Source organism: Deltaproteobacteria bacterium (assembly GCA_016875395.1).
In the GTDB taxonomy this organism is placed as follows: domain Bacteria; phylum Myxococcota_A; class UBA9160; order UBA9160; family UBA6930; genus VGRF01.
Genome location: VGRF01000001.1, coordinates 1 through 55158 on the forward strand (window position 1 = coordinate 1; position 55158 = coordinate 55158).

Annotated in this window: 57 protein-coding genes and 1 tRNA gene (1 of these 58 only partly in view); 33 read left to right on the top strand and 25 right to left on the bottom strand. The window is 70.3% G+C overall.

All coding sequences use genetic code 11. The annotated features are described in order from the left end of the window. Positions 1–1322: 1322 nt before the first annotated feature. Positions 1323–1964: a hypothetical protein gene (locus FJ091_00005; GenBank protein MBM4381725.1), complete on the top strand. Its 642-nt coding sequence runs from the start codon at positions 1323–1325 to the stop codon at positions 1962–1964. 82 nt (positions 1965–2046) lie between these two features. Here the strand turns inward: FJ091_00005 and FJ091_00010 are convergent. Next, positions 2047–2119: transfer RNA gene (locus FJ091_00010), tRNA-Thr, on the bottom strand. Positions 2120–2460: 341 nt separating this feature from the next. On the opposite strand from FJ091_00010, the gene FJ091_00015 reads away from it, so the two are divergent. Together FJ091_00015 and FJ091_00020 are read left to right on the top strand one after the other, a co-directional pair. After that, complete coding sequence (locus FJ091_00015; protein ID MBM4381726.1) at positions 2461–3417, top strand: aminotransferase class IV; 957 nt, start codon at positions 2461–2463, stop codon at positions 3415–3417. Then, on the top strand, positions 3414–3752 hold the full coding sequence (locus FJ091_00020; GenBank protein ID MBM4381727.1) for a phosphotyrosine protein phosphatase: 339 nt from the start codon (positions 3414–3416) through the stop codon (positions 3750–3752). The genes FJ091_00015 and FJ091_00020 overlap by 4 nt, the downstream gene beginning before the upstream one ends. A gap of 11 nt (positions 3753–3763) precedes the next feature. On the opposite strand, the gene FJ091_00025 is transcribed toward FJ091_00020, so the two are convergent. Continuing rightward, positions 3764–4645, bottom strand: a complete 882-nt coding sequence (locus FJ091_00025; protein ID MBM4381728.1) for a zinc metallopeptidase — start codon at positions 4643–4645, stop codon at positions 3764–3766. 93 nt (positions 4646–4738) lie between these two features. Here FJ091_00025 and trpS point away from each other — a divergent pair, with 93 nt between their 5' ends. Continuing rightward, on the top strand, positions 4739–5710 hold the full coding sequence (gene trpS, locus FJ091_00030; protein MBM4381729.1) for a tryptophan--tRNA ligase: 972 nt from the start codon (positions 4739–4741) through the stop codon (positions 5708–5710). Positions 5711–5713: 3 nt separating this feature from the next. On the opposite strand, the gene FJ091_00035 is transcribed toward trpS, so the two are convergent. Together FJ091_00035 and FJ091_00040 are read right to left on the bottom strand one after the other, a co-directional pair. Continuing rightward, positions 5714–8569, bottom strand: coding sequence for a protein kinase (locus tag FJ091_00035; protein ID MBM4381730.1), 2856 nt, complete (start codon positions 8567–8569; stop codon positions 5714–5716). Between the two features lie 84 nt (positions 8570–8653). After that, on the bottom strand, positions 8654–9460 hold the full coding sequence (locus FJ091_00040) for a thioesterase family protein (protein ID MBM4381731.1): 807 nt from the start codon (positions 9458–9460) through the stop codon (positions 8654–8656). An 86-nt stretch (positions 9461–9546) separates the two neighbouring features. Here FJ091_00040 and FJ091_00045 point away from each other — a divergent pair, with 86 nt between their 5' ends. Continuing rightward, positions 9547–10443, top strand: a complete 897-nt coding sequence (locus tag FJ091_00045) for a DMT family transporter (GenBank protein MBM4381732.1) — start codon at positions 9547–9549, stop codon at positions 10441–10443. Between the two features lie 38 nt (positions 10444–10481). Here the strand turns inward: FJ091_00045 and FJ091_00050 are convergent, their stop codons facing one another. Together FJ091_00050 and FJ091_00055 are read right to left on the bottom strand one after the other, a co-directional pair. Next, complete coding sequence (locus tag FJ091_00050) at positions 10482–11219, bottom strand: hypothetical protein (GenBank protein MBM4381733.1); 738 nt, start codon at positions 11217–11219, stop codon at positions 10482–10484. After that, complete coding sequence (locus tag FJ091_00055; protein MBM4381734.1) at positions 11216–11929, bottom strand: class I SAM-dependent methyltransferase; 714 nt, start codon at positions 11927–11929, stop codon at positions 11216–11218. Before FJ091_00055 ends, FJ091_00050 begins: the two co-directional genes overlap by 4 nt. Between FJ091_00055 and FJ091_00060 the strand changes: the two genes are divergently transcribed. Beyond that, the gene (locus FJ091_00060; protein MBM4381735.1) at positions 11928–13667 is read left to right on the top strand and encodes a tRNA uridine(34) 5-carboxymethylaminomethyl modification radical SAM/GNAT enzyme Elp3; all 1740 of its coding nucleotides are present in this window, start codon (positions 11928–11930) and stop codon (positions 13665–13667) included. The two genes, FJ091_00055 and FJ091_00060, sit on opposite strands and share 2 nt — an antisense overlap. Before the next feature lie 253 nt (positions 13668–13920). Here the strand turns inward: FJ091_00060 and clpB are convergent, their stop codons facing one another. The 3 genes from clpB to FJ091_00075 all read right to left on the bottom strand — a co-directional run bounded on the left by clpB (position 13921) and on the right by FJ091_00075 (position 19557). Then, entirely contained in the window at positions 13921–16506 is a 2586-nt protein-coding gene (clpB, locus tag FJ091_00065; protein ID MBM4381736.1) for an ATP-dependent chaperone ClpB, read from the bottom strand. A 99-nt stretch (positions 16507–16605) separates the two neighbouring features. Next, entirely contained in the window at positions 16606–18141 is a 1536-nt protein-coding gene (locus FJ091_00070) for a DegQ family serine endoprotease (GenBank protein MBM4381737.1), read from the bottom strand. A 105-nt stretch (positions 18142–18246) separates the two neighbouring features. Continuing rightward, a complete protein-coding gene (locus FJ091_00075) occupies positions 18247–19557 on the bottom strand; it encodes a trypsin-like peptidase domain-containing protein (protein MBM4381738.1) in 1311 nt (436 codons plus the stop codon). A 26-nt stretch (positions 19558–19583) separates the two neighbouring features. Between FJ091_00075 and galK the strand changes: the two genes are divergently transcribed. Continuing rightward, complete coding sequence (gene galK, locus FJ091_00080; protein MBM4381739.1) at positions 19584–20759, top strand: galactokinase; 1176 nt, start codon at positions 19584–19586, stop codon at positions 20757–20759. A gap of 151 nt (positions 20760–20910) precedes the next feature. Here the strand turns inward: galK and FJ091_00085 are convergent, their stop codons facing one another. From FJ091_00085 to thiS, 3 genes are all read right to left on the bottom strand, one after another. Beyond that, positions 20911–21456, bottom strand: coding sequence for a thiamine phosphate synthase (locus FJ091_00085; protein MBM4381740.1), 546 nt, complete (start codon positions 21454–21456; stop codon positions 20911–20913). A gap of 86 nt (positions 21457–21542) precedes the next feature. Then, positions 21543–22316, bottom strand: coding sequence for a thiazole synthase (locus tag FJ091_00090; protein ID MBM4381741.1), 774 nt, complete (start codon positions 22314–22316; stop codon positions 21543–21545). Continuing rightward, entirely contained in the window at positions 22316–22585 is a 270-nt protein-coding gene (gene thiS / locus FJ091_00095) for a sulfur carrier protein ThiS (protein MBM4381742.1), read from the bottom strand. The genes FJ091_00090 and thiS overlap by 1 nt, the downstream gene beginning before the upstream one ends. 127 nt (positions 22586–22712) lie before the next feature. Between thiS and alr the strand changes: the two genes are divergently transcribed. From alr to FJ091_00160, 13 genes are all read left to right on the top strand, one after another. After that, a complete protein-coding gene (gene alr, locus FJ091_00100) occupies positions 22713–23864 on the top strand; it encodes an alanine racemase (GenBank protein ID MBM4381743.1) in 1152 nt (383 codons plus the stop codon). A 7-nt stretch (positions 23865–23871) separates the two neighbouring features. Next, entirely contained in the window at positions 23872–24369 is a 498-nt protein-coding gene (locus tag FJ091_00105; protein MBM4381744.1) for a YcxB family protein, read from the top strand. 51 nt (positions 24370–24420) lie between these two features. Continuing rightward, a complete protein-coding gene (locus FJ091_00110; protein MBM4381745.1) occupies positions 24421–25170 on the top strand; it encodes an ABC transporter ATP-binding protein in 750 nt (249 codons plus the stop codon). Positions 25171–25427: 257 nt separating this feature from the next. Next, positions 25428–26705 (top strand): phosphoribosylamine--glycine ligase, encoded by a 1278-nt coding sequence (purD, locus tag FJ091_00115; GenBank protein MBM4381746.1) that lies wholly within the window; start codon positions 25428–25430, stop codon positions 26703–26705. Continuing rightward, a complete protein-coding gene (locus tag FJ091_00120; protein MBM4381747.1) occupies positions 26702–27310 on the top strand; it encodes a threonylcarbamoyl-AMP synthase in 609 nt (202 codons plus the stop codon). The genes purD and FJ091_00120 overlap by 4 nt, the downstream gene beginning before the upstream one ends. Further along, positions 27303–28607 (top strand): DUF1015 domain-containing protein, encoded by a 1305-nt coding sequence (locus tag FJ091_00125; GenBank protein ID MBM4381748.1) that lies wholly within the window; start codon positions 27303–27305, stop codon positions 28605–28607. The genes FJ091_00120 and FJ091_00125 overlap by 8 nt, the downstream gene beginning before the upstream one ends. After that, on the top strand, positions 28604–28921 hold the full coding sequence (locus FJ091_00130; GenBank protein ID MBM4381749.1) for a DUF721 domain-containing protein: 318 nt from the start codon (positions 28604–28606) through the stop codon (positions 28919–28921). Before FJ091_00125 ends, FJ091_00130 begins: the two co-directional genes overlap by 4 nt. Positions 28922–28930: 9 nt before the next feature. Next, complete coding sequence (locus tag FJ091_00135) at positions 28931–29140, top strand: hypothetical protein (GenBank protein MBM4381750.1); 210 nt, start codon at positions 28931–28933, stop codon at positions 29138–29140. A 160-nt stretch (positions 29141–29300) separates the two neighbouring features. Then, a complete protein-coding gene (gene rpsN, locus FJ091_00140) occupies positions 29301–29606 on the top strand; it encodes a 30S ribosomal protein S14 (GenBank protein ID MBM4381751.1) in 306 nt (101 codons plus the stop codon). Positions 29607–29611: 5 nt separating this feature from the next. After that, positions 29612–29860, top strand: coding sequence for a type B 50S ribosomal protein L31 (locus FJ091_00145; protein ID MBM4381752.1), 249 nt, complete (start codon positions 29612–29614; stop codon positions 29858–29860). 3 nt (positions 29861–29863) lie between these two features. Continuing rightward, positions 29864–30145: a 50S ribosomal protein L28 gene (gene rpmB / locus FJ091_00150; protein ID MBM4381753.1), complete on the top strand. Its 282-nt coding sequence runs from the start codon at positions 29864–29866 to the stop codon at positions 30143–30145. Positions 30146–30248: 103 nt separating this feature from the next. Then, positions 30249–31079, top strand: coding sequence for an enoyl-CoA hydratase/isomerase family protein (locus FJ091_00155; GenBank protein MBM4381754.1), 831 nt, complete (start codon positions 30249–30251; stop codon positions 31077–31079). 11 nt (positions 31080–31090) lie between these two features. Then, on the top strand, positions 31091–32086 hold the full coding sequence (locus FJ091_00160; protein MBM4381755.1) for an N-acetyl-gamma-glutamyl-phosphate reductase: 996 nt from the start codon (positions 31091–31093) through the stop codon (positions 32084–32086). Positions 32087–32295: 209 nt separating this feature from the next. On the opposite strand, the gene FJ091_00165 is transcribed toward FJ091_00160, so the two are convergent. From FJ091_00165 to FJ091_00175, 3 genes are all read right to left on the bottom strand, one after another. After that, entirely contained in the window at positions 32296–32715 is a 420-nt protein-coding gene (locus FJ091_00165; GenBank protein MBM4381756.1) for a hypothetical protein, read from the bottom strand. A 91-nt stretch (positions 32716–32806) separates the two neighbouring features. After that, on the bottom strand, positions 32807–33295 hold the full coding sequence (locus FJ091_00170; GenBank protein MBM4381757.1) for a MaoC family dehydratase N-terminal domain-containing protein: 489 nt from the start codon (positions 33293–33295) through the stop codon (positions 32807–32809). A 129-nt stretch (positions 33296–33424) separates the two neighbouring features. Further along, the gene (locus FJ091_00175; protein ID MBM4381758.1) at positions 33425–34231 is read right to left on the bottom strand and encodes an enoyl-CoA hydratase/isomerase family protein; all 807 of its coding nucleotides are present in this window, start codon (positions 34229–34231) and stop codon (positions 33425–33427) included. 72 nt (positions 34232–34303) lie between these two features. On the opposite strand from FJ091_00175, the gene FJ091_00180 reads away from it, so the two are divergent. Next, a complete protein-coding gene (locus FJ091_00180; GenBank protein ID MBM4381759.1) occupies positions 34304–34969 on the top strand; it encodes a hypothetical protein in 666 nt (221 codons plus the stop codon). A gap of 60 nt (positions 34970–35029) precedes the next feature. Here FJ091_00180 and FJ091_00185 read toward each other — a convergent pair whose 3' ends face one another. Continuing rightward, positions 35030–35779, bottom strand: coding sequence for a hypothetical protein (locus FJ091_00185; protein MBM4381760.1), 750 nt, complete (start codon positions 35777–35779; stop codon positions 35030–35032). 132 nt (positions 35780–35911) lie between these two features. On the opposite strand from FJ091_00185, the gene FJ091_00190 reads away from it, so the two are divergent. The 4 genes from FJ091_00190 to FJ091_00205 all read left to right on the top strand — a co-directional run bounded on the left by FJ091_00190 (position 35912) and on the right by FJ091_00205 (position 39114). Then, positions 35912–36697: a hypothetical protein gene (locus tag FJ091_00190; GenBank protein ID MBM4381761.1), complete on the top strand. Its 786-nt coding sequence runs from the start codon at positions 35912–35914 to the stop codon at positions 36695–36697. Continuing rightward, positions 36691–36912, top strand: coding sequence for a hypothetical protein (locus FJ091_00195; GenBank protein MBM4381762.1), 222 nt, complete (start codon positions 36691–36693; stop codon positions 36910–36912). Before FJ091_00190 ends, FJ091_00195 begins: the two co-directional genes overlap by 7 nt. Positions 36913–37018: 106 nt before the next feature. After that, the gene (locus FJ091_00200) at positions 37019–38332 is read left to right on the top strand and encodes an LLM class flavin-dependent oxidoreductase (protein MBM4381763.1); all 1314 of its coding nucleotides are present in this window, start codon (positions 37019–37021) and stop codon (positions 38330–38332) included. Then, on the top strand, positions 38329–39114 hold the full coding sequence (locus tag FJ091_00205; protein MBM4381764.1) for an alpha/beta fold hydrolase: 786 nt from the start codon (positions 38329–38331) through the stop codon (positions 39112–39114). The genes FJ091_00200 and FJ091_00205 overlap by 4 nt, the downstream gene beginning before the upstream one ends. Positions 39115–39218: 104 nt before the next feature. Here FJ091_00205 and FJ091_00210 read toward each other — a convergent pair whose 3' ends face one another. Both FJ091_00210 and FJ091_00215 read right to left on the bottom strand, forming a co-directional pair. Next, a complete protein-coding gene (locus tag FJ091_00210) occupies positions 39219–40043 on the bottom strand; it encodes a PhzF family phenazine biosynthesis protein (protein MBM4381765.1) in 825 nt (274 codons plus the stop codon). A 94-nt stretch (positions 40044–40137) separates the two neighbouring features. Next, positions 40138–40524 carry an arsenate reductase ArsC gene (locus FJ091_00215; protein ID MBM4381766.1) on the bottom strand — a complete coding sequence of 129 codons (387 nt, stop codon included), beginning with the start codon at positions 40522–40524 and terminating at the stop codon, positions 40138–40140. A 59-nt stretch (positions 40525–40583) separates the two neighbouring features. On the opposite strand from FJ091_00215, the gene FJ091_00220 reads away from it, so the two are divergent. Next, positions 40584–40853: a hypothetical protein gene (locus tag FJ091_00220; protein ID MBM4381767.1), complete on the top strand. Its 270-nt coding sequence runs from the start codon at positions 40584–40586 to the stop codon at positions 40851–40853. Positions 40854–40943: 90 nt separating this feature from the next. On the opposite strand, the gene FJ091_00225 is transcribed toward FJ091_00220, so the two are convergent. Continuing rightward, positions 40944–41381: an MmcQ/YjbR family DNA-binding protein gene (locus FJ091_00225; protein ID MBM4381768.1), complete on the bottom strand. Its 438-nt coding sequence runs from the start codon at positions 41379–41381 to the stop codon at positions 40944–40946. A 121-nt stretch (positions 41382–41502) separates the two neighbouring features. Between FJ091_00225 and FJ091_00230 the strand changes: the two genes are divergently transcribed. From FJ091_00230 to FJ091_00245, 4 genes are all read left to right on the top strand, one after another. Next, on the top strand, positions 41503–41913 hold the full coding sequence (locus FJ091_00230; protein MBM4381769.1) for a nuclear transport factor 2 family protein: 411 nt from the start codon (positions 41503–41505) through the stop codon (positions 41911–41913). 64 nt (positions 41914–41977) lie between these two features. Then, a complete protein-coding gene (locus tag FJ091_00235; protein MBM4381770.1) occupies positions 41978–42760 on the top strand; it encodes a glucose 1-dehydrogenase in 783 nt (260 codons plus the stop codon). Positions 42761–42863: 103 nt separating this feature from the next. Next, complete coding sequence (locus tag FJ091_00240; protein MBM4381771.1) at positions 42864–43565, top strand: EthD domain-containing protein; 702 nt, start codon at positions 42864–42866, stop codon at positions 43563–43565. A gap of 68 nt (positions 43566–43633) precedes the next feature. Continuing rightward, complete coding sequence (locus FJ091_00245; GenBank protein MBM4381772.1) at positions 43634–45028, top strand: phosphotransferase family protein; 1395 nt, start codon at positions 43634–43636, stop codon at positions 45026–45028. A gap of 56 nt (positions 45029–45084) precedes the next feature. On the opposite strand, the gene FJ091_00250 is transcribed toward FJ091_00245, so the two are convergent. Beyond that, positions 45085–46356: a cytochrome P450 gene (locus FJ091_00250; protein ID MBM4381773.1), complete on the bottom strand. Its 1272-nt coding sequence runs from the start codon at positions 46354–46356 to the stop codon at positions 45085–45087. 163 nt (positions 46357–46519) lie between these two features. On the opposite strand from FJ091_00250, the gene FJ091_00255 reads away from it, so the two are divergent. Both FJ091_00255 and FJ091_00260 read left to right on the top strand, forming a co-directional pair. Next, entirely contained in the window at positions 46520–47890 is a 1371-nt protein-coding gene (locus FJ091_00255; GenBank protein ID MBM4381774.1) for a phosphotransferase family protein, read from the top strand. Next, positions 47881–49359, top strand: a complete 1479-nt coding sequence (locus tag FJ091_00260; protein ID MBM4381775.1) for a toll/interleukin-1 receptor domain-containing protein — start codon at positions 47881–47883, stop codon at positions 49357–49359. Before FJ091_00255 ends, FJ091_00260 begins: the two co-directional genes overlap by 10 nt. An 8-nt stretch (positions 49360–49367) precedes the next feature. Here FJ091_00260 and FJ091_00265 read toward each other — a convergent pair whose 3' ends face one another. From FJ091_00265 to FJ091_00285, 5 genes are read right to left on the bottom strand one after another with little or no spacing between them, the layout of a single operon-like run. After that, positions 49368–51167: a DUF3604 domain-containing protein gene (locus FJ091_00265; protein MBM4381776.1), complete on the bottom strand. Its 1800-nt coding sequence runs from the start codon at positions 51165–51167 to the stop codon at positions 49368–49370. A gap of 33 nt (positions 51168–51200) precedes the next feature. Beyond that, positions 51201–52289, bottom strand: coding sequence for a HupE/UreJ family protein (locus tag FJ091_00270; protein MBM4381777.1), 1089 nt, complete (start codon positions 52287–52289; stop codon positions 51201–51203). Beyond that, positions 52286–53152, bottom strand: a complete 867-nt coding sequence (locus tag FJ091_00275; protein MBM4381778.1) for a peptidyl-prolyl cis-trans isomerase — start codon at positions 53150–53152, stop codon at positions 52286–52288. The genes FJ091_00270 and FJ091_00275 overlap by 4 nt, the downstream gene beginning before the upstream one ends. Then, the gene (locus tag FJ091_00280) at positions 53041–53823 is read right to left on the bottom strand and encodes a hypothetical protein (protein ID MBM4381779.1); all 783 of its coding nucleotides are present in this window, start codon (positions 53821–53823) and stop codon (positions 53041–53043) included. The genes FJ091_00275 and FJ091_00280 overlap by 112 nt, the downstream gene beginning before the upstream one ends. 13 nt (positions 53824–53836) lie before the next feature. Beyond that, positions 53837–54730: a hypothetical protein gene (locus tag FJ091_00285; GenBank protein ID MBM4381780.1), complete on the bottom strand. Its 894-nt coding sequence runs from the start codon at positions 54728–54730 to the stop codon at positions 53837–53839. A 55-nt stretch (positions 54731–54785) separates the two neighbouring features. Between FJ091_00285 and FJ091_00290 the strand changes: the two genes are divergently transcribed. After that, positions 54786–55158: the start of an LLM class flavin-dependent oxidoreductase gene (locus tag FJ091_00290; protein MBM4381781.1), read on the top strand. It continues 761 nt past the right edge of the window; the window shows 373 of its 1134 coding nt (coding positions 1–373); the start codon lies at positions 54786–54788; the stop codon falls past the right edge of the window.

Sequence of the window (55158 nt, forward strand, 5' to 3'; positions counted from 1 at the left end):
TCCGCCTCGCGCAGAATCTTCACCATCTGCTCTTCCGTAAACCGACTCTTCTTCATGGGGGCTTCCTTTCCGTCGGAAGCCATTCTCTCTCAAGAATCAGTCGGTCCGAGAATCGGCCAGCAGGTCACAATCGAGTTGGCAGAGCTTCGTTCATGGTGCTTACAGCGCTTCCGGAGCATCGGCTTACGCCCGCCTCACTGGCGCGGAAGTCGGAGCTGACAAGGAAGTTCGGCTCGCCGAGAACGTGCGTCATCAGCGGAAACGGGGACTCCGGGGGATGGGTACCGCCCCGGTTCCCACGATCCGCGCTGCCGAAGATGTCGGACAAGGCGTGGCTTCGCCTAATCACACGCGACGCGAATCGTTCGATTGGGAACCGCCGCGGGAGCGGAAGTGCCTTCGATGAGCCCGTGCGATTCCACGACATCGCGATCGCATTGGACGAGGCCGCAAAGCGAGAGCCCGCACGATTCGGCCGGCTGATGCTCCAGCTTCCGCCCGGAACACCCTCGAGAATTCTGGGCTCCATTCTTGCGGGCTTTGAACAAGAATCTCGACCTGAGGGCACCGACGCACCGACCAACTGGGAACCGGCGCCAGCCGATCTTGTCGAAGAGGTTCTGGGTCGATTCGAAGTGATCGATGACGCCGAGGCGGCCCGTCGGTTCTGCTGGCTGATCGCGAAGTTCCCTGAGAACAGATGGTCAGACTCGGCTCTGAGCAAGCTGAGCCGATGTGCTCGCGAACATTCGGATCCAGATCCTCGAATCCTCCCGATTCACGAATCTGGCGAGACGATTGACAACCCTTCGGCGCGCACGCTTGAGAATGGCGCGATCAATTGCGTGCGCGGTGTCGCCGCGCGGGCGATTGAGTCTGTCCTCTTCCAAGACCCCAGACGCTTCCCCGAGTTGGAGTCAGCGCTTCGGTCTCTGGTGGACGACCCATCCCCAGTCGTTCGATGTGCCGCGATTGGTGCATGCCGGGCCGTGCTGAACATTGATCGTGCGCTCGCGATGGATCTGTTCCGAAGGGCGGTTTCGAACACAGTGCCATCAGTGCTTTGTGTTCGCGCGGCGGAGCTCTTCATGCGCTTCGCCGTCTTCAACCGGCTCCCACACGCGGCTTCATTGGCGCGACGAATGGTGCAATCCGAAGTCTCTGGCTTGTGCCGAGCAGGAACGAGGAGAGCTGTGGCGGAGGTACTCCTCCATCCGAGAAGCCCCAACGCGTTTTCTCGCCCTGGCCCAACAGACTGGTTCACGTCGGGCTCGCTCCGAGGAGTGGTGGCTCGAGCGCAGGCGTGGTTCGCCTCGTGCGTGGTGTCCTTCGGCGATAGGCGTCAGACGATCGCGACCGCACGGGAGTGGAAACACCCCGGCCGAGTCTTTGCCGCTGTGGACCTCTTGGCGCTGTACCACTCGGGAGTTTCCTCACCCTGGTCCTCCGAAGAGCGTCGAAACGGGGCTGCGGAGGTCGCATCGGGTTCTGCCAACGATCCCAAGTACTTCGACGAGTGCCTTGAGATCCTCCGAGTCGCATTGAACGACGGCTCAAAGGAAGTTCGTCGGACGGCACTCGGGGTGTTTCGCCTTGAGGGACTACTCGAGATGCGGGAAGCGGCGGTCGCCTTCAACGCTGGCGTGCACTCTCGTGCCTTCCGAGATGACCCGTCGCCACTGCTTTGGGCACTCAGGGAGCACAAGGGCCCTCTGGCCCCGTTTGCGGACTCGGTGCTCGCTGTGTGCGACGTGTTCACCCAGGATCTCGCCGCCGAGTCGAGGGATCTGAGAACGTCCATCTCCGGCGACGCGCACTTCGTCCCAGACCTTCTTCTGAGGCTTTATGCGGAAGCGGATGGAAGGCCCGAACTGCGGCGCGCATGTCTAGATCGGTGCGATGCGATGCTTCGATCCCGAATGGGCAGACTGGGGGATGCCCTTGAGAAGGTCGACCAGCGTTGACGTGCGCGGTCCTGCTTCCCCGCCGCTTCCCCGCTCCCAGAACGCTGTCTCCGCGACGCGGCTAAGTGCCTGAAATCGCCGGAGCCGATGGCCGGATTCGAACCGGCGACCTGCTGATTACGAATCAGCTGCTCTACCAGCTGAGCTACATCGGCTTGAGGTCGCGGAGACCGCGAAGGCCGCGCACCGTAGCCGCTGGGTTCCGCGGCAGCGAGGGCGCGTGGCCCGTTTCGGCGGGCAAGCGGCGAACCTGAGCGGATCGCCGCGGCGCCGCGGGAGTGAGCGGGGTCGCTGCGCGTCCCAACGCGCAGCCGGTACCCGCGAGATGCAGGGTCGGCCCCCGCCTCCCCGCCCCGACCCGGAACGCAGGTCTGCAAGTCCGCGCCTCGGCGGGGTCGCGCCGCCTGCCGAGGGACTCGGACCGCGGATCAACGCGCAAGCAGGCTCTCGGTGCCGCCCCGAACTGCTCCCGCGCTCGCCGCTACGTTGCGCCGCCATGTCCTCCATCGCGGCGTCTTCTCCTGCGCGCACGATCTGGCTCGACGGCGCGCTCGTGCCTTGGGAGGCGGCGCGCGTGCACGTGCTCGCGCAGTCGCTCGCGCGCGGCTCGCTGATCTTCGACTACATGAGCGTGCACGAGACGCCGCGCGGCGCGGCGATCTTCCGGCTCACGGACCACGTCGAGCGCTTCGTGACGAGCGCTCGGCTCGTGGGCTTGCCGCTCGCGCTAGGCGCGGCGGAGCTGCGCGAGGCGTGCAAGGCGGCGGTGCGCGCGAACCCCGGTGCGAAGGTGGTGAAGCTGAACGGGTATCTCGCCTCGGAAGAGGTGGACGTGGTGCCCGCGGACGAGCGGGTGAGCGTGGCGGCGCTCGCCTACGACCCATGGGCCGACGTGTTGTTACGGAAAGCGAATCCGCCCGCGCGCCCGCCGAAGGCGGTGCGGCTGTGGGTGGAGAAGGAGATTCGCCAGCGCCGTGCGGACATGCTGCATCCCCACGCGAAGGTCGCGGGCAACTACACCGCGGCGATGATCGCGAAGTGGCGCGCGCGCAAGGCTGGCTACGACGAGATCGTGCTGCTGAACGAGCGCGGCGAGCTCACGGAGACGCCCACCGCGAACTTCTTCCTGGTCGACGCCGCGGGCGTGCTGCGCACGGCGCCCGACACCGACGTGTTGTTGGGCGTGACGCGCCGCTCGGTCCTCGAGCTCGCGCGCGCCGAGGGCGTGAAGACGAGTCTCGAGCCGATCCCGGCCGCGGCGCTCGCGACGGCCTCCGAGGCGTTTCTCACCGGCACGAGCGCGGGCGTGTGGCCGGTGGAGAGCGCCGATGGGCGCGCGGTCGGGCGCGAGTGCCCCGGCCCCGTGACGCGCGCACTCCGCGAGCGCTTCGCGCGCGCCGCATCGGGCACGGATCCCGCCTTCGCGCACTGGCTCGAGCTCGTCGCGGAGTGAGCGCGCGCCTGCGCGTGCTGTTCGTGTGCGGACGCGCTCGCTCCCGCAGCTTCACTGCGGCGCGCATCTTCGCGCGCGATCCGCGCATGCAGGTGCGTGCGGTCGGCGTGCACGCCAGCGCGGCGCGCGTGGTCTCCGCGAGCGACATCGCGTGTGCGAGCGCGATCTGTGTGATGGAGCGCTCGCAGCAGCGCGCACTCGAGGGGCGCTTCCGCGACGAGCTGCGCGGCAAGCGCGTCCACGTGCTCGAGATCGCCGACGACTACGCGCCGATGGAGCCCGAGCTCGTGGAGTTGTTACGGGAGAGTGTGCCGCCGCTGCTCGGTCTGGCCTGAGCTCGCGCCGCTCAGCTCTGGAACGTGTCGCAAGCGTTCGGGTCGCCGCTCTGGTAGCCGCGCTGGAACCACTCCATGCGCTGCTCCGCAGAGCCGTGCGTGAACGCCTCGGGCCGCACTGCGCTGCCGGACATCTCCTGGATGCGGTCGTCGCCGACCGCCGCCGCAGCGCCGAGCCCTTCTTGCAGGTCGCCGCGCTCGAGGATGTCGCGCCGCGCGGTCGAGTGCGCCCACACGCCGGCGTAACAGTCGGCCTGTAGCTCGAGGCGCACGCTGAGCGCGTTCTCGTGCTCGGGGTTCGCGCGCTGGAGCTGGCGCACCTTGCGCTCGGTGCCCGTCACGTTCTGCACGTGGTGCCCGATCTCGTGCGCGAGCACGTAAGCCTGCGCGAAGTCACCGGGCGCCCCGAAGCGGCGCGAGAGCTCGTCGAAGAAGCCGAGGTCGATGTAGACGCGCTCGTCGGCGGGGCAATAGAACGGACCCATCGCGGCCTGTGCGCCGCCGCAGCCAGAGTGCACGGCATCGCGGAACAGCACGAGTCTCGCGTCGCGGTAGTTAGGGAGCAGCCGCTGCCAGGCGGCCTGCGAGTCGTCGAGCACGAACGACATGAAGTCGGCGCGCTCGGCCTCTGCCGCGCTCTCCTGCACGGGAGCCATCGCGACCTCGGCGCTCGGATCCAGCGGCAGCTGCCCGCCGCCCGAGTCCATCGCGCCGAGCAGCGTGAGCGGGTTCTGGCCGGTGAAGTACGCGATCGCGAGCAGCAGCACGATGCCGCCGAGGCCCATGCGTCCGCCGCGTCCGCCCGGCAGCGGCAGCCTTCCGCCCCCGAGTCCTGCCCTTTGCCCGCGCCGGTCTTCGAGGTTCTCGCTGCGCTGGCCTCGGGTCCACTTCATGTCCGTGCCCTCCCACCGAACACCGTATTTCATCGCGGCGCGCACGCGTGCTCGCATTGCGACGCTCGGACGCTGCGGCGATGCTGCCGCGCCATGCGAGTTCTCAGCGGGATCCAGCCCTCCGGCACGCCGCACTTCGGCAACTACTTCGGCGCGATTCGCCAGCACGTCGCGCTGCAAGATCGCGGCGAGAGCATCTACTTCGTCGCGGACTACCACTCGATGACGTCGCTGCGCGACGCCGCGGCGCGCCGCAGCAACGTGAACGACTTGGTGCTCGATTACCTCGCGTGCGGCCTCGATCCGAAGCGCGCCGTCTTCTACCGGCAGTCGGACATGCCCGAGACGTGCGAGCTCACCTGGCTGCTCACGACCGTCACGCCGATGGGCCTGCTCGAGCGCGCCACGTCCTACAAGGACAAGACCGCGCAGGGCCTCGCGTCGGATCACGGGCTCTTCGCCTACCCGGTGCTGCAAGCGGCCGACATCCTGCAGTTCAACTCCGATCTCGTGCCGGTCGGCCAGGACCAGAAACAGCACATCGAGATGGCGCGCGACATCGCGACGAAGTTCAACAACAGCTACGGGCGCGAGGTGTTCAAGCTGCCGGACCCGATGATCGTCGAGGAAGTCGCGGTCGTGCCGGGCGTCGACGGGCGCAAGATGTCGAAGTCGTACGACAACGCGCTCTGCATGTTCTGGCCGGAGAAGCAGCTGCGGAAGGCGATCATGGGAATCGTTACGGACTCGTCGCCCGTGGAGGCGCCGAAGAACACCGCGCAGACGCTGTTCCAGCTGTGGTCGCTGTTCGCGACGAAGGAGGAGCGCGCGGCGCTGTTCGCGCGCGCGGCGGCGGGCGGCATGGGCTACGGCGAGGTGAAGAAGGATCTCGCCGACCGCGCGCTCGCGTACTTCGCGCCGATGCGCGAGCACCGCCTCGAGCTGGCGCAGCAGAAGGGCCTCGTCGAGGACGTGCTGGCCGACGGCGTGAAGCGCGCGCGCGTGCTTGCGGCGCCGGTGTTCGAAGCGGCGCGCGAAGCCGCGGGCGTGGGGCGCCCGAAGTAGCCGCTACTTCTTCGCCGCGCCCGCGATCGCGCGCAGGCGCTGCGCGACTTGCTCCGCCGTTCCGGGCCGGTCGCTCGGCGACTTGGCCATCATCTGCAGGATCAAGTTCGCCATCGCCTCGGGCACCTCGACGCCGAGGCTGCGCGGATCGGGCGCGGGTGTGTGCCTGTGGTGATAGGTGACGTCGCCGGTCTCGAACGGGCGGCGGCCCGTCACGAGCTCGAAGAGCGTGACGCCGAACGCGTAGATGTCGGCGCGGCCGTCGACTTGGTCGCCCGCGGCTTGCTCGGGCGCCATGTAGTAAGGCGTGCCGCCGATCACCGTCGTCGAGCGGCGCACTTCTTCGAGCATCTTCGCGAGGCCGAAGTCCATGATCTTCACGATGCGGTCTTCGGTGAGGAAGAGGTTCGAGGTCTTGATGTCGCGGTGCACGATGCGCTGGTTGTGCGCGTAGCCGAGGCCCGCCGCGACCTGCATGGCGATGCGCGCCGCGTCGCGCGCGGCGAGTCGGCCGTGCTGCTTCACCACCTGCGCGAGCGTGCGGCCGACCATCAGCTCCATCGTGATGAAGTAGATGCCCGCTTCTTCGTCGACATCGTGCAGCGTGACGATGTTCGGATGATTGAGCGCCGCCGCAGCCCGCGCCTCGCGCAAGAACAGGTCCACCGCCTTGGGGTGATCCTTCAAGTTGTCGGGGAGACGTTTCAGCGCGACGTCGCGGCCGAGGCGGCGGTCGTGCGCGCGCAGCACGATGCCCATGCCGCCTGCGCCGATCTCTTCGCGCAGCTCGTAGCGCGAGGTCTCGCCGAACGCGCTGCGGTAGGTCTGCGTCGCCGCCGAGCCTTCGCGCCGCGCGCTCGACAGCTCCTTGCGCAGCTCCTCGATCCGGGTCGTCAGGCCCGGATGCTCCGGCGCGCGCTGCTGGAGCTCCATCAGCACTTCGATCGCGCGCTCGATGCGGCCCGCCCGGGCGAGCAGGTTGCCGTACCACACGTACGTCTCGGCGTCGGCCTCTTCGGGGCGCGAGAACGTCACGGCCTCCTCGGCCTTTTGCATCGCGAGCTCGTGCTTGCCCTGCTCGCTGTAGATGGCGGCGAGCTTGCGGCATGCCGTCAGATAGTTCGCGTTGCGGCTGTCGATCTGCTGGAGGTTGCGAATCGCACGGGTCGCCTCGCCGCGCTTCTGCGCGATCTCGCCGGCCTCGAAGAAGTCGCCTTTCTTCTCGAGCGCGTCGAGCAGCTTCGCCTCGTCGCCCGCCTCGCGATAACAAACGCTCGCCGCCTCGTAGTCGCCCGCCTGCTCGTAGGCCCCGCCTGCGCGCGCGAGGTCGCCGCTGGCGTTGTACATCTCGGCGGCGCGCGCGAGATCGCCCGCGCGCTCGAACAGCGCGGCGGCCTTCGTGAGCTCGCCCGCTTCGGCGCGCAGCTCCGCCGCTTCGAGCCAGCGCCCCGCAGCTTCGAAGCGCTCGGCGGATTTCCCGACCGAGCGGCGGCTCTGGTAGAAGCGGCCCGCAAGCACGGCCGCGCGCTCGCGCTGTCCGACCTTTTCGAGCGCCGCAGCCGCGACCGAGAGGTCGCCGCGCAGGAACGGCTCGACCGCGGCTTCGCAGCCGTGGAAGGTGAGACCCGCGGCGTCGTCGAGGTCGACCTCGATCGCGAGCGGCGCGATGCGCTCGATCTTCAGGTTGCGCTCGGCGGCGCGGTCCTCGGCGCCGATCAGGATCGTGTGGGCGCCGATCGGCAATGAGAGGCGCAGTGCGCCCTCGCGCGCGCGCTTCAGCGAAGTCGGGTCGCCGCTAAGCGCGATGCGCGCGTTCGCAACGAGCGTGCCGCCGCGTACGACGCGCACGTCGACGGGGCTCGCCTCGGGGCGCAGGTCGAACTCCGCACGCGCTGCGCGGCCCTTCTCGACCACGACCTCGAGGTCGTCGCGCACGCCTTCTTTGGAGGCGCCGCTCTCGACCACGCCTTCGACCGTCACCCAATAACTGCCGGCCGGGATGCCGCGGAAGTGCGTCTCGCGCGCGACCATGTTGTGCTCGAAGCGGCTCGAGGCGCGCGCTGCGAGCTGCGCGTCCGCGCGCGGCGGCGGGCGCTGCCGCTCGCGCTCGCGCGCGAGGCGCACCGAGAGCGTGGCGCGCGCGCCTTCGGGCAGCTCGATCGCGACGGCAAGATCGCCATTGCCGCGCAGCACGCGCCGTAACAAGAGCGCGCCCGCAGCGAGAACGATCAGCGCGGCGCCAGCGAGCGCGTGGTTCAGCGTGAGAGCGGGCGGCTGCGGCGCGGCCTTCGGCGCAGGCGGCGCCGCTGCGCGCGCAGCGCGCGTGCGTTCGGCTTCGCGCGTCTCGTCGGTCGGAGAGAGCGGGGCGGGCAGCGCTTCGCTCGCGCTCGCCGCGCTCTCACTCGCAGCCTGGGCCGGCTCTGGCGTGGGACTCGGAGGCGTGGGCTTCCCGGTGGCGCGCTCCGCCGCGATCGCCTCCGAGAGCTCTGCGTAGAGCGCGCGGTCGTTCGGCATCAGGTCGACCGCGTCGCGCAGCGCTTTGCGCGCTGCGAAGAGCTGGCCCCGCTTGCGATACAAGCGCGCGGATGCGCGCAGCTCGCGCACCCAGTCGGGCCCCGGTACACGATCGGGATTCAGCACGCGCAGCGAGCCGAGCGCATCGCCCGCCGCGAGCAGCGCCTCGCCGTACGCGACGCGCGCCGCGTCGTCCTGCGGATTCGCCGCGAGCGCAGCTTCGAGGCGCGCGAGCTCGTCGGGCGTCGGGACTTGTTGTGCGAGCGCCGCACTCGCTGCGCACAGCAGCGCGCACGCGATCAGCAATCGCGCGGCGAAACGACGGAGCTCGCAGGCCGTCAGCATCCACGCCGCATCGGCCAGGCGCGCGCGGCAATTGAGGCGCACTTCGCCGCAGCTCCCGCGCAGCGGATCGGCAGCAGAGCGCTGCTAGAGCACCACGCCCAGCTGCCGCGAGTGAGCGAGCAGGCGCCCGTCGCGACTCCAGAGCTCGCCGTCTTCTTCGAGGAACCCGCCGCTGACCTCGCGCGTGCGGAACATCGCGAGCACGAAGTCGGCGGGCAGCGGCAGCGCGGCGCGGATGTGCACCGTGAGGTCCACGGTGGGCACGCCGCCGAGCGCCATTGGCAGCTCGGTCGATGCGAACACCGCCGGCGGCCACGCGTCCGCCAGCGCGGCGAGCAGCGTTCCGTCGATCGGGCGCTGGCCCTCGGCGAGGCGAATCCAGCCACCTGTTAGGGCCTCGCGCCCGCGCGCGCCTTCGAAGTAGCGCGGGCCGATCGCCCAGCGCTGCTCGTAGCGCTCGTGAATCGTGACCTTGGGATCGCGCCGCGGCTCGAGCGCCTCGGGCGGTGCCACCTCGGGCATCGCCGCGTGACGCATCTCAGGCGTCGTGCGCGGCTTCGAGAACGCCGCGAGCGCGAGCGCCTGCAGCGAGTCGCCCTGCAGGAGCCGCGCGCTCAGCGTGGTGAGCGAGCCGCCCACGCGCTCGACGCGCGTCTCGACTCGCGCGGCGCCCTCCCGGGGCGGGCGGACATAATGGATCGTGACGGAGCGCAGCTGGCGCGCGGGATCGGCGACGGCCTGCTCCATCGCGCGCACGAGCAGCGCCGCGACGTAGCCGCCGTTCGGCCCGCGCGCGACCCACCAGCCGCGGTCGACGCGCGCGTCGTAGACGCCGGGCGCCACGAGCGTGCAAGCGGTGTCGCGATCGAAGCGTGAGGGCTCGTGGCTCATGGGGCCGCGCAGAGTAGGCGCACGCGGCGTGATTTCGAGTCGCGCGCGCCGGCGCGCACTTATGCTGCGCGCGTTCGGGAGGGCACGTGACGGCGAGAACGCGCGCGGAGCTGGCGCTGCTCGGCGTCACGCTGAGCTGGGGCGGCTCGTTCCTGGTCGTGAAGGACACGCTCGCGACGCTCGGGCCGTTCACGCTGATCGCGCTGCGCTTCGCGCTCGCAGCCGCCGCACTCGCGCTCGTGTTCGGGCGCGCCGCGTTCGCGCTCGGGGCGGACGTGCGCGGGCGCTCGAACCTGCGCACGGCAGCCGCAATCGGTGGCTTGCTCTTCGCGGGCTTCGCACTCCAGACCGCGGGCCTCACGACGACGACGCCCGCGCGCTCGGGCTTCATCACCGCGACCTACGTCGGCATGGTTCCGCTGCTCAGCCGCGTGCTGTTCGGGCGGCGCCTCGGTGCGCGAACGCTCGCGTCGATCGCCGGTGCGCTCGCGGGGTTGTTTCTGCTCACGGATCCGCGCGGGGCCGGCGTGAACGCCGGCGACTGGCTCACGCTGCTGTCGGCCCTCGCCTTCGCCGCGCACCTGATCGCGATCGAGCGCTATGGCCTCGGCATCTCGGCGCGTGCGCTCTCGCTCGCACAAATGGCGACGGTCGCGCTCGCCGCTGCGCCGCTCGCCTTCGCGCTCGAAGGCGCCTCGCCCCAGCTGAGCGCGCGCTCGCTCGGAGCGATCGCGTACCTCGGGCTCGCGTGCAGCGCGCTCGGCTTCCTCGCACAGACGTGGGCGCAGCGGCACACCACGGCGACCCGCGCAGGGCTGATCTTCTCGCTCGAGTCGCTGTTCGCCGCGCTGCTCTCGGTCGCCGTCGGCGCCGAGTCCATAACAATCTGGCAATGGGCGGGCGGGCTCTTGTTGGTCGCGGGGGTGATCGTGGGAGAGAGCGAACCGCCCTCCCTGGAGCAGAATCGCGGCCTCGGCGTCTGACGCTCGCGTCGTGTGCGTTCCCGTGCGCTGATGTCCGCTCACGGTCGATCGCTTGCGCCGAGCTGGCGCAGACGTTCGCCGGCCACCATCGCCATTGCGGCTTGCAGGTTGTAGGAGGGGATGAAGCCGCGCATCGGGATGCGCAGCGCGCCATCGCAAGCGGCGACCACCTCGCTCGGAATGCCATCGCGCTCACCGCCGACGACCAAGAGCAAGCGCCCGGTCAGGTCTTCCTCCCACGGTGCGTGCGTGCCGACGTCTTCGATCGCGAGCACGCGGCGGCCCGCAGCCTTCGCGAGCGCGACGACCTCGAGCGCGGGCAGCCAGTGCACGGGGAAGAAGCGATCCGCGCGCATCGAGGCGCGCAGCGCCTCGCGCTTGCCTTCGTGCGCGAAGCCCGAGTCGACGAATGCGCACGCGGCGCCCGAGACTTCGGCGAGGCGAATCGCGAAGCCGGTGTTGCCGGGGTATGCGACGCCGACGAGCAGCCACGCCACACCGCCGCCCGCGAGCGCCTCGGCGGGCCGCGCGTTCGGGTCGGGCCCGATCACGGCCATCACCTCGGGTGCGGGCGAGCACTTGCCGAGGCGCCAGAGCGACTGCGCGCTCGTCTCGCGCAGCGCGATGCCCGCGGCGCGCACGCGCTCGAGCACCGCGCGCGTTTCGGGCAGCTGCGGCGTGGCGGCGTGCAGAACGAGGCGCACGGGCTCGCCCGCATCGAGCGCAGCGGCGAGCTCCGCCGCGCCCGCGACCTGCCTGCGAGCGGGCTCGCTCACGCGCGGCGCCACGACAAGTACGCGTTCGAGATGCCGCCGGCGCCGTCGGAATCGAAGCGCTCGGCGAGCGGCAGGCCCGCTGCGTGCTCCAGCCGCGCGAGCTCGGCGTCGTCAGCGAAGTGCGAGAAGCGGAACACGGAGTCGTCCGTGTCGAAGCGCAACAGGCGATCGCCCGGCTCGAGCTCGCGCTCGTCGATCCCCGCGCGCGACCACGGGACGCGCCGTGCGGCGCTCTCGTCGCCGGTCGTGCGCCAGAACGCGACGCTGAGCGTGCCGCCCGGCGCGAGCCGCTCCGCGAGCGCGCGCACGAGCGCCGCGCGCGCCGCCTCGCCGGGCACGTGGTGGATCACGCCGAACATGCCGATCAGGTCGAACGGGCCGCGCGGAATGTCGTGAGGCGCCTCGATCACGTCCATGCGCGCGAACTGCGCGCCCTCGATCAGGTCGTTGCGAGTGCGCGCGAGCGCGATCAGCTCCGCGCTCGCGTCGACGCCCTGATAACTCGCTCGCGCGCCGCGCTCGCGCAGCAGCTGCGCGAAGCGCCCGTGCCCACAGCCCACGTCGAGGATCGCGCGCGGCGCCGGCACCGCGTCGAGCACGCGCCGCATCCCCGGCCACGGGCGGTCGCGCTTCGACGCGAAGAGTCGGGCGTGGCGCCGGTAGAATTCCTCGTTGATGCGGGCCAGAGCCCGCGCGGTCTCGGGAGTCATGAGCGCGCGCAGCATACAAGCCACATCGGACGAGAAGCTGCGCGCGATCATCGCGGAGGCGATCGCCGCCGAGTCGCTCGGCGCGCGCGCGCTCGATCGCATCCTGCGCCGCCACCCCAAGGACGGGCGCGGCTTCTACACGAAGCGCGAGGTGCTCGCGGCGTTTCGCGCGAGCGCGAGCGAGTGGCCGCTCGCGGAGAGCGCGTTCGCGGAGAAGCTGCGCACGACGCCGACGCGGACGCTCTCCGGCGTCGCGCCGGTCGCGGTGCTGACGAAGCCGTTTCCGTGCCCCGGCCGCTGCGTGTTCTGCCCGAGCGACGTGCGCATGCCCAAGAGCTACCTCGCGAACGAGCCCGGCTGTCAGCGCGCGCAGGCGAATCGCTTCGATCCCTATCTGCAAGCCTGGAATCGCCTCGCCGCGTTTCGCGCGATGGGCCACTCCACGGCCAAGGTCGAGCTGATCGTGCTCGGCGGAACGTGGTCGTTCTATCCCGAGAGTTATCAGGTGTGGTTCGCGACGCGCCTGTTCGACGCGCTGAACGATTTCGGCGCAGGCGTCGACCGCCGCGACGAGATCGCAGCGTTCGCGCCGGACTTCGCGAGCTTGGCGCTCGGCTCGCGCGGCTACGACGCGACGGTTGCCGCGCATCTGCGCGCAGGCGACGGCGAGCTCGTGCCCGCGAGCGAGCGCGGCGAATGGTCCGCGCTCGCGGCCGCGCAGCGTGCGAACGAGCGCGCCGGCGCGCGCTGCGTCGGCCTCGCGCTCGAGACGCGGCCCGACCACGTCACGCGCGACGAAGTGCTGCGCCTACGCCGCCTCGGTGCGACGAAGGTGCAGCTCGGCATCCAGTCGCTCGACGACGCCGTGCTCGCGGCGAACCAGCGCGGCCACGACATCGCCGCGACGCGCGAGGCGATCGCGCTGCTGCGCGGCGCCGGCTTCAAGGTCCACGCGCACTGGATGGCGAATCTGTTGGGTGCAACTCCGGCGAGCGACCGCGCCGACTTCGCGCGCCTCTTCGACGACCCCGCGATCCGCCCCGACGAGCTGAAGCTCTACCCGTGCAGCCTCGTCGAGACCGCCGAGCTCGTTCACCACCACGCCCGCGGCGAGTGGCGCGCATACACGCGCGAAGAGCTGCTGCCGCTCGTCGCCGACTGCCTCGCCGCGATTCCGCGCTGGTGCCGCGCGACACGCGTCATTCGCGACATTCCCTCGCAAGACATCGTGACCGGGAGCAAGGAGACGAACCTGCGCGAAGCCGCCGAGGCGCTGCTGCGCGAGCGCGGCACGGCGCTGCAAGAGATCCGCGCGCGCGAAGTCCGCAACACCGCCCGCGACGACGCGCCGCTCACGCTGCGCGAGACCCGCTACGCGACGAGCATCGGCGACGAGATCTTCCTCGAGCTCACAACGACCGACGACCGCATCGCCGCCTTCGCGCGCGTGTCACACCCAAGGGCTGGTTCGACGCAACACGCGCCGATCGCCGAGCTGCACGGAGCCGCGCTGCTCCGCGAGGTTCACGTCTACGGCGCCGCCGCCGGCTTCAACGAGCGAGCCGCGAACAAAGCGCAGCACGCCGGCCTCGGCGCAAAACTCGTGAAGCGCGCGGCGGCAATCGCTCGCGACACGGGCTTCGCGCGCCTCTCGGTCATCTCCGCCGTGGGCACGCGCGACTGGTACCGCCGCCAACACTTCACAGACGGCGACCTCTACCAACACCTCGCGCTCTGAGAGCGGCGAGTCTTCGACGCCGCTCCGTCTCGACTCAGAAAGTCGGGAAAGCGCGCCTCGACGGCGCGCCTTCCCGACCCCACCTCCACAAGACGCACTTCGAGCCCTACGGCCTCGATCTGCGCCCGCCGGAGGCGGAGAGCGGCCCCAGGCCGAGGAGGAACAGATGGCCGCCGCAGGCCTGGGGCCGCTGGAGCCGCCGGCGGCCTCGGCGCCACGGCGCGTACGCAACCAACTCGCTCGTAACAACTCGCTAGCTCGGTCGCCGAAACTCCAGCGCCTCCCCGGAGAGCCGCGCATCCGCCACGATCTTCGCGCCCTCCGCGAACTCGCCCTCGAGGATCTTCATCGCGAGCGGGTCCTGCACCAGCCGCTGGATCACGCGCTTCAGCGGCCGCGCGCCGTAGTGCGGGTCGTATCCCTTCTCGGCGAGCAGCTGCTTCGCCTCCTCCGTCAGCTCCAGCTCGATGCGCCGGTCCGCGAGCATCTTGCGCACGCGCGCGAGCTGAATCTCGACGATGCGGTCGAGATGCTTGCGCTCGAGCTGGTGATAGATCACGACGTCGTCGACGCGGTTCAGGAACTCCGGCTTGAAGTGCGCGCGCAGCGCCTCCATCACGCGCGTCTCGATCTCCTCGTGCCTGCTCGCCTCCACGATGAACTGGCTGCCGATGTTCGAGGTCATGATCAGGACGACGTTCTTGAAGTCGACCGTGCGCCCTTGGCCATCCGTCAGGCGGCCGTCGTCGAGGATCTGCAGCAGCACGTTGAACACGTCGGGGTGCGCCTTCTCGATCTCGTCGAAGAGCACGACGCTGTACGGGCGCCGGCGCACGGCTTCCGTCAGGTAGCCGCCCTCGTCGTAGCCGACGTAGCCGGGAGGCGCGCCGATCAAGCGGGACACGGAGTGCTTCTCCATGAACTCGCTCATGTCGATGCGCACCATCGCCTGCTCGTCGTCGAACAGGAACTCGGCGAGCGCGCGCGCCGTCTCGGTCTTTCCCACGCCCGTGGGCCCGAGGAAGATGAACGAGCCGATCGGGCGGTTGGGATCCTGCAGCCCCGCCCGCGCCCGGCGCACGGCATTGGCCACCAGCGAAAGCGGCTCGTCCTGGCCGACCACGCGGCGGCGCAGGTTGTCCTCCATGCGCAGCAGCTTCTCGTGCTCACCTTCGACCATCTTCGCGACCGGCACGCCGGTCCACTTCGAGACGATCTCGGCGATCTCCTCGGGCGTCACTTCCTCGGACAGCACCGAGCCTTGCTTCTGCAGCTCGGCGAGCTTCGCCTGCTCGGCATCGAGCTGCTTCTCGAGCTCCCGTAACAACCCGTACTGGATCTCCGCCGCGCGCTCGAGGTTGCTCGCGCGCCTCGCGCGCTCCAGCTCGGCGGTGAGCGCCTCGCGCTTCTCCTTGATCTCGCGCACGCGCGCGATCGCGCTCTTCTCGTTGTCCCAGCGCGCCTTCAGCGCCGCGCTCTCGCCCTGCAGCTCGGCGATCTCGCCGCCGATCTTCGAGAGCCGTTCGCGGCTCGCGGCGTCGCTCTCCTTCTTCAGCGCCTCGCGCTCGATCTCGAGCTGCGTGCGCTTGCGCTCGATCTGATCAAGCTCCTCGGGCATCGAGTCGATCTGCACGCGCACGCGGCTCGCGGCCTCGTCCACGAGATCGATCGCCTTGTCGGGCAGGAAGCGCTCGGTGATGTACCGATTCGAGAGCGTCGCCGCGGCGACCAGCGCGGCGTCCGCGATGCGCACGCCGTGGTGCGTCTCGTAGCGATCCTTGAGCCCGCGCAGAATCGAGATCGTGTCCTCGACGCTCGGCTCTTCGACGAGCACGGGCTGGAAGCGGCGCTCGAGCGCGGCGTCCTTCTCGAGCTTCTTGCGGTACTCGTCGAGCGTCGTCGCGCCGACGCAGCGCAGCTCGCCGCGTGCGAGCGCGGGCTTCAGCATGTTCGCGGCGTCGGCGGCGCCTTCTGCCGCGCCCGCGCCGACGATCGTGTGCAGCTCGTCGATGAACAGCACGATCTCGCCCTGCGACTCCGCGACTTCGCGCAGCACGGCCTTCAGGCGATCCTCGAACTCGCCGCGGTACTTCGCGCCGGCGATCAGCGCGCCGATGTCGAGCGAGATGACGCGCTTGTTCATCAGCGACTCGGGCACGTCGCCCGCGACGATCCGGCGCGCCAGGCCCTCGACGATCGCGGTCTTGCCCACGCCGGGCTCGCCGATCAGCACGGGGTTGTTCTTCGTGCGGCGCGAGAGCACCTGCACCACGCGGCGGATCTCCTCGTCGCGGCCCACCACCGGATCGAGCTTTCCGGTGCGCGCGGCCTCGGTGAGATCGCGCCCGAACTTCGCGAGCGCCTGATACTTCGACTCGGGATCTTGGTCGGTGATGCGCGCGTTGCCGCGCACGCTCTCGAGCGCTTGCTCGATCGCCGCGCGCGTCGCGCCGGCTTCGCGCAGCGCCTTCGCGGTGTCGTCGCTCTTGTCGTCCGCGAGCGCCAATAACAAGTGCTCGGTCGAGACGTACTCGTCCTTGCGCTTGTCGGCCTCCTTGAAGGCGCCGTCGAGCGCGCGCTGGAGCGCGGGCGAGATGGTCGGCTGCGAGCCGCCCGTGACCTTCGGCAGCGCCGCGAGGCGCTTCTCCGCGTCGCTCTGCACGCGCTCCACCGCGACGCCGATCTTCTGCAGGATCGGCACCGTGCTGCCTTCGGGCTGCGCGACGAGTGCGCGCAGCAGATGCGCAGGCGTGATCTGCGAGTGACCGCGCGAGGTGGCGAGGCTCTGCGCCTCACTCAGGGCTTCTTGACTCTTGAGCGTGAGCTTTTCGAAACGCATGCCCGAGGCCTAATGACGACCTCGGCGCTGACAAGCTCGATTTGCGCTGACGGGCGGATTTGGCCGGCTGGCAGGGCGCGTGAGCTCCGCTGACGCTCGTCAGCGCGTGTCGCGCTTCAGCGTGATGAAGACTTCCTGCCGGCCGCGGCGCACCAGCAGCAGCGCGCCCTTCGGGTTCTTCAGCACGGACGTGCGGAACGCGGCGCTCGTCGCAACCGGCTCCTGGTTCACTTCGAGGATGAGATCGCGCGCGCGCAGCGTCGCCTTCTCGGCGGGGCTGCCCGGACGCACGCGAGTCACGACGACGCCCTTCGTGCCCGCTTCGAACCCGAGCTCCTGCGCGAGCTGTGGCGTCACGGTCTGCACCGAGAGCCCGTACTCGCCGCTCGGCTCGGCTTCGTCTCCGCCAGGCCCGAGCTCAGCTTCGTCGTCGAGCGCCAGCGCGCTCACCACGATGTCCGCGCTCATGCGCTTGCCCTTGCGCACGAACGTCACCTTCGAGCGCTGGCCCGGCGGCGTCGCGGCGACGAGCTGCGGCAGCTCGTCCATGTCTCTGATCTTCTTGCCGTTGAACTCGACGATCACGTCGCCGTGGCGGATACCCGCGCGCTCTGCCGGGCTGCCTTCCTCGACGTCGTTCACGAGCGCTCCGCTCGCGTCCGGCAGGCCCAACAGCTCGGCCGCATCCGCGTCGACGGGCTGGATCGTCACGCCCAGCTTGCCGCGCGAGACGCGGCCCTTGTTGCGCAGCTGCGGCAGCACCTGCTTGGCCATGTTCACCGGGATCGCGAAGCCGATGCCGATGTTGCGGTCGCTGGCGATCATCGTGTTGATGCCGACCACCTCGCCCGCGAGGTTCAAGAGCGGCCCGCCGGAGTTGCCGGGATTGATCGCGGCGTCGGTCTGGATGAAGTCCGAGTAGCGCGGGCCTTCCTGCGCGCGCGTGCGGCGGTGCTTCGCGCTCACGATGCCGGCCGTGACGGTGTTCTCGAGGCCGAGCGGATTGCCGATCGCGACGACCCAGTCGCCGATGCGCGTCTTGTCCGAGTCGCCGAGGGGCAGCGAGGTGAGCGACTTCTTCGCCTCGACCTTGAGCAGCGCCACATCCGTCGCCGGGTCACGGCCGATCACTTTCGCCGGGAGGGTCGTGCCGTCGAGGAACACCACGTCGATCTTGTCGAAGTTGTCGACGACGTGGTTGTTGGTGACGACGAAGCCGTCGGCGGAGATCACGAAGCCGCTGCCTTCTCCCGCGCGCGGCACGCCGCCGCCGAAGGGGAAGCCGAACATCTCCTCGATCGGGTTGCGCGGCCCGCGTCGCTCGTCGGCGGTGATCGTGCGCTCGGCCTGAATGCTCACGACGGCGGGCGCCACGCGCTCCGTCAGGTCGGCGAACGTGATCGGCGCGCCGCGAGGCGCAGCGGTGGGCGCCGGGGGAGGGCTGCCGCCCTCGCGCCAGAACGGCGCCGACGCCTGTTTGGGCTTGGCAGCGGCCTCGTTCTCGAGCAGGCCCGCGGCCTGGGCCACGTTCCCGCGCAGGTCGATCCGCACGTCGACGATGCCGGTCGCAACCAGCACGAACGCCGCCACCGGCAGCGAGATCACCATCGGAAGCAGCCAACGCTTCGCCTGCATGCCCTTGCCCTCTCTTCACCCCGCGCGCCGGGTGTTCCCTAGACGCTGCGCGCCCGCCTCGGGTTCCGCGTCAGACGCGCTGCGAGCGCGACATCTTCGGCGCAATCAGGAGAGAGGCAAGAGCACGTCTGCGAGACGGCGCCCGCGCTGCACGCGGAGATAGGCGCGATCCCGGCCCTGGAGCCGCAGCACGGCGCGACGCAGGGACTGTTCGTTGCTGAGCGCCTGGCCATCGATGGCGCGGATGAAGTCGCCGGCTTGCAGCCCGATCTGCTCCGCCCCGCTACCGGGGCGAACTTCCGCGGCTCGGTAGACGCCGCGCTCCAGCACGAGCTTCATGCCGAGCCGCTCGTTCGCGAGGTCGGCGACGACGGCGGCCGGGATCTCCGTGGCGGTCGCGCGCAGCGTGAGCGGCTTGCCCGCGCGCAGCAGGTGCAGCTCGTGCACCTGGCCCGTGGTGCTGCTCTCCAGCACTTCGTACAGCTCGCGCGCCGCGCGGATCGGCAGCGTGTCGATCTTCATCAGCACGTCGCCGCGCAGAACGCCCGCCTTCGCGCCCGGGCCGCCCGCGCGCACGCGATTCACGATCGCGCCGCGCTGCCCGGCGGGCAGCTTCAGCAGCTCGAGCATCGCGGGCTCGAGGTCTTGCAGATCGATCCCGAGCCAGACCGGCGCGACCGATCCCTTGGTGACGAGCTCGTGCACGATGCGTTTCGCCACGTCGATCGGGATCGCGAAGCCGATGCCTTCGGCGCCCTCGATGATCGCGGTGTTGATTCCGATCAGCTCGCCCTCGGCGTTCATCAGCGGACCGCCGGAGTTTCCGGGATTGATCGAGGCGTCGGTCTGCAGGAAGCCGTGGAACGTGCGGTCGCCCGTCTTCAGCGAGCGGTCGACGGCCGACAGCACGCCCGTCGTCACCGTGTTCGAGAGACCGAATGGGTTCCCGATCGCGATCACGGGCTCCCCGACGAGAAGCCCCGCGGAGGTTCCGGGCGTCACCCACGGCACCTCTTTCGCTTCGTCGAGCTGAAGCACCGCGAGATCGTTGTTCGGATCGCCGCCAACGAGGCGCGCACCCAGCTCGCGACCGTCGGCGAGCGTGATGCGAATCGTCTCGGCGCCGCGCACCACGTGCTCGTTCGTGAGCACGCGTCCCTTCGCGTCGATCACCACACCCGAGCCGAGACTCTGCACGGGACGCCGCATGCTCGGCTCGAAGAACAGGTCGAAGAACGGATTCGCGACGCGCCGCTGCTGCTGCTCCGTGGTGATGTTGACGACCGCGGGGCCGACCTTCTCCACCACGCGCACGGTGGCGGTGCGGCGCAGGAACGGGTCGTCAGCGCTCGCGGACGTTGCGGCAAGGACAGCGAGCGAGGCGGCGGCGGCCCACATGCGCGAGGGTGTGCTCATGGGCGGGGCACCCTAGGCGCGGGGAAATGGCCGAACAAGACCACACGCAGGACCGCGCCGCCGCCGAGTTTTCGCGCCGCTTCGGCCGCGCACCGAGTCATGGAGCGCGCGCGCCCGGGCGCGTGAACCTGATCGGCGAGCACACCGACTACAACGATGGCCTGGTGCTGCCGTGCGCGATCGATCGCGCCACGGTCGTGCTCGCGGCGCCGCGCGACGACGCGCGCGTGCGCGTCGCGTCGGCGGATCTCGCCGCCGAGACCGAGTTCGCACTCGCCGAGCACGCGCGCGCGGGCGATTGGGCCGACTACGTGCGCGCCGTGGCGGCCGCGCTCGCGGAAGCCGGGCATCGCGTGCGCGGGGCGGACCTCGCGATCGCGAGCGACGTGCCGCTCGGCGCGGGGCTCTCGTCCTCGGCGGCGCTCGGCGTCGCGGCCACGTACGCGCTCGCGCGCGTGTCCGGCATCGCGCTCGCTCCGCGCGCAGCTGCCGAGCTCGCGCACCGCGCCGAGAGCCACTTCGCGGGCATCGGCTGCGGGATCCTCGATCAGTTCGCGAGCGCGCTCGGCGCGCGCGATCGCGCGCTGCGCATCGATTGCCGCGCTCGAGACGTTACGGAGATCGCGCTGCCGCCGGGCGCGACGTGGCTCGTCGCGGACTCGGGCGCGCACCGCGAGCTCGCGCGCGGCGGCTACCGCGAGCGCGTCGCGGAGTGCGCCGCTGCGCTCGCCGCCGCGAAGCGCGCGGGCAGCGCGGCGCCGAGTGCGAGCGCGCTGCGCGATCTCGGTGAGGACTCGCTGCATGCACTCGCGCGGGTGCTGCCCGAGGTGCTCCTGCGCCGTGCGCGCCACGTGATCCGCGAGAACGCGCGCGTCGACGCGTTCGCTCAGGCGCTCGCGGCGCACGATCTCGGCGCCGCCGGGGCACTCATGCGCGCGAGCCACGCGAGCCTGCGCGACGACTACGCCGTCTCGACGCGCGAGCTCGACGCGCTGTGCGCGCTGGGCGACGCCGCGCCCGGCTGCCACGGCTCGCGCCTCACCGGCGCCGGCTTCGGCGGCTGCACGCTGCACCTCGTCGAGAGCGAAGCGGCGCCCGCCGTGGCGCGCTCTCTCGAGGCCGGCTTCACCGCCGCGTTCGGGCGCGCGCCGCGCGTGTGGGCCGTGCATGCGAGCGAGGGGGCGAGGGCGTTCGCGGTGTAGGCGCGGCGGTGTCGCGGGCGGCGCATCCCGCGAGGCGAGCCAGAAATCGCTAACCCGGCGTCTGACGCCAGCTTTGCGATTCGCTCGCAACTTCGCGCGCATCCCCGCGATCTGGAGCGCCGGAGCAAGTTCGAGTCAGGCGCAAATCGCTTTAACCGCGATCCAGCGCGTCGCGCAGTTCCCTCGCCGCGCGTTCCGGGTCCGTCGCCGCGCACAGCTCGCCGGTCACGGCGACGCCCGCGGCCCCCGCGCGCACGCACTCGGCGGCGCGGCGCGCGTCGATGCCGCCCTGCGCAAGCACGGGGATGCCCGCGCGCGCGGCTTCACGCAGCGCGGCGAAGCCGAGCGGCTCGCGCGACGCGGGCTTCGAGTACGGCGCGAAGATCGGGGCGAGATGCGCGTAGCTCGCGCCCGCGCGCGCCGCGGCGGCGACTTCGTCCGCGCTGTGCGCCGAGGCGCCGAGCAGCGCGCCCGCGCCGAGCAGCGCGCGCGCCTCGGCGAGCGGCAGCGCGTCGAAGCCGAGGTGCGCGCCGTCCGCGCGCGCCGCGAGCGCGACGTCGACGCGGCGATTCACCAGCACGCGCGCGCTCGGGCTCGCCGCACGCACGGCCGCCATCACCTCGCGCACGAGCGCGAGCAGCGGCGCGCCGTCGAGGTCCTTCTCGCGCACCTGCACCCAGTCGGCGCCGCCGCGCACCGCCCCTGCGGCGATCTCCGGAATCGAGCCGCGCGCCGACTTGCGGTCGGTGACGAGGCAGAGGATGTGGCGAGCGAGCTCGTTCTTCAGAACGTCGCGATCCCGTCCAGCGGGCTCGACGCGTTCGCGTAGAGCCGCCGCGCGATGCGTCCGGCTTCGTACGAGAGCCGGCCCGCCTCGACGGCGAGCTTCATCGCGCGCGCCATCTTCACTGCGTCCTTTGCGCCCGCGATCGCGGTGTTCATCAGCACCGCCGTCGCGCCGAGCTCCATCGCCTCCGCGGCGTCGCTCGCGCAGCCGACGCCCGCGTCGACCACGACCGGCGCCTCCACGGTCTCGAGGATGATGCGCAGGTTCGCGGGATTGCGGATGCCGAGGCCGCTGCCGATCGGCGCCGCGAGCGGCATCACCGCGACGCAGCCGAGCGCGGCGAGGCGCTGGCACGCGACGGGGTCGTCGCTGATGTACGGCAGCACCTCGAAGCCGTCCGCGACGAGGATGCGCGCGGCTTCGATCGTGGCGGCGACATCGGGGAACAGCGTGCGCTCGTCGCCGATCACTTCGAGCTTCACGAGCGCGTGGCCGAACAGCTCGCGCCCGAGCTGCGCGGTCGTGACGGCGTCGGCGACGTTGTAACAGCCGGCCGTGTTCGGGAGCACCGTGAGCCCCTTCGGGATCGCGCCGAGCACGCTCTGCTCGCGCGGCTTCGTCAGGTCCACGCGCCGCAGCGCGACGGTGATCATCTCCGCGCCGCTCGCCTCGGTCGCCGCAAGCTGCGTCTCGAGCGATGCGTACTTCCCGCTGCCCACGATCAGGCGCGAGCGGAATTCGTGTGAACCGAGCTTGTAGGTCTCCGACATCACCCGCCTCCTACGGCTTCGAGAATCTCGACGCGATCGCCCGCCGCGAGCGCGCGCGCGGCGTACTTCGTGCGCGGCACCACGTTGCGGTTGACGGCGATCGCGATCTTGCGCCCCGTGAGCCCGAGCGCTGCGACCAGCTCTACGAGGGTCGCGCCCGCGGCGATCTCCCGCGGCTCGCCATTCACGGAGATGGAGAATGCGGCGTCGGTGCGATGGGTGGCTTCCACGGCGGGCTCACGAAACGAGTGCGGCGCGCATGCAACCATCCAGTGCGCGCCGAGAGCAGCCGACACTATTCAGACGCGTGGGGGGTGTCAAACGAGTGGACGCGCTCGCTCCGACGAAAACCGCGCGGCCGTTCCGCAAACCGAGCCCGTGCGCGACTGTGAGGAAGTGAGCGACGTGAAGTCCGGCCGACCGACGGTTGCATGCATCGACGAGAACGCGCTCGCGCACAACTTCAGCGAGGCGAAGCGGCTCGCCGGCTCGCGCGCGCTGATCGCGGTGGTGAAGGCGGACGCGTATGGGCACGGCGCCGCGCCGGTGGCGCGCAAGCTCGCGGCCTCGGGCTGCAAGCACTTCGCGGTCGCCACGGTGGAAGAGGCCGCGCAGCTGCGCGACGCCGGCATCGCGCACACGATTCTCGTGCTCGGCGGCGCGCACGACGCAGGCGAAGCCGACGAAGCGGTCGCGCTCGGGCTCACGCCGGTCGTTCAGCACGCGGGCCACATCGCGCTGCTGCGCAAAGCCGCAGCCGAGCGCTCGCGCGCGATCGCCGTCCAAGTCGAGGTCGACACGGGCATGGCGCGCATGGGCATCTCGCCCGAGGACGCGCCCTCGATGATCGAGTCGATCGCGCGCGACCCGCGCTTCGGGCTCGATGGCGTCTACACGCACCTCGCCTGCGCCGACGAGGCCGACCTCGCGCCCACGCACCGCCAGCTCGCGCTGTTCCGCGAAGTGCTCGCCGCGCTGCGCTCGCGCGCGATCGCGCCGGGCCAAGTGCACGTCGCGAACTCGGCGGCGCTCGTCGCGACTCCCGCCCTCGCGGAGGCGCTGCCCGCGGAAGTGAGCGCGGTGCGCCCGGGCCTGATGCTGTACGGCGTTGCGCCCGCGCCGCATCTCGCCGACGCCGCGCAGCTGAAGCCGGTGATGAGCGTGCGCACGCGCGTCGCGAACTTGCGCTGGGTGCGCCGCGGCGACCCCGTCGGCTACGGCGCCACGTTCCGCGCGAAGCAGCGGGGCCGCATCGCGACGCTGCCGATCGGCTACGCGGACGGGATTCCCTGGTCGCTCGGCAATCGCGGCGCAGTGCTACTGCGCGGGAAGCGCGTGCCGATCGCGGGCCGCGTCTCGATGGACCTGATCACCCTCGACGTCGGCAATTCGCCCGTCGAGATCGGCGACCCGGTGTGCGTGTTCGGCGTGCCCGCCGGCGGCGGCGCCCCGCTGCGCGTCGAAGAAGTCGCCGAGGCCGCGGGCACGATCCCGTACGAGCTGCTCGTGCGCGTCGGCGCGCGCGTGACGCGGGTGCTGGGGAGCTGAGCCCCACATGCCCGACGACGCCGACGGCATCGTCCTCGCGTTTGAGTACGCGCCTGGCGAGTGGGTTCGCCTCACCCGGAGATTCCGTTTCCGGTTCTTGTCCGTGGCACGAGATCTGGTGGTCACCGTCCTGATGGTCGCGCTTACGCTCTTCGCCCCAGCCCAATGGCGTGTTGCACTGCTCGCGGCTTGCGCGGGGTACGCGGCGATCGCGTGCGCCTCCGTGCTCGTCTGGCCGGTTTGGTGGGAGCGACGGATCCCCTACTTGCGCGAGCGGTACCGCCTCGAGCTCGGCCACGATGCGCTCGCCTTCTCGACTGCGAGCGTGTCGTCGCGGCTGCCGTGGTCGTACTACAGGGGCTGGGCTCGGGATCGCCAAGCCCTCTACCTCTGGATGGGGCGCGGGCAGGCGACCGTCATCCGGTCTCGCGCGCTCGTTTCGAACGAGGCGGCTGTGCTTGACCGACTGCGCAGCAAGCTGGGCGAGCCGCGCTGGTCTGCCTAAGGTGCGCGCGCTTTGACCGCCGCCACGCACACTCCCGAGAAGCCGACGCGCATCGAGTACCACGCATCGCTGCATGACGTGTGGAAGGCGTTCGGCGAGCGCAGCGTCCTGGAAGGCGCGTCGCTCGACCTGCGGCCCGGCGAGATCACCGTCGTGATCGGCGGCAGCGGCTGCGGCAAGTCGACGCTGCTGCGCATTCTGCTCGGGCTCGAAAGCTACGAGCGCGGCTCGGTGCGCCTGTTCGGCCGCGAGGTGAGCGCGCTCAGCCGCAGCGAGCAGAGCGAGCTGATGATGCGGGTGGGGATGCTGTTTCAGTTCGGCGCGCTGTTCGACTCGATGACGGTGGGCGAGAACGTCGGCTTCGCGCTGCGCTACGTGCAGCGGCGCCCCGAGGACGAGATCGCGCAGCGCGTGCGCGAGAACCTCGCGCTCGTGGGCCTGCGCGACGTCGAGGCGCTCTATCCCGCGCAGCTCTCGGGCGGCATGCGCAAGCGCGTCGCGCTCGCGCGCGCGATCGCGCACAAGCCGACGCTGCTGTGCGTCGACGAGCCGACGACCGGCCTCGACCCGATCATGTCCGACACGATCAACGAGCTGATCCTGCAGATGCGCGAGCGACTCGGCGTGACGGTGCTGTGCATCACGCACGATCTCACCGCCGCGTTCAAGATCGGGGATCGGATCGCCATGATGCACGACCGGCGGATTGCTGCTTTTGGGACGCCTGAGGAGGTGCGGGCGTCTTCGAATCCGGCGGTGAGGCAGTTTGTGGCTGGGAGTGCTTACGGACCTTTGTCTTAGTCCGCGCATCTTGGTCCGGGGCGGGCGATCCGATCTTTTCTTGTTGACTTCGCAAACCGCGTCGAAGACTCCGCGGTTTGCTGCGCGCTTCGCTTGCAATCTCGGCCGACTTGCTGGGGAGTAGCGGTCGACTTCGAGGTTGTTCCGGCGCTTAGCTGATGCGGCAATGCATCTCGCCGGGGCGTGCAGCGCGGCACGCGCGAGAGCGAGTCGGTACTTTGCGCGCTCGTTCTTCTCTCGGAGCGGGGCGCGACGCGATGCGGGTTCTTGTCGTCGGAAGCGGTGGGCGTGAGCACGCGCTCGCTTGGAAGCTCGCGCAGAGCCCGCGCGTCGAGGCGGTGGTTGCGGCGCCGGGGAGTGATGGGATCGCGACCGTCGCGAGGTGCCTGCCGGGCGTCGCGGCGACGGATGCGCGGGGGCTGATCGAGGCGGCGCGGGCGGAGCGCGTCGGGCTCGTGGTGATCGGGCCCGAGGATCCGCTCGCGCTCGGCGTTGCGGATGCGCTGCGCGCGGCGGGGCTGGCGGTGTTCGGGCCTTCGGCGAAGGCGGCGCAGCTCGAGGCGAGCAAGGGGTTTGCGCGCGAGTTCATGGCGCGGCACGGGATTCCGCATCCGCGCTTCGCGCGCTGCAGCGATCTCGCGAGCGCGCAGCGGGAAGTGCGCGCGCGCGGCGGGAAGTGCGTGGTGAAGGCAGACGGGCTCGCGGCGGGGAAGGGCGTCGCGGTGTGCGCGAGCGAGCCGGATGCGCTCGCGGCCCTCGACGAGATGATGGGCGCGCAGCGCTTCGGCGCGGCGGGCGCGAGCGTCGTGATCGAGGACGTGCTCGCCGGCGAAGAGGCGAGCTACTTGGTCGTTACGGACGGCACGCGCGTCGTGCCGTTCGCGCCCGCGCAGGATCACAAGCGCGCGCTCGATGGCGACCGCGGCGAGAACACGGGCGGCATGGGCACGTACACGCCGGCGCCACTCGTTACGGAGGCCGTCGAGAAGCGCGTGCTCGAGGAGATCGTGCACCCCACGCTGCGCGGCATGCGCGCCGAGGGCAATCCGTTCAGCGGCGTGCTCTACGTCGGCCTGATGATCGACCCGAGCGGCGCGCCTTCGGTCGTCGAGTTCAATTGCCGCTTCGGCGACCCGGAGACGCAGGTCCTGATGGCGCAGATGGAGCACGACCTCTTGCCGCTGCTCGACGGCGCGGCGCGCGGGCAGCTCGACGACTCGCTCGTGGCGCGGGGCGACGGCGCGGCGGTGTGCGTCGTGCTCGCGTCGGGCGGTTACCCGCGCGAGTTCGAGAAGGGCAAAGCGATTCGCGGCCTCGACGCCGCCGCTCAGGTGCCGGGCGTCGTCGTGTTTCACGCCGGCTCGAAGCGCGTGGGCGACACGTTCGCGACGAACGGCGGGCGCGTGCTCGGCGTGACCGCGCGCGGCGCGAGCTTCGCCGAGGCGCGCGAGCGCGCGTACGCGGCGGCCGATCGCATCGCGTTCGACGGCATGCACATGCGCCGCGACATCGGCGCACGCGCACTCGCGCGATGACGACGCTGAGCCTCGCCGAAGCCGCCGCGCGCATTCGCCGCGGCGAGCTCGTCGCGTACCCGACCGAGACGGTGTGGGGCCTCGCGGCCGACGCGCGCAACGAAGCCGCGGTGCGGAAGCTGCGCGCCTGGAAGGGGCGCGACGCCGAGAAGCCGATGTCGGTGCTGGTGAGTGATTACGCTGCGCTCGAGACGCTCGGCGCGGAGACGACGCCACTCGCGGCGAGGCTCGCCGCGAAGTTCTGGCCGGGCCCGCTCACGCTCGTCGTGCGCTGCGAGCACGCCTTCGCGCGCGGCGTCGCGAGTGAGGACGGCGGCGTCGGCTTTCGCTGCTCGCCGCATCCCGTCGCGCGCGCGCTCGCGCGCGAGGCGGGAGTGATCACGGCGACGAGCTTCAACCGCTCGGGCGACGCCGCGTGCGCGACGCGCGCCGACGCGGAGGCGTGCGCCGACGCGCAGGTTGCACTCGTGGCGGGCGAAGACGCCTCGGGCGCGACGCCGAGCAGCGTCGTCGACGCGAGCGGCGCGCGGCTGCGCGTGCTGCGCGAAGGTGCGATCCCGGCGCACGTTCTGGGAGCGGCGTCATCAGGAGAAATGCGTGGCTGAGATTCGCCCGTTTCGGGCGCTGCGATACGACCCTGCGCGCGTCGAGCTCGATCGCGTGCTCGCGCCCGTCTACGACGTGGTCACGCCCGAAGACCGCGTGCGCTTCTACGAGAAGGATCCGCACAACGCGATTCGCCTCGAGCTGACCAAGGAAGTCGCGCAGGAGGCGAGCACGGACTACTCCGAAGTCGCGCACACGCTCTCGGCGTGGCGCCGCGACGGCGTGCTGAAGCTCGACGCGCAGCCCGCGCTCTACGCGCTCCGCCAGCGCTTCAGCGCGCCCGACGGCCGCGCGCTCGCGCGCACGGGCTTCTTCTGCGCGCTTCGGCTCGAGGACTACGCGAAGCGCATCGTGCGTCCCCACGAGCGCACGCTCGCGGGGCCGAAGGCGGATCGCCTGAAGATCCTGCGCGCGTCGCGCACGAACCTCTCCGCGGTGTTCCTGCTCTACGAGGATCAAGACGGGAAGCTCGACGCACTGCTCGAGCAGGCGCTCGCCGCAAGCGAGCCGCAGCGCGCGCACGATGCGGGTGGCGTGACGCAAGAGCTCGTGGCGGTGACCGACGCGAACGCGATCGCCGAGGTGCAGCGCTTCCTCGCGTCGCGTCCGCTCGTGATCGCCGACGGCCATCATCGCTACGAGACGGGGCTCGCGTATCAGGCCGAGCGCCGCGCCTCCGCAAGCGAAGCGCGCAGCGAGGCGAAGCCGAGCGAAGTTGAACGCGGCAGCGACGCGAGTGCTGATTCCATCTTCGTGTACCTGGCGAACGCGTACTCCGCGGGCTCGCTGTTGTTGCCGATTCACCGGCTGCTCGTGAAGGCGCCCGCGCCGAGCGAGGCGCGCTGGAGCGAGCTCGCGCGCGCGGGCTGGCAGCACCGCAGCGTGGCGGCGAGCTCGCCCGCGCAGGTCGAGGCCGCACTGCGCGACGCACTGGCACAGCACACCGGTGCGCCGGCGTTCGCGGCGGACGACGGCAAGGGGCAACTGCGCGTGTTCTGGAAAGCGGCGAGCGCCGAGCTCTCGATCGAGGTCTTCCACCGCGAGATCGTGGTCGGGTTCTTCGGCCTCGACGAAGCCGCGGTCCGCGATGGCGCGGTCGCGTTCCCGAAGGCGATCCAGGAGGCGGCGAAGGACGTGCGCGCGGGCCGCGGCTCGGTCGCGCTCTACCTGAATCCGCTGCGGCCGGACGACGTGTTCCGCGTGACCGGCGCCGGCGCGACGCTCCCGCAGAAGTCGACGTTCTTCTACCCGAAGCTGCCGACCGGGCTCCTGTTCCGCTCGCTGGACGAAAGTTGAGCCGCCGCAGGACGCCGGTTCCGAAGGACCCCGCCCGTGTGGACGGGCGCCGCATCGACCGGGTGCTCGCCGAGCTCGGCTATGACCCGAACGCGCCGGCCCTCCGCCTGCTGAAGGTATGGGAGAGCGCGGTCGGCCCGGAGATCGCGAAGCACTGCGAGCCCACGGACTGGCAGGGCGGCACGCTCGAGCTGACGGTCGCGACCCCGGTGTGGGCGCAGCAGGTGGCGCTGCGCAAGCCGATCATCCTGGCCGGCCTCCGGAGCGCGCTCGGAAGCGACGCACCGACGGACCTGCGCACGCGAGTCCGCTAAAGAGTTCACATGCCGAAGCCCGAGAACGAAGTGCACGAGCCGCTCGCAGTCGGACACGCCGGGATCCGCTGCGATTTCTGCAATCAGATCGTCCCGAGCGTCCGCCGCGTCGCGCTCGACCGCGACTACGAGCGCCTGCTGACCCCGCACAAAGAGCGATACGCGTGCCCGAAGTGCTCGGCCGCGAAGGACAGCGAGCGGCGGGGCATCGCCCGGTAGCTCGGTCGCGCGGGAAGGGCTGGCCCCGAGGGGCACGCGCTGAAAACTTCAGGCGCTGCCTAGCCTTCCCGAAACGTGTCGCCTACTGTGCCGCGCCTTCGCGCCGCCCGGTTCGAGCCCGAACAGGTCGCCGGTCGCGGGCGCAAGTGGAGTGATCTCGATGGCCAAGCTTTCCCAGACGCTGCGCGACAACAAGCGCGCGCGCATGATGAAGAAGTACGCGGCGCGGCGCGCCGACCTGCGCAGCAAGCTGCAAGATCCGAACGCCTCGCTCGAGGAGAAGTTCGCGGCGCAGGAAGGCTTCGCGAAGCTGCCGCGCAACTCGTGCAAGACGCGCCAGTCGCGCCGCTGCCGCATCACCGGCCGCTCGCACGCCGTGTACAGGAAGTTCGGCGTGTCGCGCATCATGCTGCGCGAGATGGCGCTGCGCGGTGAGCTGCCCGGCGTACGCAAGGCGAGCTGGTAGCCGCCATGAAGGAAGGCATTCACCCCGACTACCACGCGGTGCTGTTCATCGACAGCGCCACCGGCCGCGAGTGGCTCTCGCGCTCGACCCTGAAGTCGAGCGAGAAGCGCAAGATCGACGGCAACGACGTGCCGGTCGTGCACCTCGACATCTCTGCGGAGAGCCACCCGTTCTGGACGGGTCAGCAGCGCTCGCTCGACACGGAAGGCCGCGTCGACCGCTTCAAAAAGCGCTACGCGAAGAAGAAGGGCTGAGCGATGCCGCGCCGCTGCCATCTCACGGGGTCGAAGGTCCAGTCGGGCCAGAACGTCTCGCACTCGAACCGCAAGTCGAAGCGCACGTTCGAGCCGAACCTGCAGCGCGTTCACCTGATGAGCGACGCGCTCGGCCGCCAGGTGCACGTGCGCGTCTCGACGCGCGCGCTGCGCACCGTCACGAAGGTGGGGGGCCTCGACGCGTTCCTGCTCGGCACCGACGACACGAAGCTGCCGCCGGAGGGGCTGTCGCTGAAGCGCGACATCCAGCGCGCGCTGCGATAGCTGCGCACCGATTCGAGGGCGGCCTCGGTGCGTGAGCGCCGAGGCCGTTCGTGTTTTCGCGCTACGCGCTGAACTAGCGTCGCCGCTCTTCAGGAGGCCCGAAGTGAGCACGTACCAGTTCATCCTCGTCGACGATCCGCGCCCGAAGATCCGGCGCATCACGCTGAACCGCCCGGAGAAGCGGAACGCGCTGAACAACGGCATTCGCGGCGAGATCTTCGCGGCGCTGGAAGCCGCGGACCGCGATCCCGAGGTTCACGTCTCGATCATTCGCGGCGCGGGCTCGTGCTTCTCCGCCGGCTACGACCTCGGCAGTAACAACGGCGCGAATCAGCCGTTCTTCAGCGCGGGCGGCGACGGCAACTGGCCGCGCCACGTCGTCGACGGCGCGTTCAAGATCTGGGATCTCGCGAAGCCCGTGATCGCGCAGGTGCACGGCTACTGCCTCGCGGGCGGCAGCGAGCTGATGAGCGCGTGCGACCTCTGTTACGTGAGCGAGGACGCGAAGATCGGCTACCCGCCGGTGCGCCTGATGAGTCCGCCCGACAACCAGTTCCACGCCTGGCTCGCCGGAATGCGCAACGCGATGGAGCTGATGCTCACGGGCGACTCGGTCGACGGGCACGAGGCCGTGCGCATGGGCCTCGCGAACCGCTGCTTCAAGAACGAGGAGCTCGAGACGAAGGTGCTCGACCTGGCGGAGCGCATCGCGAAGATTCCGCCCGACCTGCAGCAGCTGAACAAGCGCTCGATCCACCGCGCGATGGAGATCATGGGCATGCGCGCCGCGATCAAGGCGGGCACCGAGATCCAGGCGCTCGCGTTCCACCAGAAGTCGTCGCGCGAGTATCTGAAGGAGTTCGCGAAGGGCGTGAGTCAAGCGCTCAGCAAGCGCGACGCGCAGTTCGGCGACTATCGCGAGAGGCAGAAGTAGTGGCGGGCGACATCCGCGTCGGCATTGCGGGGATCAGCGGCTACGGCGGCACCGAGTTGTTACGGCTGTGCGGCGCGCACCCGCGCTTCCGCGTCGCGTACGCCGCGGGCGACAGCAGCGCGGGGCAGAAGCTCGCGCAGCGCTTCCCCGCGCTCGCGGGCTCGGCGACGGGCGAGGTCGTGATCGAGGCGTTCGATCCGGCGGCGCTCGCGAACGTGGACGTGCTGTTCGCGTCGCTGCCCACGGGGAAGTCGCGCGAGCCGCTCGCTCGCGTCGATGCGCGCGTGCGCGTCGTCGACGTCGGCGGCGATCACCGCTTCGTGGATGGCTGGACGTATGGCCTCAGCGAGCTGCCCGGCCAGCGCGCGAAGATTCGCGGCGCAACGCGCCTCGCGAACCCCGGCTGCTACCCCGCGGCGTCGCTGCTCGCGCTCGCGCCGCTGCTCCACGCGGGCCTGGTCGAGAGCCAAGGCATCGTGATCGACGCGAAGAGCGGCGTCACCGGCGCGGGCCGCGGCGGCGCGAGCGACTTCGGCTACGCCGAGACGAACGAGGATGTGTTCGCGTACGGCCTCCACGCGCATGCCCACGTGCCGGAGATCGAGTCGGCGCTCGCGCAGGTCGCGGGCCGCGCCGCGACCGTCGCATTCACGCCGCACCTCGTGCCGATGTCGCGCGGCATCCTCGCGACTTGTTACGCCCGCCCGCGCGCGGCAGTCACCGCGGCGCAGTGCAGCGAGGCGGCGCGCGCGCTCTACGCGAGCGAGCCGTTCGTGAAGGTGCGCGAGGTCGAGAAAGACGGGCGCAGCCCGCACACCGGCTGGGCGACCGCGACGAACCTGTGCTTCGTCAGCTACGCGGTCAACGCGCGCACCGGCCTCGTCGTCGCCACGGGCGCGATCGACAACCTCGGCAAAGGCGCCGCGGGCCAGGCCATCCAAAACGCGAACCTGATGTGCGGAATCCCCGAAGTTTCGGGGCTCGAGGGCCTGCCGGTTTGGCCTTGATCCCGTGACGGGTTCGCGCCCCTCCTGGTTTACTCCGCTCCGGCGGCCAAAGCGCCGCCTCCGCTGCGCGCTTCGCTTGCGTGGGCGGTTGCGGAGATCCAGCTAGGGAACACCGAGGTCGTTCTGGCCCGCGAGCCGCACGTGAGGGCCCCGGGGACACGAACGCCCCGGCGCTGTCAGGCGCCGGGGCGTCGTTGTTAGGGCGAGGCTCATCCGTTGAGGCGGACGATCGCACTCCCCGGCGTCGTGTTCTGGCCCTGCTCGTTCTTCACGAACAGCTCGACTTCGGCCAGCTTCTTCCCGCCTTCTTCCCACTTGCGCTTCACGGTGCCGCCGAGCGTCATCTCGAGGTCCGGCTTGTCCATGCCGCGGTACTGGCAGCTGATCTTCTGGATGCGGCCGCCGTGATCGAGCCAGTTCGACACGAGCTCGCCGAGCGCCGCGTACTTGAAGCGGCCGTGCACGATGATCGAGCCGAGCGCCTTCGACTGCGGGAAGTTGTAGTCGTGGTGCAGCGGATTGAAGTCGCCGCCGCCCGCCGCGTACTTCACGAGCTGCGTCACGCCGGGCTTCTTCTTCAGCACCGGCAGGGCATCGCCTTCCTTGAACGAGTCCCACTTGAGGGGCATCGCGTTTTCCTTTCGACTTGCCCGCGCCGATCCACTCTGAGGAGTGCCGCTTCAATGCGGAAGCGCGGGGGAGATTGAGATTGTTAGGGGCCTAGTAGAACAGACCCTGCGAGCGCTGCGTCGCGACCACGCGGCCGTGCTGGTTCTTCACGGTCGTGAGGTTCGTGACGATCAGCATCTCGCCCATGGCCTTGGTCTCGCGCACGTCGAGGCCCGCGACCTGGCCGGTCACGGTGAGCGTGTCGCCCGCGCAGATGTCCTCGAAGTACTCGGTCTCGGCGCCGCCATCGAGCACGTTCCTGAGGCCGTGCTCGAGGCGCGGGCCCGGCAGCATCGGGCCGGAGAACGTGTCGTTGGACTTGCCGGGGATGAAGATCGCCGTGCCGAAGTAGGTCGCCGGCGCGGGCAGGCTGCGATAGCCGGCCTTCTTCGCGGCGGCTTCGTCGAAGTAGACCGGGTCCGTGTACCCGACGCCGCGCGCGAAGGCGCGCACGCTCGTGGTGGTGACTTCGTGCGTCCACGGCGGCGACTCGACGCCGACCACGGCGCGCATCGCAGGCGTGATCTCGATCTTGGCCATGCGGGGGATCCTCCTGAGAAATGGGAAGCGCGCACCGTACACCAGCGTCGGGGCCGGGCGGGCGACCGGTCATTCCGGCCGGGCCGAAATGATCGCCCGGTCATTTCGGCCCGGCCTGAACGTTCGGCCCTACGTCCCGCGGTAGACCGGCGCGCGCTTCTCGGCGAACGCCCGCGGGCCCTCGAGCGCGTCGGCGCTGCGCATCACGCCCGCGGAGTTGCGCGCCTCGATCGCGAACGCCTCGGCGAGCGCGACGCCGCTCGTCTCGAGCGCGGTGCGCTTGATCGCGCGCAGTGCGAGCGGCCCGTTGCGCGCGAGCCGCGCGGCGATCGCCTCCACCGCTGGCATCAGCTCGCTCGGCTCGACGAGGCGATTCACCAGGCCGAGCGCGAGCGCCTCGCTCGCCGGGATCGGGTCGCCCGTCAGCAGAATCTCCATCGCGCGCGCGAACGGGATCTGGCGCGCGAGGCGCACCATCGAGCCGCCGCCGGGCACGAGCGCGCGCTGCACCTCGGTCAGCCCGAAGCGCGCGTGCTTCACCGCAAAGCGGAGGTCGCAGGCGAGCATCAGCTCGAAGCCGCCCGCGAGCGCATCCCCGTTGATCGCGGCGATCAGCGGCTTGTCGAGCGCGAGCTCCTTCATCAGCGCGGCCTGCATCACGCTGGGCTCGGCCAGCACGCGCCGATCCCACTCGTCCTGCGGCTGCCGGCCGCCCGTCCAGAGCGGCAGCAGCTTCTTCAGGTCGCCGCCGGAGGTGAACATCTCGCTGCCTGCGCCGGTGAGGACGCCGAGGCGCAGTGTGTCGTCGTCGCGCAGCTCCGTGAGCGCGTCCGCGAGCCGGCAGATCGCCTCGGGGCTCAGCGCGTTCTTCACTGCCGGGCGGTTGAAGGTGATCCAGGCAACGCCGTCGCGTTTCTCGAAGAGCAGGTCGGCCATGCGCGCACCGTAGGGCGATTCGCGCGCACGAGCCGCGCGTGACATACTCGCTGCGCGCCCGCGGAGCTCACGATGTCCACCGCCACCGAGATCACGCTGCTCTGGGCCGCCTTCACCGCGACGCACCTCGGCCTCGCGAGCGTGCGCGTCGAGCCGCGACTGCGCGCGAAGCTCGGCGATGTCGGGTTCCTCGGCCTCTACTCGCTCGTCGCGCTCGCGATCTTCATCCCGCTCGTGCGCCTCTACTTCGCGAACCGCCACGGCGGCGCGTGGCTGTGGGCGATCGAAGTGGGGACGCCTCTGCGCGCGGCGCTCTACGTCCTGATGACCCTCGGCGTCGTCATGACGGTCGGTTCGATCCTGCGCCCGAGCCCCGCCGCGCTCGCGCCCGGCGCGAGCAGCGAAGTCGCGGGCCTCTACCGCATCACGCGCCACCCGATGGTGATGGGCCTCGCGCTGCTCTTCGCGCTGCACCTCGTGCCCAACGCCAGCAGCGCCGACGCCGCGTTTTTCGGCGGCTTCGTCGCCTTCTCGCTCGCCGGCGCGTGGCACCAAGACGCCCGCAAGCTCCACGCGCCTCCGCCCGGCTTCCGCGAGTTCCACGCGCACACCGCCTTCATCCCCTTCACGCGCGCGGGCTGGCTCCAAGGCGTGAAGGAAATCCCCGCGCTCGTCTGGTTGTTAGGCATCGCAGCCTCCGCGCTCGCGAGATGGTTCCACCCGCGCGGGCTTTGGTAGTCCGGCAGTCGTCGCGCGCGTTCCGCGACCGAGGCGCGCTCTGAGCCGTGCGCGCTGCCCTCAGCTCCGGGGCATCCAGGGCTCGCTGAAGAACCAATCGAGGGCATCGGGCTGAAAGTCCGATGGCGGCCAGTGTCGTCCCCCCTCGTCCACGACGAACGTGAGGTTGCACCCAAGCTCCTCGAGGTGCCGCTTCATCGGCAGCGCGACGTGCTCGAACGGGAACAGCTCGTCGTGGGTGCCGTAGGTCAGATAGACCGCGGGGCGCAGTGTGTCGGACTCGGCGGCGTCGGCTTCGAGGGCGAGGAAGCCGGCGGCCCAAGCCATCACCGCGCAGAACAGGCCGGGGTTCGAGAGGCCGACGCTGAGCGCGTAGCTCGCGCCGTCGGAGTAGCCGATCAGGGCCTGGCGCCCGCGATCGATCGGGTAGCGGCGGTAGACGAGGTCGTACGCGTACTCGAGGAAGTCGAGGTCAGGGCGCGGCGAGGGCTGATCGGGCTGGAGTGCGCCGCTGTCGTCGCGCATGCCGAGCGCGATCAGATCCCACGTCATGTGAAACGAGCGCGCCACCAGCACGAAGGCCTGCCGCTGCTGCGCCTCGAAGCGGTACGCGCGCATCAGCGCCTCGTCTTGGCGGCCGGCGCCGTGGAGCACGGTCAGCAGCGGGTACTTCTTCGCGGGGTCGATCTCGTCGGGCGTGAAGAGCGCGGCGCGCTGCGGGCCGCGCTCGATCCAGACGAGGCCCGTCGGCACCTCGAAATCCACGGGCTCGGGCGGCTTGTGCGTGACGCGCAGCTTCAGGCTGTCCATGCCGCGAATGCTGCCCCTTGCGCGCCCGATTCGCCGTAGCCGGGTTCACACCTGGGTGCGGCTCGCGAACCGCCCTTCGCCTACCGGCGCCCGGGCCAGTTCCTTAGGCTGCGCGCCTTTCCGGGGGTTCCCTTGCGACGACTGCTCCTCCTGGCGCTCGGCCTCGCGCTCGCGGCCTGCAGCAACTCGAAGCCCGTGAAGGCCCCGGCCCCGCCGACGCCCTCCACCCTGGACGTCGTGAACTTCTCCACCTACCTCGGGAACGACCTCGCCGACAGCGTGCGCGACATCGTGCTCGACACGGCTGCGAGCCCCAACCTCTACGTCACCGGCTCGGCGAAGTCCGCGAACCTGCTGCCCGGCAGCCCGGTCGCGGCATTCGGCGGAAACGAGGACGCCTTCGTCGCGAAGTTCGACGGCAACGGAGCCTTGCTCTGGTGGACGTTCGTGGGCGGTCCGGGGCCCGACAGCGCGTATGCGATCGGGGTCGACGGCAACGGCGACGTCGTGATCGGCGGCGGCGCGGCCGCAGGCTTCCCGGTCACGGGCGGCGCGCTGCTGACACAGTTCCAGGGCGGCGCCGGCGCGTGCGATCCGACGCAGCTGCCGACGAACAACACCACGGTGCCCAGCGGCGCCAGATGCGACCCGGACACCGCCAACCCCGCGCTCGATGGCTTCGTCGCAAAGCTCTCCGGTGCGAACGGCGCGCTCCAGTGGGCGACCTACTTCGGCAGCGGGCGATTCGACGTCAACGTCTACCGAGACGATCCGATGGAGCCTGCGAAGGCGTCGGGTCCGACTCCAACAACAACGTCTACGTCACGGGCGGGACGTACTCTCCAAACCTTCCGACGACGACCGGCGCGTATCAGACGACGCGCAACGCCACGATCTCCGCGTTCGCGGCCGTGCTGAACCGCGACCTCAGCGCGCTGCGCTACGCGACCTACATCGGTGGTTCCGGCGACTCGACGGGCCGCACCGCAGCGGTGCGCGCCGAGGGTCGCTTCACGCTCGGCGGCATCTCCCAGAACGGCTGGCCGCTGCAGAACGCGACCGGCGGCGCAGTCAGCGCCGGCGACGACCACGGTGCGGTCGCCGATATCACCGTTCCGCTCGGCCCAGGCTGATCGCTTCCTCGCCGCCCGCTTGTTAGGGAGAGCGCCGCCTCGGCGGCGCGTGGCGTGCGGTACGCGCAGTGGGGCAGGCTCTGCCTCGCGCGCGGGAGGCGCCGCCATGAAGCTGCTCTGGTTCCATCTCATGCCCTACACGGATCTGCCGGACGACTTCCGCGAGAAGCACTCCTCGGTCTGGGTCGACGTCGACCCCACGCTGTTCGACCCCGCCAAGGCGAACGGCATGTACAACGACTTCCTCGACGAGCTCGAGTTCGCCGCCGAAGTCGGCTTCGATGCGGTGTGCGTGAACGAGCACCACTCGAACGGCTACGGACTCATGCCGTCGCCGAACTTGATCGCCGCCACGCTCGCGCGCCGCACGCGGGACGCAGCGATCTGCGTGATGGGCAACTCGCTCGCGCTCTACAATCCGCCGACCCGCGTCGCGGAGGAGTTCGCGATGCTCGACGTGATCAGCGGCGGGCGGCTGATCGCGGGCTTCCCGGTCGGCACGCCGATGGACACTTGTTACGCCTACGGCATCAACCCGAGCCAGCTGCGCGAGCGTTACCACGAGGCGCACGACCTGGTCGTCAGGGCCTGGGCCGCCGAACAGGCGTTCACGTTTCACGGCCGATACAACCAGCTGCGCTACGTGAACCCGTGGCCGAAGCCGGTGCAGCGCCCGCACCCGCCGATCTGGATCCCGGGCGGCGCGTCGATCGAGACCTGGGATTGGTGCGGCGAGCGCGACTACGTCTACTCGTATCTCTCGTACTTCGGGTACAAGCAGGGCATCGCGACGATGCGCGGCTTCTGGGACGCGATGAAGCGCCTCGGCAAGGAGCCGAACCCGTTCCACGCCGCGTTCTTGCAGTTCGTCGGCGTGGCCGAGACGCGCGAAGAGGCGCTCGAGCTCTACGCCGAGCCCGCGCTCTACTTCTACGAGCGCTGCCTGCACGTCGACTCGCGCTGGTCGGCGCCGCCCGGCTACGCGAGCGAGGCTTCGCTGCGCGCGCGCATGAAGTCGCAGGTGGCGCTCGCCGCAGAGCGCGCGAGCGAGGGCGCGGCGAAGAAGTCGCGCACGACCTTCGAGGACATCGTGCGCCGCGGCTACGTGATCATCGGCAGCCCCGACGAAGTGGCGGAGCAGCTGCGCGAGGTCGCGGTCGACCTGAACGTGGGCCAGCTCATGCTGCTGATGCAGTACGGCAACATGACCAAAGACCTCGCGTTCCATAACACCGAGCTGTTCGCGAAGAAGGTGGCGCCGCAGCTGCGCGGCCTGTTCGAGAACGAGTGGGAGAACCGGTGGTGGCCGCGACCGCTGCCGCTCGCTGCGCGTGCGACCGCGCGCGAGCTGCGGAGCGCGCAAGCGCCGCGCCGCGAGCCGAAGGCGAGTGAAACAAGCCCGGGAGGCGCACGCGCGTGACCACGTTGCGCGAGCACAGCGTGCGGGTGAACGGCGAGAGCGTGCGCGTGTGGGAGAAGGGCGCGGGGCGAACGGTCGGCGTGCTCGCGGGCCTGCTCGGAGCGCCGCGCTGGACGCCATTTCTCGAGTCGCTCGCGCAGCGGCACCACGTGGTGGTGCCCTCGCTCCCCGGCCACGCGGGCGGCGGCGACTTCCGCAAGCTCGACGACATCGCCGACTGGGTGAGCGCCACGCTCGATTTGCTCGACGCCGCCGATCTCGAAGGCGCCGACCTCGTCGGCTTCGGACCCGGCGCGATGCTCGCGGCCGAGTGCGCCGCGTTCTCGCATCCCGTCGCAGGCAAGCTCGTGCTGTGCGCGCCGTTCGGCCTGTTCGACGCGAGCGAGCCGGTCACCGACTTCTGGGCGCGCCGCCCGAACCAGCGCGCGGCAACGTTCTCCGCGCAGCCAGCCGAGTTCGCGCGCGACGTGCTCGCGCCGCCCGCTGGCGCCGACGAGCTCGAGCACCAGATCGCGCAGACGCGCGCGCTCGAAGCCGCCGCGCGCTTGCTGTGGCCGAACTGCGACCGCGGCCTCGCGAAGCGCCTGCACCGCGTGCGCAACGACACGCTGCTCGTGTGGGGCGAGCGCGACGCGATCGTGCCCGCCAGCTACGCGAAGAAGTTTGCCGCGGGAATCACGGGCAACGCGCGGGTGCACGTCATCCCGGGCGCGGGGCACGTGCTCGATCACGACGCCCCCACGGAGCTCGCCGCGGCGATCGAGGAGTTCGTGGGCGAGTAGCGCCGGCGTGCGTCTTTGTCCGCCTGGCTTCGTTGCTGCTCGCTCGCCGCTGCGCGCGCCTCGCCAGTCGGCCAAATCCGCGCACCGGGCGAAGCGGGCGGATCCTAAACGCTCAGCTCCCCGCGCAGCACCGTCACCGCGCGACCTAACAGGTGCACGCGCGCGCCGCGCGTGCGCACCCGCACGACGCCCGTGCGCTGCGAGAGCTGCACGCCGGTGAGCTCGTCGCGCCCGAGGCGCGCGCACCAGAACGGCGCGAGCGAGCAGTGCGCCGACCCCGTGACCGGGTCTTCGTCGACGCCGGCCTTCGGTGCGAAGAAGCGTGAGGTGAAGTCGCACCCCGCGCGCTCGGCACGTGCCGTCGCGATCACGGCGTGGCCCGCCACGTCGCGCAGCGCGCGAAAGTCCGGCTGCAGCGCGAGCAGCGCGGCCTCGCTCGGCAGCACGACGAGCCAGCTCGGTCCATCGCTCGCATTCGGGCGAGGTACTTCGTGCACTGTCGCGTGTGCGAGACCGAGCGCCGCGAGCAGACCCGCGGGCGGCGCGCTCGATTCTGCGCGCGGTGGCAGCGCGGGGAAGTCGAGCTGGATCCACTCGCCTTCGTGCGCGGCCGTGAGCGTTCCCGAGAGGGTCGCGAAGGCGATCGGCGCGTCCGGCTTCGCGCGCCCCGTCTCCCACAGCACATGCGCGCTCGCGAGCGTCGCGTGGCCGCATAGCGGCACCTCGACTGCGGGCGTGAACCAGCGCAGGCGGAAGGCGTCGCCCTCGGGCCACAGGAACGCGGTCTCGGCGAGGTTCATCTCGGCGGCGACGGCCTGCATCCACGCGGCGTCGCGCGGCGCGCCAAGCAGGCAGACCGCCGCGGGGTTGCCGCGAAAGGGCGTGTCGGTGAACGCGTCCACTTGATGGAGAGGGATGAGCTGCGTCATGCCTACGAGCCTAATGCCTCGCGCGCGCGATGGGCTCGGACGCGTGGCGCAGAACGAGGCGCACTCGACCCGGACAAGCCGGGCTGCGGCCGGGTCACAGCCGCGCGAGCAGCTCCTTCACGCGCCGCTCGATCTCGTCGCGCACCTGGCGCACCCCCGCCTCGTCGAGATCGCGCGGGTCGCGCAGCGCCCAGTCGTCGCGGACGCGCGCGCGCACGTGCGGGCACGCATCGCCGCAGCCCATCGTGATCGCAGCGTCGAAGCTGAGATGCTCGACGGCGTCGAGGCCCTTCGACGCGTGCGCCGCGAGGTCGATGCCGCGCTCTCTCATCGCCGCGATCGCCTTCGGGTTCACGCGCCCCGCCGGCCGCGAGCCCGCGCTGTGCGCTTCGACTTCGCCGCCGCCGAGGGCGCGCGCGAACGCTTCCGCCATCTGGCTGCGATTCGAGTTCTCGACGCACACGAACAGCACGCGCTTCATCTTCACCTCGCGAACGCGGCGATGTTACGGTGCCGCGCGGACGCGGAGGTGACGAGCGCATGAAGCACGCGGGCCCCGCAGCGATCGCGCGCCTCGCGCCCTTGATCACGGAGCTGCGCAAGCTCGAAGCGCTGCGCGAGCCGAAGCCCGGCACGTTCTACCGCGGCTCGCAGGCGTTTCTGCACTTCCACGAGGATGCAGCGGGAGACTTCGCGGACCTGAAGGTGGCCGGCGAGTGGCAGCGCTCGCGCGCGACGACGCAGCGTGAGCGCGCGCAGTTGTTGCGGAGCGTGCGCGACGTGCTCGCTCAGAGCGAGAAGCGCTCTTAGCGCAGCGCGCCGTCCGCGCCGTGAGTGAGGCCAGCGGCGCCTGCCCGCTGCTCTCGCAGCGGCGCACGAGCAAGGCGCTGCGCGCGCTACTCAACCCCGAGTCTTCGCGTCCAGCAGCGCGACCAGCTTTTGCGTCGCAATCAGTCGATAGGCCTGCTCGATCAGCCCCGCGACCACGCCCCAGTCGGGCTTCGTGTCGAGCACGATCCCGACCCAGCCGTTGTGTCCGACGTAGGGCGGGCGCCAGAAGCGCGCCGGGTCGCTCTCGATCAGCGCCTCCTGCAGGCCTGGCGGCGCCGGGATCCACACCGACGCATGCGGCGCGCCGTGGTGGTAGTTGTCGAACATCGCGAACACCTTGCCCTTGCCCGCGAACCACGTGGGCTCGCCATGCGAGATCTTCTCCTGCGCTTCCGGCAGCGCGAGACAGAGCTTGCGCAGGCGCGCGAGCACCGGGCCGCTCGTGGTCTTCTTCTGAGCGTCAGTTGTTATGGCTGCACGCTTCGATTCGCGTTTGCGCGCCGTCATCGCGAGGGCTCCCGGTGCGGCCTCGTCCTCAGCGCTCGTGCCAGCTTCGGGCGCCGCTTGGCGCGAGCCTATCACCGCGAGAGCGCTCGCTGGGCTACCAAGGCCAGCGCGGAGGTGCGCGATGAGTGGCGAACAGAGCGAGTCACTCGCGCGCGCATACTTCGCTGCGGTCGAGCGCGGCGATCGCGCAGCGCTGCTCGCGCTATTCGCGCCCGACCTCGTGTGGCGCGTGCCGAAGGGCGCGATCCCGCCCTACGGCGGCGAACACCGCGGCGCGCAGAAGATCGTCGAGATGATGCTCGGCGCGGTCGGCACCGCGTTCGTGCCGGGCACGCAGCGCATCGAGGTGAAGCTGCTGCTCGCGCGCGGCGACGTCGCGATGGCGGAGACGCGCATGACGGCGCAGCGCCCGAACGGCGCGCCTGGCTACGACAACGACTACGTGTTCGTGTTCGAGATGCGCGGCGGACGCATCGCCGAGATCCGCGAGCACGTCGACACGCGCTACGCCGCGAGCGTGTTCGGAGGCTGATGGCGAGCGAAGCGCGCAGCGAGGCGGCGGCGCGGCGGCGCTCGCGGGACATCGAGGAGAACGAGTGGCGCAGAGGTTGTTAGGAAGGGTCGCGATCGTGACGGGCGGCGCGCGCGGGCAGGGCGCGGCGGAGGCGCGGCTCTTCGTCGCCGAGGGAGCGCGCGTCGTGATCGGCGACGTGCTCGCGGCCCAAGGCGAAGCGCTCGCGAAGGAGCTCGGCGCGAGCGCCCGCTTCGTGCGCATGGACGTGAGCGAGTCCGCGGATTGGGAGGCGGCGCTCGCCGCCGCGCGCGAGCTCGGCGCGCTCACCACGCTCGTGAACAACGCGGCGATCCAGCACTACGCGCCGCTCACCGAGACGCGCACCGAGGACTACTTGCGCGTCGTATCCGTGAACCAGCTCGGCTGCTTCCTCGGCATGCGCCACTGCGCGCCGGTGCTAGCGGCGAGCGGCGGCGGCTCGATCGTGAACGTGGCCTCGATGGACGGCACGCGCGGCACGAACGGCATGGTCGCCTACGTGTCGAGCAAGTGGGCCGTGCGCGGGCTCACGAAGGTCGCGGCGATCGAGCTCGGGCCCGCGAAAATTCGCGTCAACACGATCCTGCCCGGCTCGATCCTGACGCCGATGGGCAACCCGAACGACGAGGATCTCGCGACCTACAACCGCCACTTCGCCGGCTACCCGATCCCGCGCATCGGCCAGCCCGAAGAGATCGCGAAGCTCGCGCTGTTCCTCGCCTCGGACGACTCGTCGTATTGCACCGGCGCCGAGTTCCTCGCCGACGGCGGCGCCACTGCGGGCGTGCACTACGAAGGCGTCGTCACGTCGTTTCCGCGGAGGTGACGATGTCGCGATCGAACGCAGCTCGAGAAGCGCAGGTGATTCAGCGCCGCGAAGCGGCGCAGATCGCGCGCAGTGAGCCGAAGGCGAACGGAGAGTCGTAGAAATGGAGAAGCTCGCGTACTTGCTGTGGAACCGAGAGGCGCAGGACGCCGACGAGCTCCGCGATCAGCTGTTAGGGAGCACCGCCGCCGAGCTGCTCGCGGCGGGAGCGCTGCGCTTGCAGGTGAACGTCGCGGACTCGGCGGTCGCGCCGGCGGCGCCGATGCGCATGATGAGCACGCGCCCGCTGCCGAGTGCGCTCGTCACGCTCGCGCTGCACACGCACCTCGATCGCAAGCCCGCGGAGAAGGCGCTCGCGAAGGTTGCGCCGCGCATCGCGGGCTACCTCGTGCTCGAGTCCGAGCCGATCGTGAACACGAAGCAGCGCGCGCGCGAGGGCGAGCGCACGCCGGGCTACTCGCAGCTCGCGCTGATCCAGCGCCCGCCGCGGCTCGACGCCGAGCATTGGCTCCAGATCTGGCAGGGCTCGCACACGACCGTCGCGAAGGAGACGCAGTCCACGTTTCGCTACGTGCAGAACCGCGTCGTGCAGACGCTCACGTACGCCGCGCCCCGCTTCGACGCGATCGTCGAGGAGTGCTTCCCCGCCGCCGCGATGACGAGCCAGCACGCGTTCTACGACGCCGTGGGCGACGACGCGAAGCTCGACGCGAATCGCAAGCGCATGCTGGAGAGCAGCGGCCGCTTCATCGACTTCGACCGCATCGACGTGATCCCGATGAGCGAGTACGTGATGCGAGGGTGACGTTTCGGCCGGGCCGATTTGTCGCACGGTCGTTTCGGCCCGGCCGAAACGTCGCAGGGGCGAGCGCGATGGACGCCGCCGCATTCCAGCGATTCACTGCTTGGGCCGAGCACGCGCTCGGCGGCAAGGTCGTGCGCGCGGAGCGGCAGGGCGAGCGGCGCTCGGGCGGGCGGCCGGCGTGGTTTCTCGACGTCGCGCGCGGCGGCGAGGTGCTCGCTTGTTATGCGCGCATGGACCGCGGCGCGGAGCAGCTGATCTCGCGCGAGTTCACGCTCGAGCGCGAGCATCGCGTGCTGCGCGCGCTCGGCGAGGCGGGCGCGCGCGTGCCGCGCGTGTACGGCTTCTGCCGCGATCCCGCGGGCATCTTGATGGAGCGCGTGCGCGGCGACTTCGACTACACGCAGCTCGCGCCCGGGTCCGCGCGCGACGCGCTCGACGACGACTTCCTGCGCGAGCTCGTGCGCGTCCACCAGCTCGACCCCGCGCGCTTCGTCGCCGCGGGCATCGAGTCGCCGGCGAGCGCCGAGCAGACCGCGCTGCACGATCTCGCGCTGTGGGAGCGCGCCTACCGCCGCGCCCTCGTGCGCCCGGTACCCGTCGTCGAGTTCGCGACGCGCTGGCTGCGACGAAATCTTCCCGCGCCGCCGCAGCGACTCTCGCTCGTGCAGGGCGACACGGGGCCAGGGCAGTTCCTGTTCGACATGGCCCCCGCGGACAGCGCTCGCGGCTTGCCGCGCGCCACCGCGATCATCGACTGGGAGTTCGCGCACCTCGGCGACCCGGTGCTCGACCTCGCGCAGATCCGCACGCGCGACTTCTACAACCCCGGCATCGACCTCGCGCGCTGGCTCGTACGCTACGAGCAGTTATCAGGCTCGCGCGTCGATCGTCGCAAGCTCGCCTACTACACCGTGAAGTCGATGGCGATCACGCCGCTCGCGCTCGCGGGAATGGTGCAGCACATGCACCCGCGCACCGATCACGCCGAGTGGTTCGCGCAAGACGTGTGTTACAAGCGCGCCACCGCCGAAGCGCTGTGCGAAGCGATCGGCGCCCCGGCCACGCCACCCGAGCTTCCTGCCGAAGCTGTTACGGAGCGCAGCGCGATCTTCGACGTGCTCGAGGAGAATTTGCGCGACGAGCACAAGCCCGCCGCGCCCGATGACTACGCGCGCTATCGCCTCGATCTCGCGCGCCGCCTCGCGAGACACCTGCGCAACGCCGACGCGTTCGGCGCCGCGCTCGAAGCGGAAGAGCTGCAGGAGATCGCACGGCTCACGGGCGCGAAGTCGCGCACGCTCGCGGAGGGCGACGCCGCGCTCACCGCACTGATCGCCGCGAACGAAGGCGCGCGCGACTACGAGATCGCGGCGTATCTCTACCGCCGTGCCGTGCGCGACGAGGCGCTCTGGCGCGGCGCGCTAGGGGCGGGCGAGAAGGCGGTCTACCAGCGCCTCCGTTGAAGCAGAAGAGGCGAGGGGCTTGCGCCGCCTCGCCTCTTCGTTCGCCCCGCGCGCGCTCAGGCTCGCGGCGCGTCCTTCAGCTCCCAGCGCACGTACGCGCGCTTCACGCCGCCGACGAAGCTCGAGTTGATGCGCTCCACCGTGCGCGCGCGCTCGATCGAGACGAGGCGTTCGCGCAGCTGCGCGAACAGCGCGCGCAGCTCGAGCCGCGCGAGGTGCGCGCCGAGGCAGACGTGCTCGCCGCGCCCGAAGCCGATGTGGTTGTTGGGGTTTCGCGTGATGTCGAACTCGAACGGGCGCTCGAAGATCTCCTCGTCGCGGTTGCCCGAGGCGTAGAAGAGGCACACCGACTCGCCCTGCTTGATCGTGCGGCCGCGCACTTCGAGGTCGCGGGTCGCGGTGCGCGTGAACTGATTCACGGGCGTCACCCAGCGCACCGTCTCCTCGATCATCCCCTCGACGAGATCCGCGCGCTTCTGCAGCAGCGCGCACTGCGCCGGGTTGTCGATCAGCGCCTGCACGCCGCCGGTCATCGCGTTGCGCGTCGTCTCGTTGCCGGCGACGACGAGCAAGAAGTAATACGAGAGCAACTCGAAGACGGGCAGCGGCTCGCCGTTGATCTTGGCCTGCGCGACGACGGAGATGATGTCGTCCTGCGGGTTCTTGCGGCGCTCCTCCGACAGCGCGTGGAAGTACTTGAACAGCTCCATGCGCGCCTGATCGGCGGTCTCGCGCGTCGTGCGGCCCTGCTGAAACTCGGGCTCCTCGGGCGCGATCGTCTCGTTCGTCCACTTGAACAGCAGCGGCCAGTCCCGCTCCGGCACGCCGAGCATCAGCCCGATCACCGCGATCGTGATGGGCGCGGAGACCTCCATCACGAAGTCGAAGTCGCCGGTCTTGGCCTGCGCCTTGTCGAGAATCTGCTTCGTGATCAGGTGAACCTTCGGCTCCCACACCTTCACCGTGCGCGGCGTGAACCACTTCGACGAGAGCTGCCGATACTGCGCGTGCTCGGGCGGATCCATGTTCAGCAGATGCCGCGCTTGCAGCTCGCCCTCGACCGGCTCGAAGTTCTCGTCGAACACGGCGAGCCGCGGCTGGATGATGAAGTCCGCCGGGTTCTTCCCGATGTCGACGATGTCCGCGTGCTTCGTGATCGCCCAGAACGGCTTGAAGCGTTCGCTGCCCGCGTAGAAGCGAACCGGGTCGTTGTTACGGAGCCACGTCCACGCCTCGTGCGGGTAGCCGTGATCGCGATAGGTCTCGGGACCGACGATGTCCTCGATTCCGGGCGCGCTGGTGAAGGTGAGCTGCGTGGCAGCGGCCATGGCGTCTCCATCCGGTAGTGGGCGGTGTCGCACGCTAGCTCACCCGACCGATCGGTCGAGTGGCAACCGCAGCATTCTCGGGGCTTTTTGATCGGCCACGCCCGAGGCGTGCTGAGGAATTCCTCAGGGCCTGCGCCAAGCTCGGCGCCGCACGGAGGCCTCGATGACGGACCCGACTCAGCTCGCGACACAGCTCGGTGTCGGCCCCGAGTGGGCGCGCGCGTTCGCGGAGGTGGAGCGGCTCGTCGGCGGGCGCATCGTGCGCGCCGAGAAGCAGCCGCGCTGGCGGCCCGCGTTCTTCCTCGACGTCGAGGTCGCGGGCGAGACGCGCGCGGTCTACCTGCGCGGCGATCGCGGCGAGCTGCAGCACGGCGTGTACGGGCTCGATCACGAGTACCGCGTGCTGTGCGCGCTCGAAGCCGAAGGCGTCCCGGTGCCGCACGTCTACGGCTTCGTCGAGGAGCCGCTCGCGATCGTGATGGCGCGCGCGCCGGGCCGCGTGAACCTCGCCACCGCGAAGGACGAGAGCGAGCGCCGTGCGGTGCTCGATCACTGGATCGCGATCCTCGCCGCGATGCATCGCCTGCCGCTGGCGCGCTTCGAGTCATTAGGGCTCGAGCGCCCGAAGAGCGCGGAGCAGCTCGGCCTCGGCGATTTCCCGCGCTGGGAGAAGTCGTGGCGCGAGCGGAAGAACCGACCCGATCCGCGCATCGAGTGGGTGATCGCGTGGCTGCACCGCAACGTGCCGAAGCACCGCACGCGGCCGGCGATGATCCAGGGCGACGCGGGCCAGTTCCTGTTCGAGCACGGCCGCGTGACCGCGATGATCGATCTCGAGCTCGCCTACATCGGCGATCCGCTCGCCGACCTCGCTGGCATGCTGAACCGCGACCTCTCCGAGCCGATGGGCGACCTGAACCGCGCCTTCCACCGCTACGCGGACCTCATGGGTGAGCCGCTCGACGTGAAGACCGTCTGGTATCACACGGCGCGCTTCGGCATCTGCACGCCGATCGCGTGTGCGCCGCTGCTCGCCGCGCCGCCCGCGCAGTTCAACCACCCCGTCTATCTCGGCTGGGACATCGTGTACGGGCGCATCGCGCTCGAAGCGATCGCGCGCTTCAGCGGGATCGCGCTGCGCGAGCCCGAGCTGCCGGAGCCCGCGCCCTCGCGCCATGCGCCCGGCTTCGAGCAGCTGCTCGCGACGCTCGCGGCGCTCCCGCGCGGCTACGAGGCCGACACCGCGTACCGCATCGCGCAGTGGGCGCGCGAGCTCGACGCGCGCGGCGCCGCGATCGAGCGCGACGACGCAGAGGAGGTGGCGCGCCTGACAGGCGCGCGGGTGTCGCCCGGGCTCGATGCCGACCGCGCGCTCGAAGCGTTCGTGACCAGCGCGGGCGCCGAGCGCGACGAGGAGATCCTGCAGCTGCTCTACCGCCGCACCAAGCGCCAGCAAGCGCTGATGCAGCCCGCGTTGCGCGAGCTCGAGCATGCGCGCCTGCACGAGATTCGCGAGGAGGCATCGTGGCGATAAGGGCCTTCATCTCGTACTCGCACGATTCCCCGGGCCACAAGCAATGGGTGGCCAAGCTCGCCACGGATCTCCGGATGAACGGAGTCGAGACGACGCTCGATCAGTGGGATCTCCGCCCGGGAGACGATGTCGCTCGATTCATGGAGGAAGGTCTACGTGACGCTGAGCGAGTCGTCGTCGTCTGCTCCCGCGAGTACGTCGATCGAGCTAACGCGGGCAAGGGCGGCGTGGGATACGAGAAGGCGATCGTCTCCGCAGAGATCGTCCGAGATTTGGGCACCCGGAAGTTCATTCCGATCGTGCGCGGTGCCTCCAATCCTCCTGTGCCCACCTTCCTCGGCTATCGCTTCTACCTCGACTTCGAAGACGACCAGAAGTACCAGAGTGCATTCGAAGCGTTGCTTCGAGAGATCCTTGGGGTGCCAGATCCCGGGAAACCGCCGCTGGGAAGGAACCCGTTTGGAGCGGACGGACGTGGCTCGATCACATTCTCTTCAGTGGCCATCCAACCCGTCGGGTTGACTTCGGTCGTGCCCGATATCGCGCCTGTCGTTCCCACTCAGAAGGGCATGGTCGAGGTGCGGCGGCAGGCGCGCGAACTCATCGCCGAGTCGGCTCACTTGATCCGATTAGACGAGTTCTCGACGCGAGTCCTCGAGGCGACCGCCAAGAGCATCAGGGAGTCTCAACTTGCGGATTTCTCCATCCAACCGACTGCGCAGGTGTTCGCCGACCGAATCGCAATTGGAAACGACGCGACTGATCAGGCGTGCGCGCTGTTCGCCGAAGGTCTCCAGTGGGCGAACGAAGGACAGCTGACAGTGCTGTCTGCCGCCTTCTCTCGGCTGGGCACGTTCAGTCAGCCCACCGGGACGTTCTATCCCGCTTGGGTCGGGGTCGCTCGGTATCCGGCGCTCAGAATCGCCTACGCGGGAGGAATCCCCGCTGTCGCAAGGAAGTCGTTCCGAGCGCTAAAGGCATTGTGGATCGACGCGACCGGGCGAACCGAACGTAGAACCGAAGCACTTTCTATGGTTACGGCCCTCCACGAGGAGTCTCCCTTTCACCAGGAAGTCTGGAGGTGGTTGCCTGGAAAGGAGCGGCACCACACACCTGTGTCCGCGTATCTGCAAGAGAACTTGGCTCCACTCTTGATGGACTGCTTCCGCGACGAAGAGGCTTACAGCGAAGCGTTCGATGAGTTCGAACTCCTGCAAGCCATGGTCTATGCGGACGTCGATGCAAGAGGCGACCAGTTCGGATTTTGGGCTCCGCTGGGTGCATTCCTTTGGAGGCGGCGGCGACCCGATGCGCTCGCCCGTGCAAAGGCACTGATTGAGAGCGAGAGAGAGCGATGGGAACCGCTTCGCGGGGGCCTCTTCGGAGGGATGCCGGACCGGGCACTCGTAGCGTTGCAAAAGGTTGAAGACCTCACAGGAAGGATCCGCGGCGCTAAGGGCATCTGGTAGCGCCGACCCTACGGCGTGTACCAGATCGCGCTCGTGTAGGCGCGCTCCTGCAGCACCGCGGGCGGGTCCGCGGGATGGCCGAGCTTCAGCGCGAGTGCGTCGTAGAGCGTGTGGCGTGGCGTCGGGATCTGGAGCGCGCGCACGTAGTAGAAGGCGCGCTGCGCGGGATCGAAGTCGGGGTCGCGCCACACGACAGCGAGCTGCGCGGCGCCGATCGTGTTCGCGAACTTGCCGGTCGCGACATCGACCGAGCTGCCCACCGCCGGGAGCTTCCCGTCCGCGCCGGGCTTGCGGTCGCCCGACCACGCGATGTCGTAGACGCGCTCGCGCGCTTTGCCGTCCGCTCCGAGCCAGCCCTTCACGATCTGCACGCGATCGAGGTTGGCGCCGACGGGATCCTTCGCCACGTGTACGAGGAACGCGGGCGCCCGGCCGCGCGGCGCGCTCGTCAGGTCGCCGCCCATCGGCACGCCCTTCGCGTAGCCGACGCTCGCGACGTCCTTCGCGCGCGCATCGCTCGGCTTGAACCCGAAGCCGCCGAAGAAGCGCACCGCGATGCGCGGGCCAGTGGTCGCGTACACCTCCTTGCGGCGGAACGCGGCGAAGATCGCGTCGCGCGTGTTCGCCGCGGCCCACACGCCGGCGAGGCCCGAAGCGCTCATCCGCGAATAGGGCACGCTGCCGTTCTCGACGAACTTGCTCTCGGGGATCGAGTCGCGCGCGGTCTTGCCGTGGAAGTTGTCCTCGTCGGGCGACGACGCGCTCGTGTGCGCGTCGGTCGAGCCGATCACGCCGAACTTGTAGGGGTTGATGCCCGCGCGCGACTCGATCTCGAGGCCCCGCAACAACGCGGTGCGCGCGTAGGAGCCGGCCTTCGGCGGCGGCGCCGGAGGCAGCGCGCCATCCGGCTGTGCCTTCAGCAAGTAGTCGAAGATCTCGAAGCCGGCGAGCTCGTCGCTCGGCGAGAGCTCCGCGCGCGTCTCCGAGTCGCCCTTGATCTGCGTCACCTCGACGATCGGTTCCCAGCGCGCGCGCGTGCGCGCGTAGTCGGCGCTGATCGGGCGGCCTGCGCTGTCGACTTCGTCGAACATCATCCCGTCCGACAGGTTCGAGTTGTGCGGGATCGAGATGAAGTCGTTGCCCGCCGCCGCTTGCTGCTCGAACCAGCGCCAAAGGCCTTCGGGCTGATCGCTGTCGAAGTTGCTGAACGGGAGGAACTTCTGCGCCGCCGCCGCGCTCGCGGGCGTGAACACGACGCGATGCAGATTCCGGCCATCGGGCATCGAGGTCCACTCCCAGCCGACGAAGCTCGTGAACTTGCCGGGCTGGTTGTGGCTCTCCGTGATCGCCGTGCTCTCTTCCCAGATCGAGCGCGAGATGTCGCCGCCGAAGTCCGCGATCGGGACGTTGTCGTTCACCGCGCGCATGAACTCCTGGAACACGCTCGTGATGTCGCCCGCACTCATGCGCTCGAGCCAGCGCTTCCCGGTATCCGTGGCGGCGAGCGCCGGGTCGCCGCCGAACAGCTTGTACGGAACGCCCAACATCTCGGCGTGATCGGAGACGACGAGGAAGTCGAGCGGGCGATCCAGCTGGATGCGCGCCTTGTGATAGGGGTGGACCATCGGCAGGCCCTTCGCGAAGCGGTAGGCATCGTCGGGGTTCGCGGTGCGGTTGCCGAAGACGTACGCGTCGGGAGAGAACGACGTGTGGAGGTGAGTGTCTCCCCATAACAGCTGCGTCTGCTGCGCCGAGCCAGCAGCGGCGAACGCGAGCACGGCGAGCGAGAGCGCGATGCGCTGAAGCATGGTGAGCCTCCCGGCCGCGCACACTATTCGCGATCAGCGCGCTGCGAAAGACGCGACGCGCTCCACCGTCCAGTACGCGGCGAGGCAGCCCACGCCGAAGGCGGCGGCGCGTTCGGCGCGTGGCAACAGCGCCGCGAGCTCAGCCCGCTCGCGCCACGCGCGCCGCGCGAGCGCTGCGAGCGCGAACGCAGCCGCCACGAACGCGAGCTGCCCGAGCTCGACCCCGGCGTTGAAGGCGAGCAGCGCCGTGGGAATCTCGGTCTGCGGAAGACCGATCTCGCGCAGCGCGCCCGCGAAGCCGAAGCCGTGCAGCAGCCCGAAGCTGCTCGACACGGCGACAGGCGCGCGCCGCGTCAACGATGCGCGCGGCGCGCGCGCGAGCTCGCTCGCGACGAACACGACCGAGAGCGCGATCACGGTCTCCACCGGCGCGCTCGGGAGGCGCACCACGTCGAGCGCCGACGCCGCGAGCGTGACCGAGTGCGCGAGCGTGAAGCCCGTGACGGTGACGACGACGCGACGCGGCGTACGTGCCAATAACAACAGACACGCGAGGAACAGCAGGTGGTCCACGCCATCCGCGATGTGCCGCGCGCCGAGCGCCATGTACTGCGCCGCGACGCCCCGCTTCGTCGCGAGCGCGGGCGGGGTCCAGCGCGACTCCTCGGGCGAGAGCAGCGCGGTGTGCACCTCGCCGTTCGCGCGCGTGAAGCGAATCAGCGTCTGGATCGACGGATTCGCGAGCGGGTAGCGCACCGCGAGTTCCGGGCTCGCACTTGTACAGCGAAAGCGCGCTGCGCGCAGGATCGCGTCGCCCGCGTGCTGCTCGGTGCGATCGCCGACGAGCATGCAGCCGCTGAGCTCGACGTCCGGCAGATCGAAGCGCGGCACGCTCGCCGGAATGCGCCACTGCGCCGCCAGCTCGCCGCGCGCGCTCTCGCGCACCTCGACATAGAGCGGGCGGGCTTCGTGTGCGCGCGCCGCAGACGCGAGGGCGAGCAGCGCGAGCGCGAACAGGAGCGCGCACCTGGGACGTAAGTGCACCACGAGCCGGCGCGGACGATGTGCACGTACGTCCCAGGTGCGCGCTTGGGTGCACGTGCGTCCCAGGTGCGCGCTCATGGCGCCTCGCGCACTTCGTAGCGCGCGATCAGCTCGGCGACGGCGCTCGCGAGCGCGCGCTCTCCGGCTTCGCGCTGGGCGTCTTCGGCGACGCGCGCGCGAATCTCGGCGAGTTCGGGCGTGCGTGCGGGTGCGCGCGCGGACACGAGCACGAGGTGCGCGCCGTAGGGAGATGCGTACGGGCCGCGCCACTCCTCGCTCGGTGCGAGCGCGAACACGGCGTCGGCCAGCGCCGCGCCGAAGTGGCTCGCAACGAAGTCGTGCGTGCGCTCGACGTAGTTCACGTGGAACGCGAAGCGGTCGCCGTGCTGCGGGGCCTCGTCGAAGCGCACCCGCGCGCGGTTCAGCGCGGTGAGCTTCGCACGCGCGGCCGCGAGCGCGGCCTCGGCGCCGCGCTGCTCGGCGTCGAAGAACACGTGCGTGAAGGTGACGCTCGCCGGCTCCGCGTAGTCGGCGGCGTGCGCGGCGTAGAAAGACGCGAGCTCGGCGTAGCTGATCGGCGCGGGAGCGCTCGCTCCGCGCAGCGCGAACTCGAGCTTCTGCACGAGGCGCTGGCGGATCACGTAGTCGTCGCGCGCGAGGCCGAGCCGCATGGCCTCGCGGTGCAGCGCCTCTTCGCGCACGAAGTCGTCGCGCAGCGCCTGCCGCGCGGTGGGCGAGAGCCCGTCGTAGAGATGGGCCGCGGCGCCCGCGTCGAAGGCGCGCGAGCGGTACTGGACGAACTCGAGCAGCGCCGCGCGGTCGACCACGATCACGCGCTCGTCCGCGTCGCGCGGATCGCCCGCGATCGCGCGGTGCAGCGCGAACAGTGCGAGGCCCGCGAGGGCGAAGTGCAGCAGCGGTTCGCGGAGCAGGGCGCGCATCGCGCGAGTGGAACGCAGCGATCGCGCTGCGCGCAAGCGTCGCTTCGCGTCTCCTCAGCCGACTGGGACGATCTTGCCGAGCGCGTATCCGCCGAGCAGCGGGCGCCTTCGGCGCGCGAAGTCGCGGGCCTGTACTCGTTCGAAGGCGGGTGCGGCGGAAGCAGCGCCATCGCTTGATAGGCCTCGGCGACGAGCTCCGAACAGAAGAGGCTGTCGAGCCGCTCGCCACGCCACTTCCCGAACCAGCCCTTGAACGCGGAGCGCACGAGCTCGAGCTTGTCCTCTTCGTACGGGCGCCCTGATAACTCAGCGCGACGTTTCGTGAGCGCCGCCTCCATCTCTGCCGTGATCGGCTTGTCGAGGGGCCGCAGCTTGAACTCGCCGTCGTACGTGGCGAGCCGCTCACTCAAGGGCACGAGCTGCACGCCGTGCTGCTTCCTTCCCGTTTCGATGTCCGCGAGATCGGCGAGCGTCGTCGACTCCCACAGCAGCACGCGATCCGGGAACTTCGGCGAGCGCACCACCACGCCCACGTGTGACCACTTCCCGCCGATCGCCCACTTGATCACGCTCGAGAAGAAGCTCGCACCCGAGAACAGCACGAGGTCGCCCGTCTTCAAGTCGCTGCGGACGTCGGCGTACTTCGGTCGTTCGCTCGCAGCTCCGGCCATGTCGCCTCACTTCTCAGTTCGAGCTCACAGTCCCAGCGGCGCGCACGTCGAAGCGGCGCAGCTTGCTGCGCGAGTCGCCGTTCTCGTCCGTGCCCACGAGCAGCGTCGTGTCGTCGATCCACTCGATCGCCTCCAGGCCGCGCTTCGACGCCGGGATGAAGGCGCGCTTCGAAGCGAGCCAGTTGTCTCCCTGCGCGGGGCGATCGAACAGCCAGATGCCCGTCAGCGAGAGCAACGCGAGCCGCTTCCCGCTCGGCGAGAGCGCGGCGTCAGTCGCGGCCCAGATGTCCCGCGTGCTGCCGACGAGCGCCAACTCGCTCACCTCGTCCTTGCGTACGTCCGCGAGCTTCAGCCGGTAGAGCTTCGCGCCGTAGCCGAACTTGCTCTGCGACTCGCGGTGCTTCGTCACGAAGTAGAGCGCGCCGCGGTCGAAGAAGAGCGCCTCGCAGTCGAACTCGAGGCGCGTGGGCGGGAATGAGACTTGGTCGGGGTAGCGGACGCGGATGAAGCGCTTCGCGCGGACTTGCGCCGTGCCGGGCGTCGGCTCCGGGATCTCGTACACGCCGAGATCGCGGCGATCGTTTGCGTTGTTCCCCATGTCCGCGACGTAGAGAACGCCGCCGCTGCGCGTGACGTCTTCCCAGTCTTCGTTCTCGGCGCCGGCGATTTCAGTCGGCGCGGCCGCGGCCCCGCCGTTCGCGCGAATCGCGAAGAGGCGCGCCGCGCCGTCGTCGTTGTGCGCCCAATGAGTCCCAGAATGCGCGCCGCTCGCGGCGAGGCCGCTGAGCTCGGTCAGCTTCTTCGGCTCCACCTTGCGCCACTCGCCGTCGGCGCACGCGGGCATGCTCGCGGCGAGCAGCGCAAGCACGAAGATTCCGCGCGCTCCGCGCTGTGCGACTCGTTTCACCGCGATGCTCCCGTGACTGCGCCGCACTACTGTCGCGCGCCTCGCAGGAGTTCACATGCAGTTCTCGATGATCTTCGAAGCGCAGACCTCCGACCCGTCGCCGAATGGCGAGCAGCGCGTGATGCGCGAGTCGGTGGAGCAAGCGCTGCTCGCGGAGGAGATGGGCTTCGACCGCGTGTGGGCCGTCGAGCACCACTGTCTCAAGTGGTACGCGCACATGAGCGCGCCGGAGACGTTTCTCGCCTACGTCGCAGGCAAGACGAGCCGAATTCGCATCGGACATGGCGTGGTGTGCCTGCCGTATCGCATGAATCACCCGGTGAAGGTCGCCGAGCGCATCGGCATGCTCGACATCCTCTCGAACGGGCGCGTCGATTTCGGCGTCGGGAAGGGCGGTACGCAGCAAGAGAGCGGCGCGTTCCAAACGA

Coding starts and splice junctions, on each gene's coding strand:
- FJ091_00250 (MBM4381773.1), bottom strand. CDS start 46,356: ATGGCCGCTGCCACGCAGCTCACCTTCACCAGCGCGCCCGGAATCGAG.
- FJ091_00165 (MBM4381756.1), bottom strand. CDS start 32,715: ATGCCCCTCAAGTGGGACTCGTTCAAGGAAGGCGATGCCCTGCCGGTG.
- rpsN (MBM4381751.1), top strand. CDS start 29,301: ATGGCCAAGCTTTCCCAGACGCTGCGCGACAACAAGCGCGCGCGCATG.
- FJ091_00035 (MBM4381730.1), bottom strand. CDS start 8,569: ATGCTGACGGCCTGCGAGCTCCGTCGTTTCGCCGCGCGATTGCTGATC.
- FJ091_00175 (MBM4381758.1), bottom strand. CDS start 34,231: ATGGCCGACCTGCTCTTCGAGAAACGCGACGGCGTTGCCTGGATCACC.
- FJ091_00210 (MBM4381765.1), bottom strand. CDS start 40,043: ATGACGCAGCTCATCCCTCTCCATCAAGTGGACGCGTTCACCGACACG.
- FJ091_00120 (MBM4381747.1), top strand. CDS start 26,702: ATGACGACGCTGAGCCTCGCCGAAGCCGCCGCGCGCATTCGCCGCGGC.
- purD (MBM4381746.1), top strand. CDS start 25,428: ATGCGGGTTCTTGTCGTCGGAAGCGGTGGGCGTGAGCACGCGCTCGCT.
- FJ091_00055 (MBM4381734.1), bottom strand. CDS start 11,929: ATGACTCCCGAGACCGCGCGGGCTCTGGCCCGCATCAACGAGGAATTC.
- FJ091_00170 (MBM4381757.1), bottom strand. CDS start 33,295: ATGGCCAAGATCGAGATCACGCCTGCGATGCGCGCCGTGGTCGGCGTC.
- FJ091_00070 (MBM4381737.1), bottom strand. CDS start 18,141: ATGCAGGCGAAGCGTTGGCTGCTTCCGATGGTGATCTCGCTGCCGGTG.
- FJ091_00185 (MBM4381760.1), bottom strand. CDS start 35,779: ATGGACAGCCTGAAGCTGCGCGTCACGCACAAGCCGCCCGAGCCCGTG.
- FJ091_00265 (MBM4381776.1), bottom strand. CDS start 51,167: ATGCTTCAGCGCATCGCGCTCTCGCTCGCCGTGCTCGCGTTCGCCGCT.
- clpB (MBM4381736.1), bottom strand. CDS start 16,506: ATGCGTTTCGAAAAGCTCACGCTCAAGAGTCAAGAAGCCCTGAGTGAG.
- FJ091_00075 (MBM4381738.1), bottom strand. CDS start 19,557: ATGAGCACACCCTCGCGCATGTGGGCCGCCGCCGCCTCGCTCGCTGTC.
- FJ091_00105 (MBM4381744.1), top strand. CDS start 23,872: ATGCCCGACGACGCCGACGGCATCGTCCTCGCGTTTGAGTACGCGCCT.
- FJ091_00275 (MBM4381778.1), bottom strand. CDS start 53,152: ATGCGCGCCCTGCTCCGCGAACCGCTGCTGCACTTCGCCCTCGCGGGC.
- FJ091_00015 (MBM4381726.1), top strand. CDS start 2,461: ATGTCCTCCATCGCGGCGTCTTCTCCTGCGCGCACGATCTGGCTCGAC.
- rpmB (MBM4381753.1), top strand. CDS start 29,864: ATGCCGCGCCGCTGCCATCTCACGGGGTCGAAGGTCCAGTCGGGCCAG.
- FJ091_00245 (MBM4381772.1), top strand. CDS start 43,634: ATGGACGCCGCCGCATTCCAGCGATTCACTGCTTGGGCCGAGCACGCG.
- galK (MBM4381739.1), top strand. CDS start 19,584: ATGGCCGAACAAGACCACACGCAGGACCGCGCCGCCGCCGAGTTTTCG.
- FJ091_00255 (MBM4381774.1), top strand. CDS start 46,520: ATGACGGACCCGACTCAGCTCGCGACACAGCTCGGTGTCGGCCCCGAG.
- FJ091_00240 (MBM4381771.1), top strand. CDS start 42,864: ATGGAGAAGCTCGCGTACTTGCTGTGGAACCGAGAGGCGCAGGACGCC.
- FJ091_00215 (MBM4381766.1), bottom strand. CDS start 40,524: ATGAAGCGCGTGCTGTTCGTGTGCGTCGAGAACTCGAATCGCAGCCAG.
- FJ091_00180 (MBM4381759.1), top strand. CDS start 34,304: ATGTCCACCGCCACCGAGATCACGCTGCTCTGGGCCGCCTTCACCGCG.
- FJ091_00060 (MBM4381735.1), top strand. CDS start 11,928: ATGAGCGCGCGCAGCATACAAGCCACATCGGACGAGAAGCTGCGCGCG.
- FJ091_00280 (MBM4381779.1), bottom strand. CDS start 53,823: ATGGCCGGAGCTGCGAGCGAACGACCGAAGTACGCCGACGTCCGCAGC.
- FJ091_00200 (MBM4381763.1), top strand. CDS start 37,019: ATGAAGCTGCTCTGGTTCCATCTCATGCCCTACACGGATCTGCCGGAC.
- FJ091_00025 (MBM4381728.1), bottom strand. CDS start 4,645: ATGAAGTGGACCCGAGGCCAGCGCAGCGAGAACCTCGAAGACCGGCGC.
- FJ091_00040 (MBM4381731.1), bottom strand. CDS start 9,460: ATGAGCCACGAGCCCTCACGCTTCGATCGCGACACCGCTTGCACGCTC.
- FJ091_00225 (MBM4381768.1), bottom strand. CDS start 41,381: ATGACGGCGCGCAAACGCGAATCGAAGCGTGCAGCCATAACAACTGAC.
- FJ091_00090 (MBM4381741.1), bottom strand. CDS start 22,316: ATGTCGGAGACCTACAAGCTCGGTTCACACGAATTCCGCTCGCGCCTG.
- thiS (MBM4381742.1), bottom strand. CDS start 22,585: ATGGTTGCATGCGCGCCGCACTCGTTTCGTGAGCCCGCCGTGGAAGCC.
- FJ091_00135 (MBM4381750.1), top strand. CDS start 28,931: ATGCCGAAGCCCGAGAACGAAGTGCACGAGCCGCTCGCAGTCGGACAC.
- FJ091_00220 (MBM4381767.1), top strand. CDS start 40,584: ATGAAGCACGCGGGCCCCGCAGCGATCGCGCGCCTCGCGCCCTTGATC.
- FJ091_00270 (MBM4381777.1), bottom strand. CDS start 52,289: ATGAGCGCGCACCTGGGACGCACGTGCACCCAAGCGCGCACCTGGGAC.
- FJ091_00145 (MBM4381752.1), top strand. CDS start 29,612: ATGAAGGAAGGCATTCACCCCGACTACCACGCGGTGCTGTTCATCGAC.
- FJ091_00230 (MBM4381769.1), top strand. CDS start 41,503: ATGAGTGGCGAACAGAGCGAGTCACTCGCGCGCGCATACTTCGCTGCG.
- trpS (MBM4381729.1), top strand. CDS start 4,739: ATGCGAGTTCTCAGCGGGATCCAGCCCTCCGGCACGCCGCACTTCGGC.